Annotated in this window: 51 protein-coding genes, 1 tRNA gene, 1 pseudogene and 1 riboswitch; of the genes and pseudogenes, 7 read left to right on the forward strand and 46 right to left on the reverse strand. The window is 42.0% G+C overall.

The genetic code is table 11. The annotated features are described in order from the left end of the window. Nucleotides 1-164 precede the first annotated feature (164 nt). From gltX to fabV, 4 genes are all read right to left on the reverse strand, one after another. The gene (gene gltX, locus DW981_RS08065) at nt 165-1,640 is read right to left on the reverse strand and encodes a glutamate--tRNA ligase (protein ID WP_118507360.1); all 1,476 of its coding nucleotides are present in this window, start codon (nt 1,638-1,640) and stop codon (nt 165-167) included. Beyond that, nucleotides 1,609-2,430: a Sir2 family NAD-dependent protein deacetylase gene (locus DW981_RS08070; protein WP_118507361.1), complete on the reverse strand. Its 822-nt coding sequence runs from the start codon at nt 2,428-2,430 to the stop codon at nt 1,609-1,611. Before DW981_RS08070 ends, gltX begins: the two co-directional genes overlap by 32 nt. A 78-nt stretch (nt 2,431-2,508) precedes the next feature. Next, nucleotides 2,509-3,120 carry a cytidylate kinase-like family protein gene (locus DW981_RS08075; RefSeq protein ID WP_118507362.1) on the reverse strand — a complete coding sequence of 204 codons (612 nt, stop codon included), beginning with the start codon at nt 3,118-3,120 and terminating at the stop codon, nt 2,509-2,511. 57 nt (nt 3,121-3,177) lie between these two features. After that, on the reverse strand, nt 3,178-4,368 hold the full coding sequence (fabV, locus tag DW981_RS08080) for an enoyl-ACP reductase FabV (protein WP_118507363.1): 1,191 nt from the start codon (nt 4,366-4,368) through the stop codon (nt 3,178-3,180). 363 nt (nt 4,369-4,731) lie between these two features. On the opposite strand from fabV, the gene DW981_RS08085 reads away from it, so the two are divergent. Continuing rightward, nucleotides 4,732-5,220 carry a restriction endonuclease gene (locus tag DW981_RS08085; protein ID WP_182434194.1) on the forward strand — a complete coding sequence of 163 codons (489 nt, stop codon included), beginning with the start codon at nt 4,732-4,734 and terminating at the stop codon, nt 5,218-5,220. A gap of 18 nt (nt 5,221-5,238) precedes the next feature. Beyond that, nucleotides 5,239-7,803: an ATP-dependent DNA helicase gene (locus DW981_RS08090; RefSeq protein WP_118507364.1), complete on the forward strand. Its 2,565-nt coding sequence runs from the start codon at nt 5,239-5,241 to the stop codon at nt 7,801-7,803. A 106-nt stretch (nt 7,804-7,909) separates the two neighbouring features. On the opposite strand, the gene argJ is transcribed toward DW981_RS08090, so the two are convergent. The 34 genes and pseudogenes from argJ to rpsJ form a co-directional block, all read right to left on the reverse strand. Continuing rightward, nucleotides 7,910-9,154, reverse strand: coding sequence for a bifunctional glutamate N-acetyltransferase/amino-acid acetyltransferase ArgJ (argJ, locus tag DW981_RS08095; RefSeq protein WP_118507365.1), 1,245 nt, complete (start codon nt 9,152-9,154; stop codon nt 7,910-7,912). A 458-nt stretch (nt 9,155-9,612) separates the two neighbouring features. After that, nucleotides 9,613-11,235: a fibronectin type III domain-containing protein gene (locus DW981_RS08100; RefSeq protein WP_118507366.1), complete on the reverse strand. Its 1,623-nt coding sequence runs from the start codon at nt 11,233-11,235 to the stop codon at nt 9,613-9,615. A gap of 256 nt (nt 11,236-11,491) precedes the next feature. Next, the gene (locus tag DW981_RS08105; protein WP_022025509.1) at nt 11,492-12,034 is read right to left on the reverse strand and encodes a L17 family ribosomal protein; all 543 of its coding nucleotides are present in this window, start codon (nt 12,032-12,034) and stop codon (nt 11,492-11,494) included. Between the two features lie 16 nt (nt 12,035-12,050). After that, nucleotides 12,051-13,010 carry a DNA-directed RNA polymerase subunit alpha gene (locus DW981_RS08110; protein ID WP_022025510.1) on the reverse strand — a complete coding sequence of 320 codons (960 nt, stop codon included), beginning with the start codon at nt 13,008-13,010 and terminating at the stop codon, nt 12,051-12,053. Nucleotides 13,011-13,058: 48 nt separating this feature from the next. Then, on the reverse strand, nt 13,059-13,652 hold the full coding sequence (gene rpsD / locus DW981_RS08115; protein WP_118507367.1) for a 30S ribosomal protein S4: 594 nt from the start codon (nt 13,650-13,652) through the stop codon (nt 13,059-13,061). A gap of 56 nt (nt 13,653-13,708) precedes the next feature. After that, nucleotides 13,709-14,107: a 30S ribosomal protein S11 gene (gene rpsK / locus DW981_RS08120; RefSeq protein WP_022025512.1), complete on the reverse strand. Its 399-nt coding sequence runs from the start codon at nt 14,105-14,107 to the stop codon at nt 13,709-13,711. Nucleotides 14,108-14,149: 42 nt separating this feature from the next. Continuing rightward, nucleotides 14,150-14,518, reverse strand: a complete 369-nt coding sequence (gene rpsM, locus DW981_RS08125) for a 30S ribosomal protein S13 (protein WP_022025513.1) — start codon at nt 14,516-14,518, stop codon at nt 14,150-14,152. Nucleotides 14,519-14,908: 390 nt separating this feature from the next. Further along, a complete protein-coding gene (rpmJ, locus tag DW981_RS08130) occupies nt 14,909-15,022 on the reverse strand; it encodes a 50S ribosomal protein L36 (protein WP_118507368.1) in 114 nt (37 codons plus the stop codon). 162 nt (nt 15,023-15,184) lie between these two features. Then, nucleotides 15,185-15,403: a translation initiation factor IF-1 gene (infA, locus tag DW981_RS08135; RefSeq protein WP_022013568.1), complete on the reverse strand. Its 219-nt coding sequence runs from the start codon at nt 15,401-15,403 to the stop codon at nt 15,185-15,187. Nucleotides 15,404-15,521: 118 nt separating this feature from the next. Beyond that, nucleotides 15,522-16,286 (reverse strand): type I methionyl aminopeptidase, encoded by a 765-nt coding sequence (map, locus tag DW981_RS08140; protein WP_022025514.1) that lies wholly within the window; start codon nt 16,284-16,286, stop codon nt 15,522-15,524. 31 nt (nt 16,287-16,317) lie between these two features. Then, on the reverse strand, nt 16,318-16,959 hold the full coding sequence (locus tag DW981_RS08145; RefSeq protein WP_022025515.1) for an adenylate kinase: 642 nt from the start codon (nt 16,957-16,959) through the stop codon (nt 16,318-16,320). A 217-nt stretch (nt 16,960-17,176) separates the two neighbouring features. Then, nucleotides 17,177-18,514 carry a preprotein translocase subunit SecY gene (gene secY, locus DW981_RS08150; RefSeq protein ID WP_022025516.1) on the reverse strand — a complete coding sequence of 446 codons (1,338 nt, stop codon included), beginning with the start codon at nt 18,512-18,514 and terminating at the stop codon, nt 17,177-17,179. A 2-nt stretch (nt 18,515-18,516) separates the two neighbouring features. Beyond that, the gene (rplO, locus tag DW981_RS08155; protein WP_022025517.1) at nt 18,517-18,957 is read right to left on the reverse strand and encodes a 50S ribosomal protein L15; all 441 of its coding nucleotides are present in this window, start codon (nt 18,955-18,957) and stop codon (nt 18,517-18,519) included. A gap of 474 nt (nt 18,958-19,431) precedes the next feature. Further along, nucleotides 19,432-19,947: a hypothetical protein gene (locus DW981_RS15660; RefSeq protein ID WP_243034697.1), complete on the reverse strand. Its 516-nt coding sequence runs from the start codon at nt 19,945-19,947 to the stop codon at nt 19,432-19,434. 470 nt (nt 19,948-20,417) lie between these two features. Next, entirely contained in the window at nt 20,418-20,600 is a 183-nt protein-coding gene (gene rpmD, locus DW981_RS08165) for a 50S ribosomal protein L30 (RefSeq protein ID WP_022025528.1), read from the reverse strand. A gap of 11 nt (nt 20,601-20,611) precedes the next feature. Beyond that, complete coding sequence (rpsE, locus tag DW981_RS08170; protein WP_022025529.1) at nt 20,612-21,121, reverse strand: 30S ribosomal protein S5; 510 nt, start codon at nt 21,119-21,121, stop codon at nt 20,612-20,614. Nucleotides 21,122-21,135: 14 nt separating this feature from the next. Then, a pseudogene (gene rplR, locus DW981_RS08175) lies at nt 21,136-21,503 on the reverse strand (50S ribosomal protein L18). A gap of 19 nt (nt 21,504-21,522) precedes the next feature. After that, entirely contained in the window at nt 21,523-22,065 is a 543-nt protein-coding gene (gene rplF / locus DW981_RS08180) for a 50S ribosomal protein L6 (protein ID WP_022025531.1), read from the reverse strand. A 47-nt stretch (nt 22,066-22,112) separates the two neighbouring features. Continuing rightward, nucleotides 22,113-22,514, reverse strand: a complete 402-nt coding sequence (gene rpsH, locus DW981_RS08185) for a 30S ribosomal protein S8 (protein ID WP_022025532.1) — start codon at nt 22,512-22,514, stop codon at nt 22,113-22,115. Nucleotides 22,515-22,528: 14 nt separating this feature from the next. Then, on the reverse strand, nt 22,529-22,714 hold the full coding sequence (locus DW981_RS08190; RefSeq protein ID WP_022014871.1) for a type Z 30S ribosomal protein S14: 186 nt from the start codon (nt 22,712-22,714) through the stop codon (nt 22,529-22,531). Between the two features lie 12 nt (nt 22,715-22,726). Continuing rightward, the gene (gene rplE, locus DW981_RS08195) at nt 22,727-23,266 is read right to left on the reverse strand and encodes a 50S ribosomal protein L5 (protein WP_022025533.1); all 540 of its coding nucleotides are present in this window, start codon (nt 23,264-23,266) and stop codon (nt 22,727-22,729) included. Nucleotides 23,267-23,288: 22 nt separating this feature from the next. After that, nucleotides 23,289-23,594, reverse strand: a complete 306-nt coding sequence (gene rplX / locus DW981_RS08200) for a 50S ribosomal protein L24 (RefSeq protein WP_022025534.1) — start codon at nt 23,592-23,594, stop codon at nt 23,289-23,291. A gap of 14 nt (nt 23,595-23,608) precedes the next feature. Next, nucleotides 23,609-23,977 (reverse strand): 50S ribosomal protein L14, encoded by a 369-nt coding sequence (rplN, locus tag DW981_RS08205; protein ID WP_022025535.1) that lies wholly within the window; start codon nt 23,975-23,977, stop codon nt 23,609-23,611. A 23-nt stretch (nt 23,978-24,000) separates the two neighbouring features. Then, nucleotides 24,001-24,258, reverse strand: coding sequence for a 30S ribosomal protein S17 (rpsQ, locus tag DW981_RS08210; protein ID WP_182434195.1), 258 nt, complete (start codon nt 24,256-24,258; stop codon nt 24,001-24,003). Nucleotides 24,259-24,299: 41 nt separating this feature from the next. Beyond that, nucleotides 24,300-24,497, reverse strand: coding sequence for a 50S ribosomal protein L29 (gene rpmC, locus DW981_RS08215; RefSeq protein ID WP_022025537.1), 198 nt, complete (start codon nt 24,495-24,497; stop codon nt 24,300-24,302). Next, nucleotides 24,487-24,924, reverse strand: coding sequence for a 50S ribosomal protein L16 (gene rplP / locus DW981_RS08220; protein ID WP_022025538.1), 438 nt, complete (start codon nt 24,922-24,924; stop codon nt 24,487-24,489). The genes rpmC and rplP overlap by 11 nt, the downstream gene beginning before the upstream one ends. Further along, the gene (gene rpsC, locus DW981_RS08225; RefSeq protein WP_022025539.1) at nt 24,924-25,592 is read right to left on the reverse strand and encodes a 30S ribosomal protein S3; all 669 of its coding nucleotides are present in this window, start codon (nt 25,590-25,592) and stop codon (nt 24,924-24,926) included. The genes rplP and rpsC overlap by 1 nt, the downstream gene beginning before the upstream one ends. A 30-nt stretch (nt 25,593-25,622) precedes the next feature. Then, nucleotides 25,623-26,012, reverse strand: coding sequence for a 50S ribosomal protein L22 (gene rplV, locus DW981_RS08230; protein ID WP_022025540.1), 390 nt, complete (start codon nt 26,010-26,012; stop codon nt 25,623-25,625). 170 nt (nt 26,013-26,182) lie between these two features. Then, nucleotides 26,183-26,464, reverse strand: a complete 282-nt coding sequence (gene rpsS / locus DW981_RS08235; protein WP_118507369.1) for a 30S ribosomal protein S19 — start codon at nt 26,462-26,464, stop codon at nt 26,183-26,185. A 68-nt stretch (nt 26,465-26,532) separates the two neighbouring features. Then, a complete protein-coding gene (rplB, locus tag DW981_RS08240; protein WP_022025542.1) occupies nt 26,533-27,378 on the reverse strand; it encodes a 50S ribosomal protein L2 in 846 nt (281 codons plus the stop codon). Between the two features lie 79 nt (nt 27,379-27,457). Then, the gene (gene rplW / locus DW981_RS08245) at nt 27,458-27,757 is read right to left on the reverse strand and encodes a 50S ribosomal protein L23 (protein ID WP_022025543.1); all 300 of its coding nucleotides are present in this window, start codon (nt 27,755-27,757) and stop codon (nt 27,458-27,460) included. Next, nucleotides 27,757-28,377, reverse strand: a complete 621-nt coding sequence (gene rplD, locus DW981_RS08250) for a 50S ribosomal protein L4 (RefSeq protein WP_022025544.1) — start codon at nt 28,375-28,377, stop codon at nt 27,757-27,759. Before rplD ends, rplW begins: the two co-directional genes overlap by 1 nt. Before the next feature lie 26 nt (nt 28,378-28,403). After that, a complete protein-coding gene (gene rplC, locus DW981_RS08255) occupies nt 28,404-29,084 on the reverse strand; it encodes a 50S ribosomal protein L3 (protein WP_022025545.1) in 681 nt (226 codons plus the stop codon). Between the two features lie 186 nt (nt 29,085-29,270). Continuing rightward, on the reverse strand, nt 29,271-29,588 hold the full coding sequence (rpsJ, locus tag DW981_RS08260; RefSeq protein WP_022025546.1) for a 30S ribosomal protein S10: 318 nt from the start codon (nt 29,586-29,588) through the stop codon (nt 29,271-29,273). A gap of 669 nt (nt 29,589-30,257) precedes the next feature. Here rpsJ and DW981_RS08265 point away from each other — a divergent pair. Then, nucleotides 30,258-30,830, forward strand: coding sequence for a hypothetical protein (locus DW981_RS08265; RefSeq protein WP_118507370.1), 573 nt, complete (start codon nt 30,258-30,260; stop codon nt 30,828-30,830). A gap of 92 nt (nt 30,831-30,922) precedes the next feature. Here DW981_RS08265 and spoVG read toward each other — a convergent pair whose 3' ends face one another. The 3 genes from spoVG to DW981_RS08280 all read right to left on the reverse strand — a co-directional run bounded on the left by spoVG (nt 30,923) and on the right by DW981_RS08280 (nt 33,688). Next, the gene (spoVG, locus tag DW981_RS08270) at nt 30,923-31,213 is read right to left on the reverse strand and encodes a septation regulator SpoVG (protein WP_022025548.1); all 291 of its coding nucleotides are present in this window, start codon (nt 31,211-31,213) and stop codon (nt 30,923-30,925) included. Nucleotides 31,214-31,295: 82 nt separating this feature from the next. Continuing rightward, nucleotides 31,296-32,417, reverse strand: a complete 1,122-nt coding sequence (glgD, locus tag DW981_RS08275) for a glucose-1-phosphate adenylyltransferase subunit GlgD (protein WP_118507371.1) — start codon at nt 32,415-32,417, stop codon at nt 31,296-31,298. Next, complete coding sequence (locus DW981_RS08280) at nt 32,417-33,688, reverse strand: glucose-1-phosphate adenylyltransferase (protein WP_118507372.1); 1,272 nt, start codon at nt 33,686-33,688, stop codon at nt 32,417-32,419. The genes glgD and DW981_RS08280 overlap by 1 nt, the downstream gene beginning before the upstream one ends. A 361-nt stretch (nt 33,689-34,049) precedes the next feature. Here DW981_RS08280 and murC point away from each other — a divergent pair, with 361 nt between their 5' ends. The 4 genes from murC to DW981_RS08300 all read left to right on the forward strand — a co-directional run bounded on the left by murC (nt 34,050) and on the right by DW981_RS08300 (nt 39,230). Continuing rightward, entirely contained in the window at nt 34,050-35,432 is a 1,383-nt protein-coding gene (murC, locus tag DW981_RS08285) for a UDP-N-acetylmuramate--L-alanine ligase (protein ID WP_118507373.1), read from the forward strand. A 258-nt stretch (nt 35,433-35,690) separates the two neighbouring features. Next, complete coding sequence (locus DW981_RS08290) at nt 35,691-36,956, forward strand: DnaD domain protein (protein ID WP_118507374.1); 1,266 nt, start codon at nt 35,691-35,693, stop codon at nt 36,954-36,956. A 58-nt stretch (nt 36,957-37,014) separates the two neighbouring features. Continuing rightward, nucleotides 37,015-38,004 carry an ATP-binding protein gene (locus tag DW981_RS08295; RefSeq protein ID WP_118507375.1) on the forward strand — a complete coding sequence of 330 codons (990 nt, stop codon included), beginning with the start codon at nt 37,015-37,017 and terminating at the stop codon, nt 38,002-38,004. A 53-nt stretch (nt 38,005-38,057) separates the two neighbouring features. After that, nucleotides 38,058-39,230, forward strand: coding sequence for a ribose-phosphate pyrophosphokinase (locus DW981_RS08300; protein ID WP_022025554.1), 1,173 nt, complete (start codon nt 38,058-38,060; stop codon nt 39,228-39,230). Nucleotides 39,231-39,581: 351 nt separating this feature from the next. Here the strand turns inward: DW981_RS08300 and dapA are convergent, their stop codons facing one another. The 5 genes from dapA to DW981_RS15360 form a co-directional block, all read right to left on the reverse strand. After that, on the reverse strand, nt 39,582-40,466 hold the full coding sequence (gene dapA, locus DW981_RS08305; RefSeq protein WP_118507376.1) for a 4-hydroxy-tetrahydrodipicolinate synthase: 885 nt from the start codon (nt 40,464-40,466) through the stop codon (nt 39,582-39,584). A 193-nt stretch (nt 40,467-40,659) separates the two neighbouring features. Then, nucleotides 40,660-40,833, reverse strand: a riboswitch (Lysine riboswitch). Between the two features lie 142 nt (nt 40,834-40,975). After that, entirely contained in the window at nt 40,976-42,043 is a 1,068-nt protein-coding gene (hisC, locus tag DW981_RS08310) for a histidinol-phosphate transaminase (protein WP_118507377.1), read from the reverse strand. A gap of 54 nt (nt 42,044-42,097) precedes the next feature. Continuing rightward, nucleotides 42,098-43,279, reverse strand: a complete 1,182-nt coding sequence (locus DW981_RS08315) for a pyridoxal phosphate-dependent aminotransferase (RefSeq protein WP_022025557.1) — start codon at nt 43,277-43,279, stop codon at nt 42,098-42,100. Between the two features lie 424 nt (nt 43,280-43,703). After that, nucleotides 43,704-43,776, reverse strand: a tRNA-Lys gene (locus tag DW981_RS08320). Between the two features lie 225 nt (nt 43,777-44,001). Then, a partial coding sequence (locus tag DW981_RS15360; protein ID WP_207663990.1) for a hypothetical protein occupies nt 44,002-44,197 on the reverse strand: 196 nt, incomplete at its 5' end.

Genomic DNA, 44,197 nt, shown 5'->3' on the forward strand with positions numbered 1-44,197 from the left:
CTTCAGATTCCACCTCACGATGGACACCCTTGGTCTTGGCTGTATCCTTCCCACTACTAGGGCGGATTAGGGACTTTCACCCATTGGCGACGTGCGCCGCAAGGCGCACCTCAATAAAAGGGCAACGCATTAACGTTGCCCCTGTATGAATTACTTTTGATCTTCTATTCTTCATCTGCTGCCTCGCTCAGCATTTCAATTCCTTTACGGATACGTGCAAGCGACTCCTCTTTTCCAAGGATTTCCATAATCTCATATGCACCGCCCGGTGTCATCTGTTTGCCGGAAACTGCAGTTCGAAGTGGCCACAGTACACGACCATTTTTCAACTCTTTTTCTGCGATATAGGCTTTGCATACTTCCTCAATCTCATCAATTGAGAAATCTGTCATTGCCTCCAGTCGTGGTAACATATCTTGCAACACTTCCAATGAATTCTCTGTGTTGGTCTTCATCTTCTTGTGTGTATACATCGCTACATCATACTCTGGTAATTCCTCAAAGAAGTCAATCTTCTCTTTGATATCCGGAAATACTTCAATACGCGTCTTCAGCAATTCAGCGATCTTCTTAAGATCGTAATCTTTCGTCACCACTTCTTTAACAACCGGAAGAGCATGCTCCATATATGCATCCATATCCATTGCCTTGATATATTCACCGTTCATCCAACGCAGTTTTACAATATCAAAAACAGCCGGAGATTTACTAATATGATGGTAATCAAACACTTCCTCTAGCTCTTTCAGTGAGAAAATCTCTCTGTCTTCTGTCGGACTCCAGCCCAGTAACGCAACAAAGTTAATGATTGCCTCTGGCAAAAATCCCTGATCCAACAAATCTTCTACAGATGAATGTCCACAGCGTTTTGAAAGCTTTTTATGATTCTCATCTGTAATGGTTGGACAATGTACATACTCCGGCACTTCCCAGCCAAACGCCTCATACAGACGATTATATTTTGGAGCAGATGAAAGATACTCATTGCCTCGCACTACATGAGTGATCTCCTGCAAATGATCGTCTACAACATTCGCAAAATTATATGTTGGATAACCATCTGTCTTGATCAAGATCATATCATCAAGTTCTGCATTATCTACCTCAATATCGCCGTAAATGGCATCATGAAAGGTCGTTGTTCCCTCTGTCGGATTGTTCTGACGAATAACGTAAGGAATCCCTGCGTCAAGCTTTGCCTGAACTTCTTCTTTGGAAAGATGCAGACAATGCTTATCATATTTTGCAATTTCCTTGCCATCTTCTGTTTTACTGGATGCTCTCAGCTCTTCCAAACGCTCTTTCGTACAGAAGCAGTAATAAGCCTCTCCTTTTTCCACCAATTGTTTAGCATAGTCCAAGTACACACCTGTCTTCATACGTTCACTCTGCACATATGGACCATAACCACCATCTTTGTCTGGTCCTTCATCGTGCTGCAATCCGGTAAGTTTCATTGTATTATAAATGATATCCAACGCTTCCGGCACAAAACGCTCCTGATCGGTATCTTCAATACGAAGCACAAACGTTCCATGTTCATGGCGTGCGATCAGATACTCATACAATGCGGTTCTCAAATTACCTACATGCATGCGTCCTGTTGGACTAGGTGCAAATCTTGTTCTTATCTTGCTCATTCTTTTCTGCCTCCTGAATTTTGTCTTTCTGCTTCTTTTTCTTATTCTGCGGAAGAGGAATGTCTACCACATACTTAAACAATTCACATAAATCCCCATACGCACGATAGTTGGCGCGATCATCACCTACCATCTCGTGGGTATTTAACAGAAGCATTTTATCGCCTTTATAGTATTTCGTCAAATTTAAACACAACGGAGATCTTATTGATGTTCCAACGATCAGTAAAAGATCAGCGTTTTCTACAGCATTTGCTGCAGCCGATATTTTGCCATTGTCTACCATTTCGCCTAGCAAAGTAAATCCAGGCCGCAATGGCACACCACACTTCGTACATGACGGTATTCCTACCGCATGTCGTATAAAGTCTGATCCGTATACCTTACCACAGTTTGGACAATAGTTCTTCTCCACAGAACCATGAAGCTCTATCACGTCATCGCAACCAGCCATCTCATATAATGGATATACCGTTCGCTTCACGATCGCATCAAGCTTTCCTGCCTGCTGAAGACGCAAAGCACCTTCGTGTATCGAAGTCGGTTGCAATGCGCAATTTAGTATGATCTCCTTATAATATTGGTAAAATATCTCTACCCTTTTTGACAAAAACATGGATGAAATAATTTCATCATTCGAGTATCCATATTTTTGCTCAATATCATATGCAATATGTTCTGCGCGAACGCCATTTAATCCCGCTGCGCGTGCCACGCCAAGTCCACTGATCAACACAATATGGTCACTCTCTCTAGTCAATTTTCTCATTGCCTTTAATGAAGCTTCCATAATAATCCTCCCTTCTCCCACAGCCCTGCAAATTATGGGGCCGTCAGACACCAATTTGCAATTTTTGATCCGTCTGGATCATTTTTCCCCTAAATACTTACAAATACACTCCACTGTTTGGTCGATGCCAACAAAATCACTACGTATAACCATATCATAGTTATTAAGATTGGTCCATTTCTCACCTACATGGTAATTGTAATAATTCGCTCGTCTTTTGTCATTTTTCAATATGATATCTGCTGCCTTATCCGGTGCTTCTCCATATTCTGATATCACTCGATCAATTCGAAACTTCATGGATGCTTTCACAAACAAATTGACAATATTGTCCCGCTCTTTGAGAACATAGTCGGCACATCTGCCAACAATAACACACGGTCCCTCATCTGCCACTTTACGAATGACATCCGATTGTGCCAAAAAAATTCTATCATCCAACGATAATCCATTGAATCCAAAATCTTGATTGCCATACACATTGATCCCCATTGCAAGAGAATATAACAGACTGTTTGTCGCTCGATCCTCTGCTTTTGCAAAATTTTCCTCTGCAAAACCACTCTCTTTCGCAGCTCTGGTGATCAATTCATTGTCATAAAATGGAATTCCATAATATTCTGCTACTTTCTGTCCAATCTCTCTACCACCGCTGCCATACTGTCTGCCAATTGTGATTACCTTGTTCATACTAGCACCTCCAATCTCACTGTCTACACCTTCCGCTTCAACCAGAGTATTTCAAGATCATTCTGCAGAAATTATGCTCGGAATTGATGTCTGAATATTAACATCCGCATCATAATCCACGCCTTCTATACGAAATCCAAATATTTCGTAAAACTCCTGCCAATACCCATCAATATCCGTTAGTTCTGACAGGTTTTCCGGAGAAATTTTCTTCCAGATCTTTTTAACCTCCTCTTGAACCTCCGGTTTCATTTCATAATCATCCATACGGATCAAATGATTCTCATCTGTAGGCACTCCCCCCTCCACGCAAAGTCTGTCATGAACAAGTCGATACATTTGCTCAATACAGCCTTCGTGTAAATTCAATTCCTTCATCACCTTGAATAGAATTGATATATACAACGGAACGATCGGAATTGCGCTGCTTGACTGTGTTACCACCGCCTTATTAACTGCAACATATGCCTCTGTTCCCTGTATGTGTTCATTGATTTTATCTGCTGTGCGATACAGATCCTGCTTTGCCTGACCAATACTTCCATCATAATAGATCGGATACGTAAGCTCCGGTCCAATGTAGGAATATGCAACTGTCTTCGCACCATCCGCCAACACATCTGCTTCCTGCAATGCTTCCATCCAAAGCATCCAGTCCTCGCCACCCATAACCTTGATCGTATCATTGATCTCCTCCTCAGTCGCAGGCGGAATCGTTACTGTGGTGAGTTCATTTGTCAACAAATCAATACTTTGATTCGTAAATTCTTTATCTACTGTTTTCAAAACAGAACGATATGTCACCCCATCCGGAGCCTTACGACGCGGTGCTGCAAGACTGTAAATCACCATATCCACCTGACCAAAGTCTTTCTTGATCAATGCGATCGTCTCCTCTTTAATCTCCTGAGAATACGCATCTCCATTAATTGACTTCGCATAATGACCATCATTCTGTGCAAACTGCTCAAACGCCGCTGTGTTGTACCAGCCTGCGCTGGCTGTTCTCTTCTCCTTACCGGGCTTGTCAAAAATAACACCGATAGAATCTGCGCCACAAGCATATGTAAGTGCAATTCGGCTTGCGAGCCCATAACCCATAGACGCCCCCAACACAAGTACTTTCTTAGGGCCTTCTGCTTTCGGCTGAGACTTAACATATTCAATCTGTCTTCTCACTGATTCTTTACATCCCTCCGGATGCGCCGTCGTGCACATAAATCCTTTAACTTTTGGCTGAACTACCATTTTTATCCTCCATTTTCTTATCTGTAATGAATCGATCAACATCTACATATGTTGAATTATCCTCTCATATATACTTCCCGGTACTACAATAATAACCTTGCTGTTTCTCCATTCAAATTACGATGTTTTAGGGTTATTATAGCACAAAAAAGATAGTAATTCAATCGTACACGCACTCGCAACATATGTCAAGTAATAATTTTTTTAATTTTTTTTACAACATTTCTCTTTACAAGGAACATTTGTTCTGCTATACTACTAATACCCCAAAAGAAAGGAATTGTTTGTATGAGACCTCGTTACATTACTATCCGCTTGGCAATCTCCACATGTTTGTGCATGATAGCTGTCCTAGGTTGTCTTTTGTCTTTATTTTACAAGGGAACACCTACTGCTTTACGAACTCCCGGAGCAGCTTTTTGTGGACTGAGCAGCTTATTCATTATATATAGGATCATATGCCTGTCACATAAAAGATCCATCTTCCGCAAAGGTGTTTATCACTCCCGCGACCTTGACCAGATATCCGGTGCTGATTTCGAGGCACTATCTTGTGATATACTGGTAGCAAACGGTTTCGAATTTGCAGAGAATACGCAGGCAAGTGTTGATTTTGGTGTAGATGTTTTGGCAAGACGCGAGGGTATAACTTACGCGATCCAGTGCAAACGTTATGACTCCCCGGTTGGTATTGATGCTGTACAACAGGTCTATGCCGGGCGTGCATATTACGAATGCCATGTCGCAATGGTACTTACCAACCAATATTTTACCGGAAGCGCACGCAAGCTGGCAGATAAAATAGGTGTTGTTCTGTGGGATCGAGATATGTTGGAAGAACTATTACAGTAGTCCAGGAAGGAGGCTCTTATGCACACATGTAAAGTATCTGTCCGTGACTTGGTGGAATTTATATTACGCTCCGGTGATATTGTATCTTCTTCTACCGGCATCCGAGATACTGATGCTATGCAGGAAGGCACTCGTATTCACAAAAAGCTGCAAAAGCAGATGGGATCACAATACCATGCCGAAGTCCCATTAAAATACACATCCTCTGTGTGCTATGATAACCTTTCTTTTGCAATATCCGTGGAAGGACGCGCTGACGGCATATTCCCGAAATCTCTCCTTCCAAGGCTGTACGATTTTGCTGACTCTTCAAGCGAGATCCCCCTAGAAACCGAGGCCGAGCATACCCATCCGATAATCCCATGCCGCACTATAATTCATGATGATTCCGAGGCACCTACTGACTTTATTGATGAGATCAAGGGCATATATCGCAATGTACACACAATGTACGAGCCCATTGCCGTTCACCGTGCTCAGGCGCTGTGTTATGCGTATATTTATGCCTCACAGGAACACCTTTCATCCATTGGTATCCGCATCACTTATTGCCATATTCCCACGGAAGATATCCGCTATTTTTATGAAGTGATCACCTATGAGGACCTTCACCGATTTTATGAAACACTATTAACGGAATACGCAAAGTGGCTTGCTTGGCAGATACACTGGCAAGAAGAACGCGATGCCTCTATACGCCCGTTGGAATTTCCGTTTGTATATCGTAACGGACAGGCCGATCTTGTGAAAGGTGTCTACCAATCTATCCTACGACAAAAACGGCTCTACATCGAAGCCCCTACCGGCGTAGGCAAAACAATTGCAACAATATTTCCCGCCGTTAAAGCAATGGGGGAACATTTGACAGGGAAAATCTTTTACCTGACCGCCAAAACGATTACTCGTACGGTTGCTGAAAACACCTTCGCACTTCTGGCCAACCACCATGCAGCCCTCAAAAGTATCACCTTAACTGCCAAAGATAAGATCTGCATTCTAGAGAAAGCAAACTGTCATCCGGCAAATTGCGAACGTGCCAAAGGTCATTTTGACCGTATTAACGATGCCGTATATGATCTTATCACTCACGAATCACAGATCACTCGTGATATCGTAACGCAATACGCCTTAAAGCATGAAGTATGTCCTTTCGAGCTCAGTCTGGATGCTTCTCTTTGGTGCGATGCTGTGATCGGCGACTATAATTATGCCTTTGACCCGGATAGCCACCTCAAACGCTTTTTTTCAGATGGCACTGCCGGAAGTACAGCGAATCTTTTTTTAGTAGATGAAGCACACAATTTGGTTGACCGTGCCCGCGATATGTACTCTGCAGTTTTGATCAAAGAAGACGTGTTAGAGACCAAACGTCTCCTTAAAACCAAAAGCAAAAAGATCACAGCTTCTTTAGAAAGTGTAAATCGTGCACTTTTAGATCTGAAAAGACAATGTGACGAACTTCTCATCTGCACACTGTCTATGACAGATGCTTTGTTAGGACGCTTACTTCGACTTCAAAGTGTAATGGATGAGTTTTTACAAGATCCCTCTTTCAGTGAGAAAAAATTATCGGAGGAACAATTTAGCCAATTACTGGATTTTTACTTTAACATCCGTTCCTTTGTAAATGTATATGAGTTGGTTGATGAACACTATCTGATTTATTGCGACTATAATGATAACAGCAATTTCTGTGTTCATTTACAATGTATGAATCCATCTGCCAACCTGGAACAGTACCTTGCCATGGGACGCTCCGCTATTTTTTTCTCTGCAACACTGCTTCCTATTCAATACTATAGAGAGCAACTTGCAAGCCGTCCTGAAGATTACGCTATCTATGCCCCATCGCCGTTCCCTGGTCACAACCGACTATTACTGGTCGGTCGGGATGTCAGCACTAAATACAGTCGACGCGGAGCTGCAATGTATGCCCGAATTGTAGACTATATATTACGATTTGTGCATGCCAGATCGGGCAACTATATGGTCTTTGTTCCATCCTATAAGATGCTGCAGGATATCTATGATATGATCGCCTCCTCTGATGCCAGTCAAGATCTAACTCTGCTTACACAAAATGCCACAATGGATGAGCAAGAACGAGAAGAGTTTCTGGCGCATTTTTCAGAATCTCCCACCACAACGACTGTAGGATTATGCGTCTTGGGCGGAATATTTAGCGAAGGAATAGATTTGAAGGCAGAACGACTGATAGGTGCTGTGATTGTGGGAACAGGCCTGCCAATGGTTTGCAATGAAAATGAACTCTATCGACAATTTTTTGACGGGGAAATTTCATCATTTTCAACAGGTTCTGAAAACGACGAAGCAACAATAAGAAACACCAGACATGGTTTTTCTTATGCATACCAATATCCGGGCATGAATAAAGTCCTGCAAGCAGCCGGACGTGTCATCCGTACCGAGCAGGACTATGGTTGTATCCTTTTATTAGACGATCGTTTTTTGCAGGGCAGTTATCAATCCCTCTTCCCACGTGAGTGGTTTCCGCATTATACAGTCACCCCTGAGACTATGACTGAACACTTGCTCAAGTTTTGGGAGGCACACAGCACTTAACTTTCCGTCCGTTTGCCAGGAATAATAACTCCCGTTATCATAAACGGCTGTCCCTGTTTATCCGGAACAACTGTCCCTGTTTATCTGGAACGGCTGCCCCCGTTTATCAAGAGCGGTAATCTCCGTTTATCTTCACATAATCGTATGTAAGATCACAGCCCCATGCCTTAGCAGATGCTTCGCCCTGATTCAAATGAACATGAATATAAATTTCATCTTTGTTCAATATTTTGGCCGCTTCTTCCTCGGAAAAAGCAACCCCTGCACCATTTTTACATACTGCTACTGTTCCGACTTCTGACTCCAACTCTACTGCCACTTTGTCAATATCGAACTCCGCTTCCGCATAACCAATTGCGCAAAGGATTCTTCCCCAGTTAGCATCTTCTCCGAACATAGCACATTTAAACAATGGGGATCGGATTACACTCTTCGCCACAACAATTGCTGTTTCCTGATCCGGTGCTCCATCACAAGAGCATTCTAAAAATTTAGAAGCACCCTCTCCATCTGCTGCCAACATTTTGGTCATATTCTCCATAACAACGTACAATGCTTTTTTAAACAGATCGAAATCAGCATTTTCCTCCGTAATCTCTGCATTTCCGGCTAAACCATTTGCCATAACACTAACCATGTCATTTGTGGAAGTATCACCATCTATACTCAAACAGTTGTATGTAACTTTAACAACTTCTGATAATGCCGCCTGTATCATTTCTCCGGAAATTGCCACATCCGTCGTGATAAAGTTAAGAGTGGTAGCCATATTAGGATGGATCATGCCGCTGCCTTTTGCCATGCCACCTAGTCTACATTTCTTACCATCCAAAAGAAATTCTACTGCAACCTCTTTCTGTACGGTATCTGTTGTCATAATTGCTTTTGCCGCAGCATCGTGTCCATCGATGCTTAATCCCTCTGCGAGTTCATGCATAGCATTTGCAAACGGCTCTACAGACATTGGTGCTCCGATGACACCGGTTGAAGCAACAATAACACGATCTGCTGTAATCCCCAATTCGTCAGCTGTTAACTTACAAACAGCATTTGCCACTTCTACACCATTGGCATTACAGGTATTCGCATTCTTCGAATTCACGATCACTGCCTGTGCTTTGCCACCACTTTGCGCAAGATTTGCTTTCGTCACCAAAATAGGTGCACCCTTCACTTTATTTTGAGTATATACTGCTGCTGCTGTACATTCCTTCTCACTAAATATCATTCCAAGATCATTTTTTGTTTTTACCGGATTAATACCGCAATTTAATCCATTAGCCGTAAATCCCTGTGCAGCACACACACCATTTTCCACATACTCATACCCAGCATACTCTTTCTTTGTCATTTTGTCCTCATTTCCGCACACATGCTATTCTGACAAATTTATACCACGTGTGCAAATATATAAATCTGCCGACTCAGATAGATGCTGTAATTCAAAGTCGAGTTTAACCACTACTGCACCTACCCGCCATTGTAAAAAGCCATCCCTATAGTAACAGATTCCGCAAAAAAAATACCATCCTTTTCCCATTGCAAAAAGATGGTATTTATAATCTTCCTATAGCGATAAAGATATAATCTAAGGACATGTACTTACCACAACTAGTCAACTTAATCACAGTTTACTCTTAAAGCGTACATCGCCATAGGCAATGCATGTACTTACCGCAACTAGCCAACTTAATCACAGTTTACTCTTAAAGCGTACATCATCATAGGCAATGCATGTACTTACCACAACCAGTCAACCTGATCACAGTTTACTCTTAAAGCATACATCGTCATAGGCAACGCATGTACCTACCGCATACTAGTCAACTTGATCGCAATTACCCGATCGACCTTATAAGTGCATTTCGAATATTTACAACCGGAAAATACTGTATATAAATATTGTCCATATACCATACTTCCACAGGCTCTTGGTGGAATTGTAGTCTTCTTCGTATACGCTTTTTTTGCCACACCGCCTGACGCTGCCGGTGTCGAAAATGCAGGCTTATAGGTGCGAATTTGGGACAAATAGCCGGACTGTTTGTTGTTTGACTGAGAACTTCTCACCACATACATATAACCATTCGCGTCAAAGGATACGGCTCTCGTTCGATTTGGCATTGCCATATAATATTTACGTGTCAACGATACTGCACCTGTTGTATTGGTTTGTACTACATAGCCATACATTCTCGTTGCAAGCTTCGAATTATAAGCTCCAATCCATAATACATGATCTCTGTATGCCATATAAGAACCATTTGTTGCTATGGAATAAGTTTCATCAAACGCAGCTAATTCCGTGTATGAGTTCCCTGACGCTACCGCTTTTGAGATCATCTCATATGAAAAACGAACAACTTTTTTCCCTTGTGTCAGCCACACATTCTTGCCATCATACGCCATTGCATTAATTTTTGTCTTATTTGGCATAACCAACGTCGTAATATATGATTTTGAAGACCGGCTTAATACGTAGATGACAGATTCATCCTCTCCATTATATGCGTATGCCGATACAAGCATATAGGCACCTGCTGCGCAGCCTCCTTGTGGAAACATTCGATTATTGGCGAAACCTGCTACGTTGGTTGTTTTCATCCCTGGTATAGCAAAGCTTTTCGTATAGTTTGCTTTACGCAAAAATGCATATTTCTTATATGCCGGAGACTTCTTAAACTTTGCTGTGCTGGAATACTTTCTTGCACCTTTCGATGTCGCACTTACCGTTATAGTCTTAGCAGCGTAGGCTTGCGAAAGCTCTCCTTCTACCGGAAGACCATTGGCATTCAAAGTGTAGGCAGATATCTTAAAGTAATAAGTTTTATTTTGCTCTAAAGATTTTTTAACATATTTGCAAGTACCGGGATTCGTAATTGTTTTTGTTCTTGTATATGTCCCTGTCTTGCTTGTCGCATAGTAAATATAATATCCGCTCGCATCTTTTTGTTCTGTCCAATATAACTTGACGCGCTTAGAACCACCTTTGATCTGTGTTACCTGTGGCGCTATCGGCGCGGTTACTTCTGTAACCTGTGGTGTTGCACTAGGTTCTACTGTAGCCTGCGGTGTGTTGCTCGGCACTGTCGTTGGCTGCTCACTAACCTGCGGTGTGTTGCCCGGCACTGTCGTTGGCTGCTCACTAACCTGTGGTGCATCATCTGGTTTTGCGGTTGGCTGCCCACTAACCTGTGGTGCATCATCTGGTTTTACAGTCGGCTGTCCACTAACCTGTGGTGTGTCATCCGGAACTGCACCCGGCTCTTTCGTAATCTGGGGGCTGGATGCCGGATCTAATTCTGTCTGTGGCGTGGCACTTGACCCTACTCCTGAAGATGCTTCATCTGCAGAAATATGCATGCTATTTGCTGCATACGTCCCGCTCACTATTAATGCTGCTGATAATACAAATGATAATAATCTTTTCATAAATTCTATATTCCTCTTTTCTTTTTGGATGAAAATGTTGAAGACTCTGTAACACTTTCATCTGTTTTTGTAAATATTTCTTCGCCGTCTTTCAACCGCTCCTACCACATTTTCCCTTATATTAACGCTGTTTTTTGTCATTTATATGTTAGCTTTTTCACAGAAAAGTGACAATTTCGACAAATCATCCATACCAAAAAAGAGGTACCACAGAAAATTTCTGCAATACCTCTTTCTATTAAGAGCAATATTAAAATTATACTAACTCAATGAGTACCTGCATAGCAGCATCACCCTTACGCTGACCAATCTTCACGATACGGGTATAACCACCATTACCATTGCGCTCAGCATACTTTGGTGCAAGATCATCCAAAACAAATGCTGCAACATCAACAGTCTTAGTACCACTCTTGCGTCCCTGCATCTCTGCCGGAACCTCAGTGATGTTGTAAAGAACCTTCTGCATCTTTCTACGAGCATGCAGTCTGGATGGCTGATCCTTTCTGATCTCCTTCTCTACTTCATCAAACTGTGTTACCTTCTTACCATCAACGACTTCTTTCACACGCTTACCATCTTTGTCCTTGCGGGCAACCTTAGCAGTAACGGTTACAGTGTCGTAATTATTGCATTCCTTAACACCCAGAGCAATGATTCCCTCTGCGATTTTACGAATCTCTTTTGCTTTTGCCTCAGTAGTAACAATGCTGCCATGATACAACAAATTTGTCACCTGATTGCGAAGCAAAGCTTTTCTCTGGCTGGAAGTTCTTCCAAGTTTTCTATAGCCTGCCATTGTGCTTACCTCCTAATTATTCATCTCCCAAGTTCAAGGAAAGACCTAACTCCTTAAGCTTAGACAATACTTCTTCCAAAGATTTACGTCCAAGGTTTCTAACTTTCATCATGTCTTCCGATGTACGGTTGCAAAGTTCCTCAACAGTGTTGATTCCTGCTCTCTTCAAGCAGTTGTATGAACGAACGGAAAGCTCTAATTCATCAATATTCATTTCCAACACTTTGTCTTTGCTATTCTCTTCTTCAGCCGCAATAACCTGAATACGAGAACTCTTATCAGATAGATCAATAAATGATCTCAAGTGATCGGATAACACCTTTGCAGCAAGACTTACTGCATCACTTGGCTCAATTGTACCATCTGTAAATACATCTAATGTCAGCTTATCATAATCTGTAATCTGACCAACACGAGTATTCTCAACCTTGATATTAACTCTCTCTACCGGAGTAAAGATAGAATCGATTGCGATAACATTGATCGGTAAATCTTCACGTTTGTTCTTATCAGAACTTACGTATCCACGACCATTTACAATTGTCATCTCAATGTAAAGTTTGCAGTCAGGACCACCACTCAATGTAGCAATCACCTGATCCGGATTCATGATCTCGATATCAGAATCCACCTGAATATCAGACGCTCTGACCACACCCTCGCCGGAGGCCTCGATATAAGCAGTCTTGACCTCATCGGTCTCACTGTTATTCTTGATTGCCAGACTCTTGATGTTCATAATAATCTCAGTAACGTCTTCCTTCACACCAGGAATTGCTGAAAACTCATGACCAACTCCGTCAATACGAATATGACTAACTGCTGTACCCGGCAATGATGAAAGCATGATTCTTCTCAGAGAATTTCCAAGAGTTGTACCATAACCACGCTCCAATGGTTCTACTACAAAACGTCCATATTTCTTATCTTCTGAAATATCTGCAATCTTAATATTTGGTTCTTTAAAATCAAGCACTCCCAGTACCTCCTTTTGGGGTTCAATGCTTACCTGATCTGCGAGTTATTATTTAGAATACAACTCGACGATAAGCACTTCATTTACAGGAACATCAATCTGCTCTCTTGTTGGGATTTCCTTAACGACACCAGAAAGCTTCTCATGATCTGCCTCAAGCCAATCAGGAACAAGACGGCCATCTGTTACTTTAAGGATATCCTTATATCTCTGAGCTCCTTTGTGCTTCTCTTTGATTTCGATCACATCACCCGGCTTAACTTCATATGATGGGATGTTTACACATTTACCATTTACTAATACGTGCTTATGACCTACGATCTGACGAGCTTCTTTTCTTGTACGACCATATCCCATACGGAACAATACGTTGTCCAAACGAAGCTCTAAAAGAATAAGAAGGTTCTCACCTGTTGTACCATATTTTAATTTCTGTGCCTTTGCAAAATCATTTCTAAATGGTTTCTCTAATACACCATAAATAAATTTTGCTTTCTGCTTCTCTTTTAACTGAAGTCCATACTCGCTAGGCTTTCTTCCCTGTCTAACATTTCTGTTGGACTTTTTGTCAATTCCTAAGAACTGTGGATCCAAGCCAAGAGTTCTACATCTCTTCAATACTGGCGTCATATCTCTTGCCATGTCATTTTCCTCCTATAATAATTAATCATCAATTCATTGTCATATAAAAATGCAAATTATACACGACGACGCTTTGGCGGTCTACATCCATTGTGTGGAACCGGTGTCACGTCTCTGATGCTTGTTACGTCAATACCACATGCAGACAACGCACGGATTGCTGCCTCACGACCTGAACCAGGTCCTTTTACCATAACATCTACAGATGTTAAGCCGTGTGGGATTGCTGCCTTAGCTGCAGTCTCTGCTGCCATCTGTGCTGCATAAGGAGTGGACTTCTTGGATCCTCTGAATCCTAATCCACCTGCGCTTGCCCAAGAGATTGCATTTCCTTCTGCATCTGTGAGCGTAACGATCGTATTATTAAAGGAAGACTGAATATGTGCCTGTCCATGTCCGACATTTTTCTTGACACGCTTCTTGCCTGTCTTCTTTACAACTTGCTGTTTAGCCATTGTCAAACCCTCCTGTTAGAATTTGTACATACTTACTTATTATTATTTCTTCTTATTTGCGACAGTACGCTTTGGACCCTTGCGAGTTCTAGCATTTGTCTTTGTCTTCTGTCCACGAACAGGAAGACCTTTTCTATGACGGATTCCTCTGTAGCATCCGATTTCCTGCAGTCTCTTGATGTTCATCGCGATTTCTCTACGAAGATCACCTTCCACTGTCTGTGTCTCATCGATCACACTGCTAATACGCTTTACTTCATCATCAGTAAGATCCTTAACACGAGTGTCAGGGCTTACATTAGCCTCTGCTAAAATACGGTTGGAACTAACTCTACCGATACCATAAATATAGGTAAGTCCGATCTCAACACGCTTGTCTCTTGGTAAGTCTACACCACTAATACGTGCCATGTGTACTTTACACCTCCGTTATTTTTTGTTTTGAAAAATAGATACATGATTTTGCAGTAAAATTACTGCACAGCCGCTTTAAACTGTAATCCTATTGCATAGACGTCCTCCAAAATCTCTGCCACAATGAATCCGCATACGCGAACCGCAGTGTATTCTTACGCTGCACAGAAATCATCGGGTTGCCTGCGAAATGGCAACCGGTACTACGCCGCAGTCATCAATCTGCCATGATAGGACCGACATGGATGAAATGACGCATCCTTGCTTTGTTTCCAAAGCTTGCCGAAGTGGTTAATCACTCCACCTACAATGTCATCGCATCTGTAAATGCGATAATGAACAGAAAGCAAGTCTATCTCGTGAGCAGGTCTATCGCCTGCCTCCTAATTAGCCCTGTCTCTGCTTATGACGTGGGTTCTCACAGATAACTCTGATACGACCCTTTCTCTTGATGACCTTACATTTTTCGCAAATCGGTTTTACTGAAGATCTAACTTTCACAGCAATAACCTCCTTTCAATAAAGTCCATTGTCTACTATATCATATACATTTCTTGGTTGCAAGTGGTTTTTTCGGGAATTTCTAATTTTTTTCAATGTAAAAAAAAGACCACATGCGCATTGCTTGACACATATAGTCTTATTTTTCCAAAAGATCGCTGATTATTTATCACGCCATGTAATACGGCCCTTTGTCAGATCATACGGAGACATCTCCATCGTAACTTTGTCACCCGGCAAAATGCGGATGAAGTTTTTGCGAAGTTTGCCGCTAATATGCGCTAATACCTGATGTCCATTCTCTAACTCTACCTTGAACATAGCATTTGGCAGCTTCTCGACAACGATTCCTTCAATTTCAATTACATCTTCTTTCGACATTTCAAACTCCATTTCCTCGCACATTATGCGATTTTTATATTATGATGTTGGGGACGAAAAATGTTTTTGTCCCCAACTGATGACACATATTGCAATATAATATTCACACGCTATCGGATTATGCAAGACCTTCTTTCCATGAAAAGATCTCCGGCTCTCCTTCAGTGATCAGGATCGTATTTTCGTAGTGTGCTGACTTCATACTGTCAGTAGTAACTACCGTCCAGTCATCCTCAAGCACCCATACATCATAGTCACCTGCATTTACCATCGGTTCTATTGCAAGCGTCATGCCGGGACGCAGCTTTATACCTCGTCCAATCGGCTTAAAGTTTGGCACCTGTGGTTCCTCGTGAAGATTTCTTCCAATTCCATGACCAACCAGATCGCGCACAATAGAAAATCCGTTTGCTTCTGCATAGTTCTGGATAGCTTTGGAAATATCGTACAAATGATTGCCCGCCTTAGCGTATTTGATTCCTTCAAAAAAACTCTGCTTTGTCACATCGATCAAAAACTGATCTTCTTCTGAGATCTGACCAACAGCATGCGTTCTCGCTGCATCAGAATGATATCCTTCATAGATTACGCCGGCATCCAGGCTGACAATATCTCCCTCCTGCAAAATTCTCTTTTTGCTGGGAATACCATGGACGACCTCATCATTCACAGATACGCAAATACTCGCCGGATATCCGTTGTAGTTCAAAAAGGATGGGATGCATCCAAAACTACGGATCACTTCTTCTCCTTTACGATTGATATCCATCGTGCTAATGCCCGGACGAATAATCTTTGCCATTTCATCATGAACAATTCCCAAAATACGTCCGGCTTCTCTCATTTTTTCCAATTCATGCTCTGATTTAATTGTGACCGACATAATGTGCCTTCTTTCTAAATATTAATTTGAATTAACCAATAACTGCAGCAATTGCCTTTGCAACACCCTCGATACCAAGTGTTCCGTCAATCTCGTGAAGGATTCCCTGCTCTTTATAATATGCGATAAGAGGTGCTGTCTGATCGTGATATACTTTCAATCTCTTCTTTACCGTCTCCGGCTTATCATCGTCACGCAGCTGAAGCTCACCACCACATGCATCGCATTCGCCCTCTTTCTTAGGTGGGATGTTTACTGTATGGAAAGTAGCTCCACATTTTGCGCATACACGGCGTCCTGCCATACGATCAACAATTGCCTGATCTTCCATTTCAATATCGATCGCATAATCCAACGCTGTTCCCTGCTCTTTTAATGCTGCTGTGAGCGCCTCTGCCTGAGGAATGGTTCTTGGGAAACCATCTAAAATATATCCGTCTTTGCAATCTTCTTTGCTCAAACGATCTACAACAAGATCACATACAAGCTCGTCCGGAACCAGCTCTCCGGCATCCATATATCCTTTTGCTTTTTTACCAAGCTCTGTTCCCTCTTTAATGTTCTGACGGAAAATATCGCCTGTAGAAATTGTAGGGATATGGTATTTCTCTACGATTCCCTTTGCGTGTGTTCCTTTTCCTGCACCAGGTGCTCCCAACATAACAATCTTCATATATACTCTCCATTTCTGCGTGCGTCCCTGATTCTTTCGTTCTATTCTGTCATCCCTGCGTCACGCACGCTGACGCAGATGTGCTTTTATACGTATGCACGATTAAACCTATAATAACGCAAAAGCAGCGCAGTTTCAACACCCTTTTTACATTATTAAACATATACAAAAGCGCCACCCGATTTTGGGTGACGCCTCAATTTTACAGATATTCTTCTTACTCGCTGATGAATCCCTTGTAATGACGAACTAACATCTGAGATTCAATCTGCTTTAATGTCTCAAGTACTACACCTACGATAATGATGAGGGATGTTCCACCAAAGGAAACGTCTGCACCAAACGCACCGGATACGAAGATCGGAACGAATGCTACAAAAGATAATCCCACTGCACCGATAAGGATGATATTATTGAGAACTTTTGTTAAATAATCCACCGTTGGCTTACCAGGACGAATACCCGGAATAAATCCACCCTGTTTCTTCATATTAATAGAAATCTCCTGTGGATTAAATGTGATGGATGTATAGAAGTATGCAAAGAAGATAAGTAATAAGATGTAAATTACCAATCCCAATGTATACTTAAACTCTCCAAAACTGGAAAGGTTACACCATGAGTTCTGGTTTAACACTTTAAGGAACTTCTGCGCTAAAGTTGCTCCAGCACCGGACTGTGGCTTGATTCCTGCGAATCCAGCGATAACGATCGGCATGGAGAACAGAGATCCGGCAAAGATTACCGGGATAACGCCTGCAGTGTTTACCTTAAGCGGAATGTGAGATGACTGTCCACCAACCATCTTTCTTCCCTGTGTTTTCTTAGAATACTGAACACTGATTCTTCTCTCACCATCGGAAAGAACAACGATGAAGATTACCATTCCAATAATTACCGCAAGAATGACAACTGCTGCGATCGTACCATTGGTAACATTGGAAGCACCTTTAACGAACTTCTCGAAAAGGTTCATCATATCCTCTGGCATACGAGATACAATGTTATAAAGAAGGATGATGGAAATACCATTTCCAACTCCCTTTTCAGTGATCTGCTCACCTAACCACATAAGGAATGCAGAACCGGCAGTCAAGGATACAACGAATACTGCTACAGAAGTAAATGTAACACCATCTGTCAAATATCCCTGCTGACCAAAGCCAATTGCCATAGCGGCACTCTCAATTACAGAAAGTGCAATCGTTAAATAACGAGTGTACTCTGCTAATTTCTTACGTCCTTCCTCACCATCTTTGTGAAGCTCTTCCAACTTAGGAATTGCAATGGTGAGCAACTGAATAATAATGGATGCCGTGATGTACGGTGTGATATTCAGTGCGAAGATCGACATTGTGGAGAATGAACCACCCGTCAACTGGTTAAAGAAGTCCAAAGACTTCTGTGAATCAAAGAAATCTGTAATTACGGATGCATCAACGCCCGGTACAGGCAACTGACATCCGATACGAACAACGATCAATGCGAAGAAAGTGTAAAGGATTTTCTTGCGCAGATCTTTGATCTTAAAAGCATTGCGGACTGTTTCGAACATCCTTAGATCACCTCAGCTTTTCCACCAAGAGCCTCAATCTTCTCAGCAGCACTCTTGCTGAATGCGTTTACCTGAACGGTGAGTTTCTTAGTTAATTCTCCATTTCCAAGTATCTTAACTCCGTCTTTCGAATTGTTGATGATACCTTTTTCCTTCAATGCTGTTACTGTAACAACATCACCATCATTGAATTTCTCTAACTTATCCAAGTTGATTGCAACGATTTCCTTAGAATTGATGTTTGTGAAACCTCTCTTAGGAATACGTCTGTAAAGTGGCATCTGACCACCTTCGAAACCTGGACGTGGAGCACCTGAACGAGCCTTCTGACCCTTGTGTCCCTTACCTGCTGTCTTTCCGTTTCCTGATCCATGTCCACGACCTCTTCTGAAGTTGTCGCTCTGCTTAGAACCTTTTGCCGGACTTAATGTTGATAAATTCATAGTTACCTCCTAAATACTGGTGATCCCTTTCCTTGGTGCCTTTCTTTCCTCTTATGGCACGGGATCATAATCACTAACGGGCGAATCCTTGCAGAAACCCAGTCAAGATGTTCATTTGCGGTCTATCTTCATCATAAACTGCGAAACATCAAGCTGAAAAAGTGTCTCTTGCCCTTTGCTTTTCTGCAAAAAGGGTGCACTTCTACCCTCGCTACAAATCAATATATTACCACAAAAGTGACAGGCTTGTCTACTGCTTTTTGCGTCTTTCTACGCCGGAAGCGTTATCCAAACTGCTTCCAAAACTCCTCTGCCGCTCCGTTGTATACATTCATGTCAATAAATCGCTCATCCCCCTTGTACCCCGACAACACATGGCGATTGGAAAACTGCCAAAACTATCAGCAGCAACAGACATCTGACGAATATCTTTCCCGTTTTCTTCATGATTGCCATATTACCCTCGTGCCCTTCTTACTTTTTATCAAAATATAATTGTTCCCGCAATTCGGTCATCTGCTCTTGCAGCTTACGCATGCTTTCGTGATCCTCTCGTTGAAGCTCGCCCAAATATACCTGCTTTTTCTTTTTGTGCCGTCCGGTAAATATCATAAGACCGATGGCAAATAAACAAACAGCTCCTGCCATGCCGCCACCTATCGTGCCCTCCGGATAATTTCTCCAATAACTAATAAAACTAAACACACCAAAAAGAACGATGCATATCTGATATCTATGTATTTTTGTCACCATATCTGTCTCTAATTGCGCCATCTCACTAGAGCGTTTCTTACAAGCACTGTCTAAAATGTCATAAGATTTCTCTAATTCCCATAAAGTATTTTGTATCTTTTGATCTGCTTGTGATACTGTTTTTTCTTCCTCATAGCGCATCTCAACACTGTCCTGCTGGTCACCGCCAGAGGCGACATAGGTCAAATATTCCGCTGCACTGGAACGGATGGTTATTTCATCTTTTTTCTTTCTCAAATAAAGTACCTCCTTCTGGTTATTTTTTCTAAAACATTAAAAGGGTTAGTTCTTCACCGATAAAATACCTCGTTTCCTCCTAAGATTATATCTTATTAGGTCGGTGTGTTACAACTATAGTTTAGCACCTCACTCTGCCCTTAGCAGGGATATATTTACTCATGATGTCTCCTTCCGCTGCTGTCAGGGACAGGGACAGGGATAGGGACATCATAATATATATGCAGAATTAAATTCAACCTGTGCCGTCACACAAGCTCCTATTTCACTCGCGTTCCACAAATATAAATTTTTCTTTCAAACGATTCTCGGCACCTCGATAAGCAACTTTTGACTTCTTAATAAACGATTTTCATCACCATGATAATCGTTTTGACACTTTAATTTTAAAACAAAAATAAGACTGCCTATCACTACATGATAAACAGTCTTATTTTTATTTTCGTTCAGAATTTCTGATTCTTCGTCGATTAAGCTTCCTCAACCTTTACAAGATGTCTTACATGCCAAATCATGCCCTTTGTAGCGTCATTGTTTGGCAATTCAACGGTCTTACCAATCTTCTTCAAGCCCAATGCTTCAACTGTAGCACGCTGCTTAGGAATGGCACCGATTGTAGACTTTACTAATGTAACTTTCACCTTATCTGCCATGGTTTACCTCCTTAACCTAAGATCTCTTCAACGGAGAGACCACGTGCTTTAGCAACTTCCTCAGGAGTCTTCAAGTTCTTAAGACCCTCGATTGCTGCCAATACAACATTTTTCTTGTTATTGGAACCAAGAGACTTTGTACGGATATTTTTATATCCAGCAAGCTCAAGTACGGAACGTGCAGGACCACCTGCGATGATACCAGTACCTTCTGGTGCTCTCTTGATCAATACGGAAGCGCTACCGAATTTACCTGTCAGGTCATGTGGTACGCTACCATTCTCGTCGATAGGAACTTCAACAAGCTTCTTGGTTGCTTCTTCTTTACCCTTGCGGATTGCTTCAGGGATTTCAGTAGCCTTACCAAGACCAACACCTACATGTCCGTTCTTATCGCCAACTACTACTAATGCAGTAAATCTCATGTTACGTCCACCTTTAACTACCTTGGTTACACGCTTGATCGTTACTACATTATCTTCCAGCTCTAAGTTGCTGGTGTCAATAATTGTACGTTTCATGTGTCTTCCTCCTATTAAAAATCCAAACCTGCTTCTCTAGCTGCCTCGGCTAATGCTTTCACCTTACCCTGATAAACAAAGCCGCCACGGTCAAATACAACACTCTTGATGCCCTTATCCAAAGCTTTCTTTGCGATTACTTCGCCAAGCTTTGCTGCTGCATCAACGTTGTTGGTCTTCTCTAATCCCTCAGCTACGTCTTTCTGAAGAGTAGATGCGGATACTAAAGTGTTACCAACTGTGTCGTCAATAACCTGAGCGTACATATGATTATTACTTCTAAATACAGCTAAACGAGGTCTCTCGCTGTGCCAGAAAGACGATTACGAACCTTCATGTGCTTCTTCACACGAACTTCACTTCTTGACTGCTTCTTAATCATCGTAAATTCACTCCTTTAATTATTTTTTACCTGTCTTACCAACTTTACGTCTAATAACTTCATCAGCGTATTTGATACCCTTGCCCTTATATGGCTCTGGAGCTCTCTTTTCTCTGATTTCAGCAGCGTACTGGCCGACTTTTTCTTTATCGATACCCTTAACAATGATCTTGTTCTGGCCGTCAACAACAACCTCAAGACCTTCTGGATCTTCCATCTCTACCGGATGAGAATATCCAAGAGAAAGAATTAACTTCTTGCCCTGTTTCTGAGCTCTGTAACCTACACCGTTTACTTCAAGCTCTTTCTGATAACCCTCAGTTACACCGATCACCATGTTGTAAATGAGCGTTCTTGTAAGACCATGTAAAGATTTCATCTTCTTTAAGTCATTAGGACGAGTTACTACTACTTCCTCGCCTTCTTTCTTAATTGTCATCTCTGCAGGAAGAACTCTCTCGAGTGTTCCCTTAGGTCCCTTTACAGTCACTTTATTATTTTCTGCAATATCAACTGTTACTCCAGCTGGTATAGCGATAGGCATTTTTCCGATACGTGACATGCCGTCTACCTCCATATATTCTTAGTGTAGTGAGTGCATCGTTTGGATTACCAAACGAATGCAAGTACCTCACCGCCAACGTTTGCTTTTCTTGCTTCTTTATCTGTCATCACGCCTTTGTTTGTAGACACGATTGCGATACCAAGACCGCCCAGAACCTTTGGAAGCTCATCTTTACCAGCGTAAACACGAAGACCCGGCTTAGAAATTCTCTTCAAACCTGTGATAATCTTCTCATTTTTGTCTGCGCCGTACTTTAACGTGATGTGAATCATCTGAATACCATCAACGTCAATCATATCATATTTCTTAATGTAACCTTCCTTCACAAGGATTTCTGCGATAGAAATCTTCATCTTGGAAGCAGGAACATCTACTGTATCATGCTTTGCAGTATTCGCATTACGAATTCTTGTAAGCATATCTGCAATAGGATCGCTCGTCATCATCTTGTTTTACCTCCTTACCAGCTTGCTTTCTTCACGCCTGGAATCTGTCCCTTATATGCTAACTCACGGAAGCAGATTCTGCAAATTCCGTATTTTCTCAAATAAGCATGTGGACGACCACAAATTCTGCAACGACTATACTCTCTTGTAGAGAATTTTGCTTTGCGCTGCTGCTTTACTTTCATAGAAGTCTTAGCCATGAAATTCCCTCCTTATTTCTTGAACGGCATACCGAACTGTGTTAATAATTCACGAGCTTCTTCATCGGTCTCAGCAGTTGTAACAACGATTACATCCATACCTCTAACCTTGTCTACCTTATCGTACTCGATTTCAGGGAAGATTAACTGCTCCTTGATTCCAAGTGCATAGTTACCTCTACCATCAAATGCATTCGGGTTTACACCGCGGAAGTCGCGCACACGAGGTAATGCTAAGTTTACAAGACGATCTAAGAATTCGTACATCTTGTCGCCTCTTAAGGTTACCTTACATCCGATCGCCATTCCCTCTCTTAATTTGAAGTTAGCGATGGAGTTCTTTGCTCTTGTAATAACAGGCTTCTGTCCGGAGATGATCTCCAGCTCAGCCATAGCGGCATCGAGAACTTTAGAATTCTCTTTCGCCTCACCGATACCCATGTTGATAACGATTTTATCTAACTTTGGTACCTGCATAACGTTTTTATAACCAAATTTCTTGGTCATTGCATCAACGATTTCGTTAAGATAAGTCTCTTTTAAGCGAGTCACCGTCTCTGCCTCCTTTCTGATATTAGTCAATCACTTCTCCGGTTGCTTTTGCATAACGAACCTTTTTACCATCTTCAATCTTGAAGCCAACGCGGGAAGCTTTTCCTTTGCTCACGTACATTACGTTAGACACATCGATTGGAGCAGCCTGCTGTACAATACCACCCTGTGGGTTTGCCTGACTTGGCTTTGTATGCTTTGTAACCTGATTGATTCCGTCGATAACAACCTTGCCATCTTTAACCGCTGTTACCTTGCCTTCTCTGCCTTTATCCTTACCAGTGATAACGCGAACGGTATCACCCTTCTTAATCTTGCTTGTTGCCACTCTTGACACCTCCCTTATAATACTTCTGGTGCTAATGAAACGATTTTCATGAACTGCTTGTCTCTTAATTCTCTAGCGACTGGTCCAAAGATACGGGTTCCTCTCGGTGTCTTGTCATCACGAATGATAACTGCAGCGTTCTCATCGAACTTAATGTAAGAACCGTCCGGACGACGAATGCTCTTTACTGTACGAACTACAACTGCTTTAACAACATCACCTTTCTTTACAACACCGCCTGGTGTTGCATCTTTAACAGAAGCAACGATGATGTCACCGATTCCTGCATATCTGCGGGTTGAACCGCCCATAACTCTGATACAAAGAAGTTCTTTAGCACCTGTATTATCAGCTACTCTCAGTCTTGATTCCTGCTGTACCATAATTACCTCCATATTTCCGCAAATTATTTTGCTCTCTCGATTACCTCAACAAGTCTCCATCTCTTGTCCTTGGACAATGGTCTTGTCTCCATAACTCTTACTCTGTCACCAATCTTACATGTATTCTCTTCATCATGAGCCTTTAATTTATAAGTTCTCTTGATGATCTTGCCATAAAGTGGATGCTTTACGTTATCTACTACTGCAACTACGATTGTCTTATCCATCTTATCGCTTACAACCTTACCTACACGAGTCTTTCTAAGATTTCTCTCCACGATCGTGTCCTCCTTTCCAAATTTTGGCTATAGATCTGCAAGTCTTAGTCCTGTGCTGCGAGCACGGTCTGAATTCTTGCGATGTTCTTCTTTACTTCTTTAATTCTGCTTGTGTTATCAAGCTGATTTGTTGCGTTCTGGAATCTGAGATTGAACAATTCCTTTTTAGCGGCAACTAAATCTTCATTTAACTCTGCAGCAGATTTTGTTCTCAAATCTTCCAATAATGCTTTACTCTTCACTGCCCGCACCTCCTTCTAAGTCTGCGCGAGAAACAACTTTACACTTAACCGGCAACTTGTGAGTTGCAAGACGAAGTGCTTCTTTAGCTATTTCTTCGGATACACCGGAAATCTCGAACATTACACGACCCGGCTTAACTACAGCTACCCAGTACTCAAGAGCACCTTTACCTTTACCCATTCGAGTCTCGGCAGGAGTCTTTGTTACCGGTTTATCTGGGAAAATCTTGATCCAAACTTTACCACCACGCTTGATATAACGTGTCATAGCGATACGGGCTGCCTCGATCTGATTGGATTTGATCCAAGCCGGCTCTAAAGCAACGATACCGAAATCACCATTTGTGATCTTATTTCCTCTGAGCGCTTTTCCTGTCATTCTACCACGGAACTGCTTACGATGTTTAACTCTCTTTGGCATTAACATTATTTATCGCTCCCTTCCTTTTTAGAATTGTTCTTGGTTGGAAGTACTTCGCCATTGTATACCCATACCTTTACACCAATTTTACCATAAGTTGTATCAGCCTCTGCGAAACCATAATCAATATCAGCACGCAATGTCTGAAGAGGAATTGTACCCTCGCTGTAGAACTCTGTACGAGCCATATCTGCACCGCCCAGACGTCCGGAGCAAGAAGCTTTGATTCCCTTTGCACCAGTCTTGAGTGTTCTGCTCATTGCAGACTTCATAGCACGACGGAAAGAAATACGGTTCTCTAACTGCTGTGCAATATTCTCTGCAACTAACTGCGCATGTTTATCCGGATTCTTGATATCCATGATCTTGATGTCTAATGCAACTTTACGATCAAGAACTTTCAAAAGCTCTTTCTTTAAGTTCTCGATTTCAGCGCCGCCCTTACCAATTACAAATCCAGGCTTTGCTGTATGAATAATAACTCTTACCTTGTCAGTCGGTCTCTCAATTTCAATCTTTGAGATGCCAGCGCTGTAAAGTTTCTTCTTTACAAACTCTCTGATCTTGTAATCTTCTACAAGATAGTCTGCGAACTTATCCTCTGCAAACCAATTGGAATCCCAATCACTGATCACGCCGACTCTTAAACCATGAGGATTAACTTTCTGTCCCATTTTAATCTCCTTTCATAGACCGTTTTCGGATTAGCGCTCGTTAAGAATGATGGTAATATGACTCATTCTCTTCTCGATGCGGTATGCTCTACCCTGTGCTCTAGGTCTAATTCTCTTCATTGTCGGTCCCTTGTTTGCGAAACACTCTTCAATGTATAAATCTGCTGGATTCATACCATTGTTGTTCTCCGCATTTGCAACTGCGGACTGTAATAATTTCAAAATGACGCTTGACGCATATCTTGGATTATAAGATAAAATACCAATTGCTGTCTCTACATCTTTGCCTCTGATGGCATCTAACACGTAACAAGCCTTCTGTACGGAAATTCTTGCATAAGATAACTTAGCGGAAGGTCTGGTGTCTTTCTGGTTCTCATTTCTCTCTCTCTTAATCTGAGATCTATGTCCCTTTGCCATGATGGAAGCCTCCTTTCAAATATCTGTATCATTGTCTACAGCGTATTGCTGCAATTCGTTATTTGCAGATCTGATATTATTCCCACTCTGCCGGGTGGTTCTTTTTGTAAGCACCGTTTTCTATCGCAACCGCTTAGTGGCATGCACTGCAGTTGCTAAGAAAACTATTGCTATTTATTATTTGCCCTTCTTCTCGTCTTTGCCATGGCTCTGTAAGTTCTTGTAGCTACGAACTCACCGAGTTTGTGTCCAACCATATCCTCTGTAACATATACAGGTACATGTCTTCTACCATCATGTACTGCAAATGTCAATCCTACGAATGATGGGAAAATAGTGGAACGACGAGACCAAGTCTTGATGACCTGTGTATCACCGGATGCTACCTGAGCATCTACCTTCTTAAGAAGGCTCTTGTCAGCGAAAGGTCCTTTCTTTAATGAACGTGCCATTGTATCCTCCATTCTGTCGGCTGTGCCGACTATTCCAACTCTTCATAGAAGTCATGGTGACTTAGCAATTATTTTGCTAATGCCTTACCATCTCTTCTTCTTACGATCATCTTGTTTGACTGTTTATTCTTCTTACGTGTCTTCAAGCCAAGAGCAGGTTTACCCCAAGGAGTGCATGGACCTGGACGACCGATACCTGTCTTACCTTCACCACCACCGTGTGGATGGTCATTAGGGTTCATTACGGAACCACGAACCGTAGGTCTGATACCCATGTTACGCTTACGTCCGGCTTTACCAATGTTTACCAATGCATGCTCACCGTTTCCGATAACACCTACTGTAGCACGGCATACGATAGGAACCATTCTCATCTCACCAGATGGAAGACGAAGTGTTGCATACTTTCCTTCTTTAGCCATGAGCTGTGCGCTGTTACCAGCGGAACGAACCATCTGTCCACCCTTACCAGGATGAAGCTCGATGTTGTGGATCTGTGTACCAACCGGAATATTTTCCAGTGGCAAGCAGTTACCAACTGCAATCTCAGCCTCAGGACCGTTCATGATCTTCTGACCAACCTTAAGTCCCTCTGGAGCTAAGATGTATCTCTTCTCACCATCAGCATAAGCAACTAATGCGATATTTGCTGTTCTGTTTGGATCATACTCAACAGTCTTAACGATTGCCGGGATACCATCCTTATTTCTCTTAAAATCGATGATTCTGTATTTTCTTCTAGAACCACCACCACGATGTCTTACTGTGATCTTACCCTGTGCATTACGTCCAGCGTTCTTCTTAAGAGACACTGTCAAAGACTTCTCAGGCTTTGTAGCAGTCAACTCTGTCTTATCAAGAACGGACATCTGTCTTCTAGACGGGGTATATGGGTTAAATGTCTTAATTCCCATTTCTGTTCTCCTTTCTCATATCCTTTATCAATATGACCTGTAAGATAGGTTTTCCTTACAGGATTTACACGATTTGATTTTACAGACCCTCGAAGATCTCGATGTCTTTAGAGTCCTCAGTCAGCTTAACGATTGCTTTCTTAGTCTTAGCAGTCTTGCCGGCTGTTCTACCACGACGACGTGTCTTACCGTCAAGGTTCATTGTGTTTACCTTAGCAACCTTAGCTCCCTCAAAAAGCTTCTCAACAGCTTCTTTAATCTGGCTCTTTGTTGCCTCAGGGTGTACTGCGAATGTGTACTTCTTCTCTTCCATAGCTGTCATAGATTTCTCTGTGATGATCGGCTTCTGGATAATATCATAATACTTCAAATCTGCCATTATGCGTACACCTCCTCAATCTTAGATACAGCCGCTTTTGTAATGATGACTGTCTCATATTTCAAAATATCGTATACGTTGATCGCATTTACTGCTACAGCACGTACACCTGCAATATTCTTAGCAGACTTTGCTACGTTCTCGTTGTCACCGTCTAATACAACCAATGCTTTCTTTACTTTCAAAGCATCCAAAACGCTAACCATTTTCTTTGTTTTGATCTCATCAAACTTAAGAGAATCAAGTACAACGAATTTCTCTTCGTTTACTCTAGAGGTCAGTGCAGACTTAATTGCACCAGCCTTCTCCTTTCTGTTCATCTTGAAGGAGTAATCTCTTGGCGTTGGAGCAAATACAATTCCACCGCCTGTCCACTGTGGAGCGCGGATAGATCCCTGTCTTGCATGACCAGTTCCTTTCTGTCTCCAAGGTTTTCTTCCACCGCCACTTACTTCAGAACGGGTTTTAGCCTTCTGTGTACCCTGACGCTTATTTGCAAGCTGTAATACAACAGCCATATGCATTAAATGCTCATTAACCTCAACAGCGAATACGTTGTCGTTTAAGTCCATCTTCTCAACTTCGCTGCCTTCCATATTATAAACAGATACGTTAGCCATCTGTGTGTTCCTCCTTTCCAAAAGAATTATTTCGTCTTAACGCTTTCCTTAATTACTACACAAGCCTTCTTTGGTCCCGGAACAGCGCCCTTAACAAGGATCAGATTCTGATCTGCGTCAACTCTGACGATCTCAAGATTCTGGATTGTTCTCTGTACGCCACCCATCTGACCAGGCATCTTCTTGCCTTTGAATACACGGCTAGGATCAGAACAAGCACCGTTAGAACCAGCATGTCTGTGGAACTTAGAACCATGTCCCATAGGTCCTCTGTGCAGTCCGTGTCTCTTGATCGCACCCTGGAAACCTTTACCCTTTGTTGTTCCGGTTGCATCAATCTTGTCACCTGCTTCAAAGATGTCAGCTTTAATTTCCTGACCAAGTGTGTACTCTTCTGCGTTCTCAAACTTGAATTCTTTCAGATATCTCTTACCGGATACACCTGCTTTTGCAAAATGTCCCTGTAATGGCTTGTTTACGCCGTGAGTTCTCTTGACCTCTTTCTTGCCTGTAGCATCCTTTGTGATAACTTTGTCTTTCTTATCAACAAATCCTACCTGCACTGCACTGTACCCATCATTATCAACCGTCTTTACCTGTGTAACATAGCAAGGACCAGCCTGAAGTACAGTAACCGGAGTTAATACTCCGTTCTCGTTGAAGATCTGTGTCATTCCGACCTTCGTAGCTAAAATAGCTTTCTTCATAATGTTGCACCTCCTGTTAATCTACAGCGGAATGCATCGCCAAGCAATCGCTTCGCCTGCATTCATCCTAGATGGTCTATAAGTTGGAAGTTTGTAAACCAAAAACTTAATGACGCTCCAAGGCATCACCTCTTTGCTGTCGTCTTTATATAAACCCTAAGGATCTTACTATTTCATAAAGAGAAATTATTTCTCTTTCATGACCAATTTAACTGCTACGCCAGATGGCATTTCCATCTTTGTCAGCGCCTCAACCGTCTTCTGGGTTGGAGCAATAACGTCAATCAGTCTCTTATGAGTTCTCTGCTCAAACTGCTCTCTGGAATCTTTGTACTTATGAACGGCACGAAGAATTGTTACTACTTCCTTCTTAGTTGGAAGAGGTACCGGACCGCTAACCTTAGCTCCTGTCTTCTTTACCGTATCAATAATTTTACCAGCTGCATGATCGATCTGATTGTGGTCATACGCCTTAAGTGTAATTCTCATTACCTTTGTTGCCATAAAAAAAGCCGCCTCCTTTTCGCACTTTCACGGACATTACTGATCTTGGCTCTTCGCCATGTCCGCCTGTTTCAGCGCAACAAGTGGTGACTGTACACTCATCCGGGTGTGTCCTGTCGGTTTACAAATTATACAGAACTCTTCCCGTGTTTTCCGGGCATATTCTTACAAATATGCTCTACAGAATATTGGATTTTCGTACAGTGACTTGTCGCCAATTCTCAACTTGACATTCGCTCCACGGAAAACCTCTTATCCGTTACCAGGTAAGAGCAACCTCACGCTTCTACGCTATCATGTCACAGCATTTATTACTATACTATATTTTTCAAGGGTTTGCAAGCATTTTTTTACATTTTTTTAATTTTTTCTCAAGCACAGTTTCAAGCGAAACAAAATGCTCTGTTGCAGACATTTTGAAAGGCAGGGGAGCTTTTCGGATTGTGTTTCTTCTTATTATATGTAGAAGCATTCCCCTTAGTCCCTTTTACGGGAAACGCATGCGATAACGATACCACCGATCACAACTACAGCTACAACTACAATTGCCACAACGGCTCCGGCCGGAATACTATTACTACTGTCACATTATCCGCTTTCACCCTCACATAAAAGTTTTCATTCATGATATAATACTTTAAAAAATACATAAAGAAAGCAGGTGCCGTTATGAAACTGACCAAAAACGCCCTTCTCGCACAATGGAGTGCAAAACACGAATACACTACCAATGAAATGTCACAATGCAAACATAAATTAGAACTCCTCGACAAACGCCAAAAAGATCTAATGACAGATCTTCGTTTTGCTGAAATATATTTTGTAGCATCATTCCTATTAGGACTTTTTCTGCTTTATATGTCAAAACAGATTTTTTCTGCATTTCTTTATTTCTATTTACCCGTTGTCGCACTTATTCTGTTTTTCACATTAGGAAGGAGCATTATTAAGCTTTCTCGAATCGTTACACTCATGCATTATCATGACAGAATGGACCTTCCATTTCAATATCCTAGAGAGCTGACGGCTGCTTCCAATTATCCAACCTGCATACCGCCCAACAATTACGCTGAGCAAATGTGCTTAAACTGGCTACTGCAAAAGTACTCTATGCAATTACAAACTTTGCAAAAAATCAACGAGCAAATAAAAACAGCACCCGAAACTGACTATGAAAATCTTTCAAAAGCGATTTCTTCACTTTGCGCATATGAACTTGTCAAAAGCACTCAATATAAATAGAAATCATGATTTTCAAAAAAGCACCGCCCCGGCAGCAAGCACTCAGCTCACTGCCAGGGCGGTTATGTTAGTTTGATTGCGTGCAATCCTCATCACACTTCGGAAGTCTCCTCCTCATCAGCAGACTCCTCCATAAACCTCTCATATCGTTCTAAAACAATCGCCTGAAAACGCTCACGCGTTTCCCGATTGATCGGATGCGCTACATCGCGAAATTCTCCATCGCCGGATCGACGACTCGGCATGGCAATAAACAATCCTTTCTCACCTTCGATAACTTTAATGTCATGTACAACAAATTCATTATCCAACGTGATTGATACAACGGCTCGCATCTTACCTTCTTTCGTAATCTTGCGTATCCTAACATCTGTTATCTGCACTCCCTGTAACCTCCTTTGGTTATTTTTCTGTGCATCATCACATCTTTACTATTCCCCTATTTCTTGAAAAGAATTCTCCTTTCTACAGTGCATATCTCTCATTCTTCTCAACTACAATGCGAATCTTACCATCCTCTGATGTATAATTTGTATTGGCACGAATCGTATCTCTGCTTTCAACGATGCAATTCTCAATATGTGTATTATCACCAATGTAAACATCATTAAGGATGATCGAATTTTTGATGGTGCAATTATTTCCAATATATACTTCCTTGAACAAAATGGAATTTTCAACGGTTCCATTAATGATACATCCACTGGAAACCAAACTGTTCTTCACATTTGATCCGACATTATATTTAGCCGGAGGAAGATCCTCAACTTTCGAATAAATGTCCGGATATTGACGGAAGAAATAATCCCTAATATCTTTGTTCAGGAAATCCATATTCGTGTTGTAATAAGAATCCACCGAAGAAATATTGCTCCAGTAGGAATCCATTGGATATGCATATATCTTCTTTACATTCTTATAACGGATCAATATATCCTTCACAAAGTCATAACGCTCTTCCTGCATAGATTTCTCGATCAGCTCGATCAACATACGACGGCGCACAATATATACACCGGTCGAAACAGTGGACGTTTCGGCATTGATCGGTTTCTCCTCAAAATCCGTGATCCTGCCGTCACCGTCAACACGGAGCACACCAAAGCGGCTTGGATCATCTTTGTCGGTTACATCTGCAGTTACAACAGTAAAATCTGCTTTTTTTGCAATATGGAACTCCAACACTTTATTGTAATCCATCTTATACACGCCATCGCCCGAAGCGATCACAACGTATGGCTCATGACTGTTCTTCAGAAAACTCAGGTTCTGCGCCATCGCATCCAACGTTCCGCGATACCAATAACTGTTTTCCGGCGTCGTTGTCGGCGTGAATACATATAGACCGCCCTGCTTTCTTCCGAAATCCCACCATTTTGAAGAATTCAAATGTTCATTCAGCGACTTTGCATTATATTGCGTAAAAACCGCAACTTTCTGAATGTGAGAGTTACTCATGTTGCTTAGTACAAAATCTATGCTGCGAAACCCTCCCGCGATCGGCATCGCTGCCGTTGCACGTTTATTGGACAATTCACGCATTCTGCTATTATTACCACCTGCTAATACTATTCCAATCGCTCTCATTATCTGTCACCTACCTTAATCAAAGTTTCACCGCCTGCAAGAACTCCGTCCGGATAATCTGATGGTTCCGTAACGCCTTTGATCGCTGTGTTTTTACCGATCTGCACGTCATCCGGAATCACGCTGTCTTCACCAATAGTTACAAGACCAAATGCATACACATCCGGTTTAACCTTATTTGGCAGCTCTTCTCCGACACCAAGCTTACAATCTTTGCCAACAGTTACATTCTCAGCGATAATCGACTTATCGACTATCGTTCCCGCTTTGATCGTAGTAGAACTCATAATAATAGAATCCCGCACAATCGCACCCGGCTCGATCGTAACACCCGAACCGATAACAGAGCTATGTACCTCTCCGTATATCTCTGATGCTTCACCAATGATCGCCTTATCAATGATGGCATCCTCTGCGATATACTGAGGTGGAATGCGATCACTCTTCGTATAGATCTTCCAAAATTCTTCATACAGATTGAAGACCGGAATGAGATCGATCAACTCCATGTTTGACTCCCAATATGAGCCAAGCGTTCCAACATCTTTCCAATAGCCATTGTATTCGTATGCAAAAATACGATCACCTTTCTCATGACAATATGGAATAATGTGTTTACCAAAGTCACATGCCGGCTGATCCTTTAACTTGATCAACGCTTCACGAAGCACCGGCCAAGAGAAAATGTAGATACCCATCGAAGCAAGGTTGCTACGAGGATGCTCCGGTTTCTCCTCAAATTCCTGAATCTGCTTATTCTCATCTGTGATAACAACGCCAAAACGACTAGCCTCTTCCATCGGAACCGGAATCGTTGCAAGCGTTACATCTGCCTTGTTTGCTTTGTGGAAATCAAGCATCACTTCATAGTCCATTTTGTAAATATGGTCACCGCCCAAAATCAGCACATAGTCTGGGTTGTAATATTCCATATATCGCAAATTCTGATATATAGCATTCGCTGTACCTGTATACCACTCACTGCTGGTACTCTTCTCATATGGTGGCAAAATAGAAACGCCACCTACATTACGATCCAAATCCCAAGGAATACCAATTCCAATGTGTGTGTTCAGGCGTAGCGGCTGGTACTGCGTCAGCACGCCGACTGTATCTACTCCCGAATTAATGCAATTGCTCAATGGAAAATCGATAATACGGTACTTCCCACCAAACGCTACCGCTGGTTTAGCAACATCAGCAGTCAGAACCCCCAACCTGGATCCCTGTCCACCTGCCAGTAACATTGCTATCATTTCTTTCTTAATCACGCAATCACCCCTTACTATGTATTTCTTAATGATTTAAGTATATCACAACCACTGTAAAATGTGAACAAATTTCATAAATTTTCTTTTGAAAATTGATATTTTTTATACATTTCATACAATTTTTTGCATAAAAAACCCTTATTTGACGAGTTTTTTACATTGTCCACCAGCTTTGTTTCAATTTTTAACAAATTATTTCTAAACTGTAAACACTATTTAATTTGCTTTTTTGCATTTGTGTTCTATAATAATAGAAAAGACTGACACAAGGATTGGTTCGCTGGAGCACATTTCTTGCAGGCAGGCCAATTTTACAAAATATGCCGCCCCACTTTTGGACGGCTTTTATATGGAGGGAATTATGTATCAAATTCAATTAACCAAACCATGTACTGCATATTTTATAGGCATCGGAGGCATCAGCATGAGCGGTTTTGCTGAGCTGTTACACGATGCCGGCTTTACCGTAAAGGGCTCCGACGCAAACCGCAGCAAAATCACAGAGCATTTACAATCCTTAGGAGTGGAAGTATTGTATGGTCAAAAAAGCAATAACATCACTTCCGACATTGACTTTGTCGTATACACCGCCGCTATTCATCCGGACAATCCCGAATTTCGCGCCGCCAAAGAAATGGGACTTCCTATGATGGAGCGTGCCGAAATGGTTGGACAGGTCATGAAAAACTATACGAATGCCATTGGCGTTTCCGGTACACACGGCAAAACAACAACAACTTCCATGCTGACACATATTTTCTTAGCCGCCAAGAAAGATCCAACGATCTCCGTTGGCGGTATCTTGGATGCGATCCACGGCAATATCCGTGTCGGCCATTCCGAGAATTTCATCACCGAAGCCTGCGAATACACCAATAGCTTTCTGAAATTCCATCCAACGGCAGGTATTATTTTGAATATTGATGCAGATCACCTAGACTTTTTTAAGGACCTGGATGACATTCGCCACTCTTTTCACCGCTTTGCAAAGCTCTTGCCAAAGGACGGTGTACTGATCATCAACTCCGATATCGAAAAGCTTGATGCGATCACAAACGATCTAGACTGCCGGATCATTACATTCGGCTTGGAAAATCCTGCAGATTACGAAGCAAAGGATATTACATTCGGCGAAGATGGCTGCGGTTCTTTTGAATTAGTTCGATTCGGCAAAGAGACCGGAATCCGCGTTCGTTTGTCAGTAATCGGAAGACACAACGTAGCCAACGCTTTATCAGCCATCGCCACTGCAGAATATTATGATATTCCTATGGAGACAATCCAAGAGGGACTCCTCGCCTTCCACGGCACGGAACGTCGTTTCGAACAAAAGGGATCGTTCCACGGAGTCACCGTGGTCGATGATTATGCACATCATCCTACGGAGATCAAAGCAACGCTGCAGGCTGCTGCCAAATTTCCACATAAGCGTCTTTGGTGCGTATTCCAGCCACATACATACAGCCGCACCCGAGCATTGCTGCACGAATTTGCAGAGGCGCTATCCCTCGCAGATAATGTTGTGCTTGCAGACATATATGCCGCCAGAGAGGCTGATCCCGGTGATATTTCTTCTAAAACTCTACAGGAAGAAATGAAGAAATTAGGCAAAGATGCTTATTACTTCCCGGATTTTGAACAGATCAAAAAATTTTTATTGGAAAATTGTATCGACGGTGACTTGTTAATAACTATGGGTGCCGGAAATATAGTAACTATTGGCGAAGACCTGGTCAAAGAATAGTTATCCACATTATCCACAATGTGACTGTGCATATCTCTGCACAATCCGTTGTGGATATTTTTTACACAATTAACAGCAGATAAATGTTGAAAATCCGCAATCTTGATCATTTTGATACGAGTTATCCACATTATCCACAATTTAGTCCACAGCTTGAATGTGTATTTGTGTGCTATTTTCTTTCCAAAGAAACTGTGTTAAAATACAATTCGCACGGAAATATAACGTGTAATTTACTTTACATATACGGAGGCTGCAATGGATCATATATTACTTTGTACTAACCATATACCGCCGATCACAACGATATATAACAGCTTTATTGAAGATTATATGCCAGCTGCCAACGGCAGTTACGTTAAGGTGTATCTCTACATTGCGAAATGTCTGCAGGCAAAGGAAAGTAATTTTTCCATTTCCTCTCTTGCGGATCAATTAGAAAATACAGAAAAAGATATTTTGCGGGCGTTAATGTACTGGGAGAAAAAGGGGCTTATGTCCTTAAACCGCGACAAAGCAACCGGAGAGATCTTAGGACTCGAAATGCTGATCCCCTTTGCGGAACGTGATTTCGACACTTATGAAAACACCGCAAAAGAATCTGCTGCATCGCTAGGCGTAGATTCTGATCTCTCAGAAACCGGTGCGCTCGATAGACGCAATTCTGATCTCTCAGAAACCGGTGCGCTCGATAGACGCAATTCTGATTTCTCAGAAACCGACGCAGCGAATACATCAACTTATGAATCATCCGGAACCGACGCTCCTTCTAATGTCAATTCCGATGTTCACAGAGCAAGCAGTTCCGCGCAGGAGAAGAATTCCTCTACCGTGAAACCAATTCAAGTTTCTCCGGAACAGATTCAAGAATTGTCCGCCAACGAGGATTTCGTATGGGTATGCAATGTTGTCGAAAGCTACCTTGAACGCCCAATGAAACCAACCGAAATACAGCTTATTACCTATTTGTATGGTACACTGCATTTTTCCAGAGAACTGATCCTGCATCTCTACGACTACTGCATTTCTATGGGAAAGACCGCCTGCAATTACATTCAGACAGTCGCCCTGTCATGGCACGAGCAGGGGATCAAAACGCCGGAACAGGCACAGAATGCTTCTGTACGATATCTGGCTTCCTACAATGCTGTTTCCAAGGCTTTAGGACTTGGTCGCGGTCTTGCAGAAATCGAAAAAAAATATGTGGATCATTGGCAAAATGACTGGAATATGGATCTTAGTGTGATCTTAGAGGCCTGCAACCGCACTGTGCTTAAGCTGCACCACGCAGACTTCAAATACACCGAAGGGATTTTGTCTCATTGGAATGAGCAAAACGTTCGCACATTACAAGGTGTAGAACAATCAGATCTGCACTATGCACAGACCAAAGAGCAAAAAGAAAAGAAGAAACCTTCCACATCTGGTAAACAAACACCGCGCAATCAATTCCAAAATTTCAAGCAACGGGATGTCAGCAGCGAGGAATTACAGGAATTGGAGCGCAAATTACTTATGCAATAGTACGATCTGATGACAGACCGCAGCACATACCATCACGCAGCAACCAGGAGGAGACGCCATGGGAATATCCAACACACAATATCGCGATATCATGTTTCAATACGATCAGACGCGAATGAACAATCAGCGCATACTGGATAAGCGGTACGAAACACTTTTTGCTGAAATTCCGGAATTAGAACAGATCCAACACGATATTATGGACTTATCACTGACGCAGGCGCGCAAAGAATTGTTTCAGACCGAACCGGACCCAAAGAGCGAAGCTGAATACAGTGCAAAACGCGAAGCATTGCTGTCCCGCAAAAAGGCACTGCTGTTACATCACGGCTATCCGGAGGATTATCTGCAAAGCATTTATACCTGTCCGGACTGCAAAGACACCGGCTATCAGAACAACGAACCTTGTCACTGCCTTAAAAACGCTGAGATCAAGGCTCTTTATGAAAGTTCAAATCTTATGGACATTCTGAATCATGAGAATTTTGACACCTTTGATGATAGTTACTACGACGACACCATCGTCAATGAAAATCTTTCTCTAACAGCCCGCCAAAATATTCGCAAGGTAAAAACGGTCTGTCTAGACTATATCAAGCACTTTGATGATTCCTATGACAACCTGATATTCTATGGTTCTACAGGCGTCGGCAAAACCTTTCTGACGCACTGTATCGCCAAGAAACTTTTGGATACATCTCACACGGTGCTTTACTTGACTTCATTGCAGCTTTTTGATATTTTAGAGAGGAATAAGTTCCGTCATGAGGATATTTCCACTTCAAACGAACAAATTGCATATATGCTGCAAAGTGATTTGCTCATTATAGATGATCTTGGGGCAGAATTGGTCAATGGCTTTACGTCTTCTCAGCTGTATTATTTTATTGAGGAGCGCCATATCAACCATAAGTCAACCATCATCTCGACCAATTTATCGTTTCAGGAATTACGTGACCGATACAGCGAGCGTATTTTCTCACGTTTTATCGGTTTTTATCATTTCTTCTTAATAATTGGAGATGATATACGTCAGAGGCTAGATTAACTGCCAAATAACATGATAACAATTATATAAATTCATACGGAGGACATTTTACTATGAAACGACATGACAAGTTAGCAGACACACTTCCTGTTGGTACCCTTGGTATCTTGGCGCTGGAGAGCAGCCACGACATGGGCAAACGAGTAAACGATTATATCGTTGACTGGCGAAAGGATCGCGCTGCACAAAATGCTACCGCATCTACCTTTGCAGGATACAACCGTGATTCTTTCTTGATTGATTCCGCATGCCCGCGTTTTGGTTCCGGCGAGGCGAAAGGCATCATCAACGAATCTGTGCGTGGAGATGATTTGTATTTATTAGTTGATGTCTGCAATTACAGCTTAACTTATACCGTTTGCGGACACACGAATCACATGTCGCCGGATGATCATTATCAGGATCTTAAGCGTATCATTGCTGCAGTTGGTGGCAAGGCACGCCGCATCACTGTGATCATGCCTTTCTTATATGAAAGCAGACAGCATCGACGCAGTGCACGCGAATCCTTGGACTGCGCAATGGCATTGCACGAATTAACACAAATGGGTGTTGAAAGTATTATCACCTTTGATGCACATGATCCTCGCGTTCAAAACGCAATTCCTTTGAATAGTTTCGAAACCGTTCAGCCTACGTATCAATTCATCAAAGCACTTCTGAAGAACGTGCCGGACCTTAAGGTTGATGCAGATCATTTGATGGTGATCAGCCCGGATGAAGGTGCTATGGGACGTGCTGTATATTACGCAAACGTTCTTGGCATCGATATGGGTATGTTCTATAAACGCCGCGATTACAGCCGCATTGTTGACGGACGCAATCCGATCATTGCCCATGAGTTCCTCGGCTCTGACCTGCAGGGCAAAGATGTTATCATCGTCGATGATATGATTTCCTCGGGTGAAAGCATGATCGATGTTGCAACACAGTTAAAGCAGCGCAAAGCAAATCGTATTTTTGTTGCTGCAACGTTTGGTCTGTTTACAAACGGCATGTCCAAATTTGATGAAGCACATGAAAAAGGCTTGATCGATAAGGTTCTCACAACAAACCTTGTATATCAGCCGGAAGAAGTTTTGTCTAGAGACTATTATGTCAGCGTAGACATGAGCAAGTATATCGCCTTATTGATCGACACCTTAAACCACGATCAATCCATTAGCGGTTTATTAAACCCTGCAGAACGTATTAATGCCATTTTGGAAAAATATGGACAGCGTTAATTAAAGCATAAAATTGAGAAAAGCAACAACAAGTTTCCTTAAAACGCTTAGACCGCAAGGTTTGAGCGTTTTTTTACAAATCGTTTTGAAAATTAAGATTTTTTTTAGAATATGGACAAATTCTGTCCACATTTACATGCTATTATGTATACATAGAAATCAAAGAGAACAGATTTCAAGAAAAACAGTGAAATCAAAAGAAGCATTTGATTTCTACCAAACTAGCCGACTGACTTATGTTTGAGATAGATTCTTTTTCATTTTTTTCATTGGGCCTGTGGTAGCTCCCTCTGCCACAGGCCGACTCCTTTTTAAACCCAGATCATTCTAAAGTAATTCGAGCGAGACACCTTAAATCAAGTGCATCGCTGCCATTTCTCTCTTTAAGATCTCCTTGTTAGCATCTTCCATCTCTGTCAAAGGTGCGCGTAATGAACCAACGTTTTTACCCATCATATTCATAGCAGCTTTTACCGGGATCGGATTTACTTCACAGAACAATGCATCACATAACGGAAGTGCATCAAGCTGCATCTTGGCACTCTGCTTCACATTTCCATTCAAATAATTCATAACCATCTCATGTGTATACTTCGGCGCAACATTTGCCAACACAGAAATCACGCCTTTTGCTCCCAAAGAAAGCATCGGAATTGTCTGGTCGTCATTTCCGGAATACAGATCCACATTACCATCGCACAGGTGCAGAATTTGCGCTACAGCGCTGATGTTACCGGAAGCTTCTTTCACACCTGCAATATTGTCTACATCTTTAATAAGTGTAGCGATGGTCTGTGGTGTCATTCCGCAACCGGTACGGCTTGGTACATTGTATAAAATGATCGGTGCCGTGATCTCTGACGCAATCTTTTTATAATGTGCAATCAAACCATTCTGCGTTGCCTTGTTGTAATACGGAGTTACAACAAGCACACCCTCTGCTCCTGCCTCAGAAGCTTCTTTGCTAAGCTGTACTGCTGTTGCCGTGCAGTTAGAACCGGTGCCGGCAATGACCGGAATACGGTGATTTACACGCTCAATCGCAAAACGAATCACATTTGCATGCTCTTCTTCAGATAAAGTTGCAGACTCTCCGGTCGTTCCACAAATAATAATCGCATCTGTTCCCTCTGCAATCTGCCACTCCAAAATCTCATCTAATTTGTCGTAGTTTACCCCCAAGTTCTCTTTCATTGGTGTGACCAAAGCCACGCCTGCTCCTGTAAAAATTGACATAATTTCCTCCATTCTGCTTTCGCTATTCCCAAATCGGGGTTCTGATTTTTAGATATTGGTTGTCGTTTGAGCATTTTCCCACCCATGCACTCACAGTTACCTTTTGCAAATGCCATTTTACGGGAAATTCGAGTTACCCAGCTAACAAAAAGAGGTGATACACGGGATGTATCACCTCTTTGAAGTATCTCTTCAAACCGATAGCTCTCCATCCTCTTGATGACAGTCATGTCGTTATTCACGCCATGCCCAAGAAATCTTGCTACAGGACAAGCTTTCTTTCGGCACTGTTCCCTTTCTGATCTCATCTACTGCGCCTGACGCATCCGAAATCCTACTCATGAAGAGTGCGACCTCTATCTTTTTTACATATATGAGAATATCACTATCCTCTGCTTCTGTCAACGCTAACTTATGCTTCCTAGCACTAACTTATATTTCCCAGCATTATGCTGTCAATGCTAACTTATGCTTCCCAACAGTATACCGAGCAAAAAACCTCATGCTCTTTATTTATCCCACTGAGCAATAATTTCCTGTACCGCAGCCAAAAAACGATCCATTTCCGCATCCGTTCCAATGGATATTCGCAGATAATTGTCAATGCGCGGATTGGAAAAATACCTGACAAAAATGTGCTGCTTGCGCAATTCTTCAAACAAATGTGTAGCTGGAACAGTTTTATGTGTCGCAAAAATAAAATTTGTCATCGAATCTCCAAACGTAAAACCAAGCTCCGTAAGTGCTTGTTTGGTGCGCTCTCGTGTTGCAACAATCTTCGCTGTAGTCTCCTCAAAATAATCCTGATCTGATAACGCAGCAACGCCAAGTGCTACGGATAAACGAGTCATCGGATAACTGTTAAACGAATATCGAACGTCGTTCATTGCCTTGATCAATTTCGCATTACCGATTGCATGACCAATACGCATTCCTGCCATAGATCGAGATTTTGAAAACGTTTGTACTACCACAACATTTTCATACTCGTCCACCAGCGGAAGTGCTGTATAACCGCTAAAATCTGCATATGCCTCATCAATTATGACAACAACATTCGGATTAGCTTCGATGACTGCGCGCAAAAACTCCTCACTTTGACGAATACCCGTCGGTGCATTTGGATTGGCTATCACGATACCGCCATTTTCGCACTGATAATCTTCCAATCGAAGTGCAAAGGCATCATCCAAAGCCGGACGCTCATACGGAATTTGAAATAATTCTGCCCATACATCATAGAACGAATATGTAATATCCGGGAACAAAATCGGTTTACCCGAATTAAAAAATGTCAAAAACGCAATAGCAAGTACATCATCGGATCCTACTCCTGTATACACCTGATCTGCCTGCACATGATATCTTTCTGCCAGCGCATTGACTAAGTCTGTCGATGCCGGATCCGGATATAATCTCAGGCTGTCGAGTTCAAACTTCTGCAGTGCTTCTGCCACCTTTGGTGATGGCGGATATGGATTTTCGTTAGTATTCAACTTAACCATGTCCGGCAAATTAGGCTGTTCGCCCGGAACATACGGCTCTACTTTGCGAAAATTATCTTCCAATCTACTCATGTCGTACCTCTTTTCCGTCTATTTCTGTCGTCCACTTAGAATTGTTACACTTATTTACTGATAACACTCAGCCAGCTTCTTAAATGCCGGGAGCGAGCGCTCGATCATCGCATGATCCACACAATAAGCAATCCGCACATAACCAGGACACATAAATGCACTTCCCGGAACCATTAAAATATGGAACTCTTTTCCTTTGGCAACAAATGCCTTATCATCTTCCTTAGCCTTAACCCAAAGATAAAAAGCCCCTTCCGGTTTAGCACACTCAAAGCCATACTCTGTCAGAGCATTGTAAAGCAGCTTTCGGTTGGCATCATAGGCTGCAACATCCGTTGTCGCATCCAGACATTTTGATACCGCAAGCTGCATCAAAGATGGTGCATTTACAAATCCTAAAATACGATTCGCAACATTTGCTGCACAAATAACATTTTCAAAATCATCTACCTCATCCGGAATCACAAGGTAACCAATACGCTCACCCGGAAGAGACAGAGATTTACTATAAGAATATCCTACAATTGTATTACGATAATACTTCGTCAGATATGGCACTTCTACGCCATCATAAGCAAGCTCACGGTATGGTTCATCTGCAATAAGGTAAATCTGCGTTCCAAACTCTTTTTGCTTCTCCTCCAATACTGCTGCCAATTTCTGAATCGTTTCTTCTGAATATACTACACCGGTAGGATTGTTCGGATTATTGACTATCACTGCTTTCGTCTTTGCCGTGATCTTCTTTGCAAACGTCTCAAGATCGAGCTGGAAAGAAGGTACATCTGCCGGTACAACTACCATTACACCGTCAAAGTTAGCTACATAATTATTATATTCTCCAAAATATGGTGCAAATGCGATTACTTCATCGCCCGGATCTAACAATGTTTTAAGTGCAACATTAAGACCACCTGCAGCACCTACTGTCATAATGATATTATTCTGAGAAAACTTTGTGTCAAAGCGGCGATTTAAGGACTGTGCAATTCTCTCGCGCACTTCCTCGTATCCGGAGTTGTTCATATAACCATGCACGAAATTCGGTGCATCCTCATTCAATGTCTCAATAATGGCTTCTTTAACCTGTTTTGGAGGCTCTACGCTTGGGTTTCCAAGACTGAAATCATAGACGTTCTCTGCGCCAAACTCAACCGCCATCTTCTTCCCTTCCTCAAACATTGCTCTTGTAACCGAGCTTCCCTCAACAAATTTCACCATTTTTTTTGCTATCATATTATGTACCTCTCTATACTTTGATTTTATTACAACGAGAAAATATATACACAATACCGGTCACCCGGTTTACACATAAAACGTATATCAAAATACCGCCTACGCAAGCATTTCTATGTCTCGCCGCATCTTACTCGCACTTTTTATTATATGCCTACGGATATATTCATGTCAAACCTTTCCCGTCATAGAACACAGTAATTCCATATAAATATATTTTTCATTCCAACTTCGCACATCCGAAGCTGCCATCTGGTCACTTATTGCTTATTATGTCGATAGTTTCATTATATTTTGCAGGCACCATATTGTGGGTTCTTCCATGAAGAAACTATAGCAATTGCCTTGCCGCAATTAGTTTCCTATTAATTAATAAACAAAGGTGCCAAAAAAATTTTGACACCTACTCTTTAAAATATAAAAATGCGCGATCAGGGGTTCGAACCCTGGACACCCTGATTAAGAGTCAGGTGCTCTGCCAACTGAGCTAATCGCGCATATCTGACATATCAATGTCAGCAACTCGTTTAATATACCACACTTTCGCATGGAAAGCAAGTGTTTTTTTTACTTTTCCCACTTTTCCGACTTTTTCAATTCACCCTTTTTGAACAAACATCCCAATAACCTTATCAAGAGCAGCTTCAGATGTGCGCAGGTTGAGTTTCTTACTCTAACTTTCCATACCTCAAATCCTCCACAACCACCTATTGCTTATTATGTCAATGACTATATTGCATTTTGCAGTCACCAAAGAGTGCTTTCTGCCATCCGAGAACTATAGTAATTGCCTTGCCGCATTTTCGTTTTTGGTGATTTCTAAATTTTGTTGTCTCTGATGATTGATTTACATGCCCTTCGGAAACTCGAAGTCCTGGAAGCAAGGTATTCATCATTTTTGAAAGGGACTTTGCGCTC

Source organism: Clostridium sp. AM49-4BH, from assembly GCF_003478335.1.
GTDB lineage: Bacteria > Bacillota > Clostridia > Lachnospirales > Lachnospiraceae > Butyribacter.

Excerpts from the sequence above, each read along its gene's own strand:
- dapA (WP_118507376.1), bottom strand. The coding sequence starts at position 40,466 with ATGTCAATTTTTACAGGAGCAGGCGTGGCTTTGGTCACACCAATGAAA.
- murC (WP_118507373.1), top strand. The coding sequence starts at position 34,050 with ATGTATCAAATTCAATTAACCAAACCATGTACTGCATATTTTATAGGC.
- DW981_RS08190 (WP_022014871.1), bottom strand. The coding sequence starts at position 22,714 with ATGGCTAAGACTTCTATGAAAGTAAAGCAGCAGCGCAAAGCAAAATTC.
- rplP (WP_022025538.1), bottom strand. The coding sequence starts at position 24,924 with ATGTTAATGCCAAAGAGAGTTAAACATCGTAAGCAGTTCCGTGGTAGA.
- rplD (WP_022025544.1), bottom strand. The coding sequence starts at position 28,377 with ATGGCTAACGTATCTGTTTATAATATGGAAGGCAGCGAAGTTGAGAAG.
- DW981_RS08105 (WP_022025509.1), bottom strand. The coding sequence starts at position 12,034 with ATGGCAGGCTATAGAAAACTTGGAAGAACTTCCAGCCAGAGAAAAGCT.
- rpsM (WP_022025513.1), bottom strand. The coding sequence starts at position 14,518 with ATGGCACGTATTAGTGGTGTAGACTTACCAAGAGACAAGCGTGTTGAG.
- DW981_RS08300 (WP_022025554.1), top strand. The coding sequence starts at position 38,058 with ATGAAACGACATGACAAGTTAGCAGACACACTTCCTGTTGGTACCCTT.
- rplO (WP_022025517.1), bottom strand. The coding sequence starts at position 18,957 with ATGAATTTATCAACATTAAGTCCGGCAAAAGGTTCTAAGCAGAGCGAC.
- secY (WP_022025516.1), bottom strand. The coding sequence starts at position 18,514 with ATGTTCGAAACAGTCCGCAATGCTTTTAAGATCAAAGATCTGCGCAAG.
- rpsD (WP_118507367.1), bottom strand. The coding sequence starts at position 13,652 with ATGGCAAGAGATATGACGCCAGTATTGAAGAGATGTAGAACTCTTGGC.
- DW981_RS08290 (WP_118507374.1), top strand. The coding sequence starts at position 35,691 with ATGGATCATATATTACTTTGTACTAACCATATACCGCCGATCACAACG.
- rplW (WP_022025543.1), bottom strand. The coding sequence starts at position 27,757 with ATGGCAGATTTGAAGTATTATGATATTATCCAGAAGCCGATCATCACA.
- rpsK (WP_022025512.1), bottom strand. The coding sequence starts at position 14,107 with ATGGCTAAACAGCAAGTTGTAAAGAAGACAGGCAAGAAGCGTGTCAAG.
- rplB (WP_022025542.1), bottom strand. The coding sequence starts at position 27,378 with ATGGGAATTAAGACATTTAACCCATATACCCCGTCTAGAAGACAGATG.
- argJ (WP_118507365.1), bottom strand. The coding sequence starts at position 9,154 with ATGACAAAGAAAGAGTATGCTGGGTATGAGTATGTGGAAAATGGTGTG.
- DW981_RS08265 (WP_118507370.1), top strand. The coding sequence starts at position 30,258 with ATGAAACTGACCAAAAACGCCCTTCTCGCACAATGGAGTGCAAAACAC.
- DW981_RS08070 (WP_118507361.1), bottom strand. The coding sequence starts at position 2,430 with ATGGAAGCTTCATTAAAGGCAATGAGAAAATTGACTAGAGAGAGTGAC.
- rpsC (WP_022025539.1), bottom strand. The coding sequence starts at position 25,592 with ATGGGACAGAAAGTTAATCCTCATGGTTTAAGAGTCGGCGTGATCAGT.
- hisC (WP_118507377.1), bottom strand. The coding sequence starts at position 42,043 with ATGAGTAGATTGGAAGATAATTTTCGCAAAGTAGAGCCGTATGTTCCG.
- infA (WP_022013568.1), bottom strand. The coding sequence starts at position 15,403 with ATGTCGAAAGAAGATGTAATTGAAATTGAAGGAATCGTTGTCGAGAAG.
- DW981_RS08075 (WP_118507362.1), bottom strand. The coding sequence starts at position 3,120 with ATGAACAAGGTAATCACAATTGGCAGACAGTATGGCAGCGGTGGTAGA.
- gltX (WP_118507360.1), bottom strand. The coding sequence starts at position 1,640 with ATGAGCAAGATAAGAACAAGATTTGCACCTAGTCCAACAGGACGCATG.
- glgD (WP_118507371.1), bottom strand. The coding sequence starts at position 32,417 with ATGAGAGCGATTGGAATAGTATTAGCAGGTGGTAATAATAGCAGAATG.
- rplF (WP_022025531.1), bottom strand. The coding sequence starts at position 22,065 with ATGTCACGTATCGGAAAAATGCCTATCGCTATACCAGCTGGAGTAACA.
- DW981_RS08145 (WP_022025515.1), bottom strand. The coding sequence starts at position 16,959 with ATGAAGATTGTTATGTTGGGAGCACCTGGTGCAGGAAAAGGAACACAC.
- rplN (WP_022025535.1), bottom strand. The coding sequence starts at position 23,977 with ATGGTACAGCAGGAATCAAGACTGAGAGTAGCTGATAATACAGGTGCT.
- rplV (WP_022025540.1), bottom strand. The coding sequence starts at position 26,012 with ATGGCAAAGGGACATAGATCTCAGATTAAGAGAGAGAGAAATGAGAAC.
- rpsH (WP_022025532.1), bottom strand. The coding sequence starts at position 22,514 with ATGATGACGAGCGATCCTATTGCAGATATGCTTACAAGAATTCGTAAT.
- DW981_RS08100 (WP_118507366.1), bottom strand. The coding sequence starts at position 11,235 with ATGAAAAGATTATTATCATTTGTATTATCAGCAGCATTAATAGTGAGC.
- rpsS (WP_118507369.1), bottom strand. The coding sequence starts at position 26,464 with ATGGCACGTTCATTAAAGAAAGGACCTTTCGCTGACAAGAGCCTTCTT.
- map (WP_022025514.1), bottom strand. The coding sequence starts at position 16,286 with ATGTCGGTCACAATTAAATCAGAGCATGAATTGGAAAAAATGAGAGAA.
- DW981_RS08295 (WP_118507375.1), top strand. The coding sequence starts at position 37,015 with ATGGGAATATCCAACACACAATATCGCGATATCATGTTTCAATACGAT.
- rpmD (WP_022025528.1), bottom strand. The coding sequence starts at position 20,600 with ATGGCAGATAAGGTGAAAGTTACATTAGTAAAGTCTACAATCGGTGCC.
- rplC (WP_022025545.1), bottom strand. The coding sequence starts at position 29,084 with ATGAAGAAAGCTATTTTAGCTACGAAGGTCGGAATGACACAGATCTTC.
- DW981_RS08090 (WP_118507364.1), top strand. The coding sequence starts at position 5,239 with ATGCACACATGTAAAGTATCTGTCCGTGACTTGGTGGAATTTATATTA.
- rpsE (WP_022025529.1), bottom strand. The coding sequence starts at position 21,121 with ATGAAACGTACAATTATTGACACCAGCAACTTAGAGCTGGAAGATAAT.
- fabV (WP_118507363.1), bottom strand. The coding sequence starts at position 4,368 with ATGGTAGTTCAGCCAAAAGTTAAAGGATTTATGTGCACGACGGCGCAT.
- DW981_RS08315 (WP_022025557.1), bottom strand. The coding sequence starts at position 43,279 with ATGATAGCAAAAAAAATGGTGAAATTTGTTGAGGGAAGCTCGGTTACA.
- rpsJ (WP_022025546.1), bottom strand. The coding sequence starts at position 29,588 with ATGGCAACAAAGGTAATGAGAATTACACTTAAGGCGTATGACCACAAT.